We start from the raw sequence: 52892 nt of genomic DNA, 5'->3' as shown, positions 1-52892 counted from the left end.
CGCCTTCTCTTTGGTGACTTTCTCTTGGCGACGCAAGAGAAAGTTACTGCGCCGCCGGGCGCACATCCCGGCCCCCGGCCTCAACACAACAACCGAAACCACCACAACCAGCCAGCAAACAACTGGCGCAATTCTTCAAGACACCCCACCCCCACGCCCCAGACACTCCCCCCACACCCACAGCAAAGGCCCCGAGACACGCCATGCACCTCACCATCAACGGACAAACCCACCCAGTCCCCACTGGCTGGGGACAAGAACCCCTCCTCTGGATCCTGCGCGAAACCGCCGGCCTCGTCGGCACCCGCTTCGGCTGTGGCGTAGGCCTGTGCGGCGCCTGCACGGTGCTCGTGGATGGCGAGGCCGCACGCGCCTGCCTGCTCACGGTAGAGGCCCTGCAGGGCCGCGCCATCACCACCATCGAAGGCCTGGCCAGTGCGGACGGCAAACTGCACCCCGTGCAGCAGGCCTGGGTGGCGCACAAGGTACCCCAGTGCGGCTACTGCCAGAGCGGCCAGATCATGGGTGCCGTGGCGCTGCTGCGCGCCACGCCCCGGCCCGATGACGCGCAGATCGACGCGGCCATGGCCGGCCACCTGTGCCGCTGCGGCACACAGCGGCGCATACGGGCCGCCATCCACCAGGCAGCCCACCAAAGCGGGGGAGCGCCAGCATGATGATGAAGCGCCGCCACCTGCTGGCCGGCGCGGGGCTGGCCAGCATCACCGTGGTCTTCAGCGCCGGCTGCTCGCTGGTGCCCGTGATCCCCAAGCGCCCCACCCCGACCACCGAAAACGCCCAGGGCTGGATACGCCACGATGCCGATGGCCGCTACACCCTGTGGATGCCCTGCACCGAGATGGGCCAGCAGATCAGCACCGCGCTGCAGGCCCTGGCCGCGGCCGAGCTGGGCGTGGCGCCCCAGGCCGTGCAACTGCGCCTGCCCGGCACCGGCGACATCGCGCGCGTGCGCGCCACCGTGGGCAGCGCCAGCGTGCAGGACTTTGCCCTGCCCCTGGCCCAGGCCTGCGCCACCCTGCGCGAGGCACTGGCCAGCGGCGTTGCCACTGCGGCAGGCAACAGCACCCTGCCAGCCCAGCCGCTGCCGGCCAGCGCGCTGCGCAGCTTCCAGGCGCTGGCGGCACGGCCCATGGAGCAGCCGGCAGCGCCCGGGCAACTGCACGCCATCGTCACCGGCCAGCCGCTGTTCGCAGGCGACACGCGCCTGTCCGGCATGCTCTATGGCCGCGTGCTGCGCGCGCCGGTGTCGGCCGAGCTGGACGCACGCCCCGGCGCGATGGACGAGGCCGCAGCGCGCGCCGACCCGGCCTGCATCGCCGTGGTGCGCAGCCCGCTGCTGCTGCAGATGAACAGCCTGGGCGTGGGCATCGTGGCGCGCAGCCCGGCGGCGCTGGACCGCATCGAGGCCGCGCTGGCCGTGCAGTGGCAGGTCGATGAAGGCGGTGGCTTCGAGGCAGAAGCCATTGCCACACGCATCGACATCGACCGGCACCTGGCGCGCGGCGCCCTGCGCCATGTGCCGCGCGGCGACACCATGCCCGAGGGCGAGGCCTGGAGCATCGACCTGCGCATGGACATCCCCCTGGCAGCGCACGCGCCCATCGAGCCGCGCAGCGCCACCGCGGCCTGGAGCCCCCAGGCACAGAAGAACGAACCCGTGCTGCGCGTCTGGGCCGGCACGCAGGACCTGTTCTATGTGCGCGACGTGCTGGCGCGCCATCTGGCGCTCGATGCCGAGCGCATCGAGGTGCAGGCCTGCCGCGTGGGCGGCGGCTTTGGCGGGCGCACGCTGTGCACGGTGGAGCTCGAGGCGGCCGTGCTCGCCCAGGCCGTGGGTGCGCCGGTCAAGGTGCACTGGAGCCGCGCACAGGAGTTTGCCCAGGGCTTCCAGCGCCCGCCATCGAGCCACCGGGTGCGGGCGCGCGTGCGCCAGGGGCGTGTCACGCACTGGTGGCATGCGTTCGCCAGCAGCCACATCCTCTTCACCCCCGCGGCCATGCCGCCGTGGATGCAGGCCCTGGCCGACTTCGCGGGCGACAGCGGCGTGGCACGCGGCTCGCAACTGGCCTATGCCGTGCCGCAGCAGCGCACCGAGTTCACGGCCCAGCGCCTGCCGGTGCACACCGGCCCCTGGCGCGGCCTGGGCGCGGGCCCCAACACCCTGGTGGTGGAAAGCGCCATGGACGAATGCGCGCGCCAGGCCCGCGCCGACCCGCTGGCCTGGCGCCTGGCCCACACCACAGACAAGCGCCTGGCCGCCGCCTTCGAGCGCGTGGCGCGCGAGGCGCATTGGAAAAACCGCCCCACCAGCGACGCCACCACCTTGCGCGGGCGCGGTATCGCGGGCGGTATCTACAAGGGCGTGAGCTATGCCGCCGCCGTGGCCGACGTGGCGGTGGACCGCGCCAGCGGCCAGGTGCGCGTGACGGCGATCTGGTGCGCCCACGACTGCGGCCTGGTGCTGCAGCCCGACGGCGTGCGCGCCCAGACCGAGGGCAACCTGGTCTGGTGCCTGGGCATGGTGCTGCACGAGGAGCTGCCCGTGGCCGCATCGCGCGTGGCCGCCGCCACCTTTGCCGACTATGCGCTGCCGCGCATGGGCGATGTGCCGCCGCTGCACGTGCACCTGGTCGAGAGCGGCGCACCGCCCACCGGCGCGGGCGAGACCGCCATGGTGGCCGGCGCGGGCGCCATTGCCAACGCGCTGCGCGACGCCACGGGCCACCGCTTCACGCGCTTTCCGGTGCGCAGCACCGACGTCTTGCAGGCGTTGAAGGGCTGAGGCCTTCACAATGCCCGGCATGCAGGACGACGAGCACAACGATTTCGCCAGCGCCGCCATGGTCCGCCTGCTGGTGCGCGCCATGGCCGCGCAGGGCCTGGCGCTGCCGGCCGGCCTGCCCGCGCCCGCCGCCCTGGCCGGCAGCCATGTGCCGCTGGACTGCAAGCGCAGCGTGGTGCAGGCCGTGCTGGCGCAAGGCGGCCCGGCGCTGCTGCTGAACCTGGCGCGCCAGGTGCACTGGCTGCAGGGCGACCCCGTGCACCGGGCCCTGCTCGGCGCGGGCGACATCCCCGGCCTGCTGGCCCGCTGGCAGCGGCTGGAGCGCTACGTGCATTCGAGCCACCAGGTGAGCCTTCTGTCGCAGGACCCGGGCCGCATCGGCCTGCACCACCATGCACGCCCCGGCAAAGGGGGTGCACCGCTGCCGCCCGAGAGCCTGGCTGTGCTGGGTGTGCTGCTGGGCAGTTGCGAGGCATTGGGCACCGCAGGCCTGGCCGTCCAGCTGGGCCTGGGCGATGGCAGCCCCGCACTGCCGCTGGCCGCCGGCCCCGAACAGGCGGCCCTGTTGGCCATCGCCATGGCCCGGGGCCAGGCCAGCCACTGGACCTTGCACTGGCAACCCGCCGCCGAGAGCCATGTGCCACCCACCCCGGCAGGCGCGAACCCGCAGGCCGCGCTGTGCGACGCCCTGCCCTGGCCGCCGCTGGCGCACCAGATCGCGCGCCGTGTGCTGCACGATCCGGCGGGCGAGCACCCGGTGCACGCACTGGCCCGGTCGCAGGGCCAGGCCAGCCGCACCCTGCAACGCCACCTGGCCGCGCACGGCCTGAGCTGCCGCAGCATCGCCACCGAGGCCCGCACCCGGGCCGCCGCGCAGTGGCTGCTGGACACGCCCCATGGCATCGCCGAGATCGGTTTTGCCTGCGGCTTTGCCGACCAGCCCCACTTCACGCGCGAGTTCGCGCGCCAGGTGGGCATGACGCCGGCACGCTACCGGCAGGCGTTTGGAGCGGTATAGCAGCCACCCGACCCGTACCAACCCACCCATGCGAAAAGTGGATGGCATGAGATAAGCAACAGGCATCGCTGGCGGGGATTTTTCCTCCTCTAATAGGCCGTATTCCCACAGCGAAAAGCCATGACGCCATGTTGATAGCGCATACACCACCGGACATCTACGCACCCATCGGGCCCTATGCCCAGGCCATCGAGGCGACCGCAGCCAAGCGCCTGCTGTTCATCAGCGGCACCATGGGCCTGGAGCCGGACGGCAGCCTGGCCAAGACCTTCGAAGCCCAGGCCAACCGGGTGTGGGCCAACATCGATGCCACCCTGGCGGCGGCAGGCATGGGTCGCAGGAACCTGGCCAAGCTGACCATCTGGCTGGCGAACCACGACGACTGGCTCCTGGGCGCCGAGATCCGCCAAAGGTACCTGGGTGTGCACAAGGTGGCGATGTCGGTGGTTCAGGTAGGCCTGGTGCACCCGGACTGGTTGATCGAAGTCGACGCCATCGCGGTGGAGTGAGCCATGCAGACATTCGAACTCAATGGCCGCCCCGTGGAACTGGACCTGCCGCAGGACATGCCCTTGCTGTGGGCCCTGCGGGACGTGGTGGGCCTCACCGGCACCAAGTTTGGTTGCGGCCTGGCGCTGTGCGGCGCCTGCACGGTGCACCTCGATGGCGTGGCTGTGCGCTCCTGCCAGACGCCGGTGTCTGCAGCAGCGGGCAAGCGGGTCACCACCATCGAGGCGATCGGCGACACGCCCACGGGCCGCAAGGTGCAGAAGGCGTGGCTCGATGAGGCCGTGGTCCAGTGCGGATACTGCCAGTCGGGGCAGATCATGTCGGCCTGCGCACTGCTGAACCAGACACCAAAGCCCAACGACGAAGAGATCGACGCAGCGATGTCCGGCAACATCTGCCGCTGCGGCACCTACTCGCGCATCCGCGTGGCCATCCATCGCGCGGCGGGTACAGACGCCAAGGCAGGGGTCAAGGCATGATCAGCGCACTGTTTCCCACCAGGCAATCGCACGGCGTTGCCGTGGACCACGGCCAGGCAGACACCGATGCCCCCGCGCCCAAGCTATCGCGCCGGGTGTTCCTGGCAGCGGGCAGCGCCTTGGCGATCGGCGTCGCCGTGCGCGAGGGCCTGGGCCCGCTGGCGCATGCCGCACCAGGGCCATCGTCGTTCGAGCCCAATGCCTTCATCCGCATCGGCACCGATGACACCATCACCCTGACCATGGCCCGTGTCGAGATGGGCCAGGGCATCTACACCGCACTGGCCATGCTCATCGCCGAAGAGCTGGAAGTCCCGCTGGCCAGCGTCGAGCTGGCCCATGCCCCGGCCGACGCGGCGCGCTACGGCAACCCCCGGGCGGGTGGCGCACAGATCACCGGTGGCTCGAACTCCATCATGGGCGCCTGGGAACCCATGCGCACCGCTGGCGCAACGGCACGCATGATGCTCGTCAGCGCCGCCGCGCAGGAATGGGGGGTGCCAGCGGCAGAATGCACGGCACAGGCCGGCACCGTGCGCCACCCGGCCACCGGCCGCCAGCTGCGCTATGGCCAGCTCACGCAGCGCGCGGCGGGCCTGCCGCTGCCGCAGCAGGTGGTGCTCAAGCCGCCAGCGTCCTTCCGGCTCATCGGCCAACCGGTACCGCGGCTGGACGTGGCCGGCAAGGTCAACGGCTCGGTGGTGTACGGCATCGACGTGCGCCTGCCAGGCATGCGCTTTGCGGCGGTGGCGGCATGCCCCGTGTTCGGGGGCACGCTGGCCAAGGTGGACGAGCAGCCCGCGCTGGGCCTGCCCGGTGTGCGCCAGGTGGTGCGCATCGGCAACGCCGTGGCGGTGGTGGCCGACCACTCGTGGGCCGCCAAACAGGGGCTTGCAGCCCTGAAAATTGAATGGAACGAGGCGGGCGGGGCCGCGGTAACGACCGCGCAACTCCAGAAGGACCTGGAGCGGGGCTTTAGCCGGCAGGACGCTGCGGTGGCACGGTCAGAGGGCGACATCGCGGCGGCCGTCAAAGGCGCCATGGCGCAGCATTCGGCCGTGTACCACTCGCCCTTCCTGGCGCACGCGGCCATGGAGCCCGTCAACTGCACGGTGCACCTGAAGGCCGACGGCTGCGACGTGTGGGTGGGCACCCAGGCGCCGACGCGGGCCCGGGATGCCGCAGCGCGCGGGTCGGGCCTGCCGCCAGAAAAGATCCGCATCCACAACCACCTGATCGGCGGTGGCTTTGGCCGCCGGCTGGAGGCCGACTACGTGGAGCAGTCCGTCGCCCTGGCCCGCAACGTCAAAGGACCCGTGCAGTTCATCTGGTCGCGGGAGGAAGACATCCAGCACGACATCCTGCGCCCCATGTATGCCGACCGGTTCAGCGCGTCGCTGGACGCCCAGGGCCACCCCACGTCCATCACGCACCGGGTGGTCGGCTCGTCCATCCTGGCCCGCGTGGCACCGGGCGCCGTCCGCAACGGTCTGGACAGCGATGCCGTGGAGGCGGGCCTGGGCCCGTACGCCTGGCCTGCCGCACGGCTCGACTACGTGCGCCACGAGCCGATGCCCGGACTGACCACCGGCTGGTGGCGCGGCGTGGGCCCGACGCACAACTGTTTCGTCGTGGAGAGCTTCGTCGATGAGCTGGCGGCCCTGGCGAAACAGGACCCTGTGCAATACCGGCTCGCCCTGCTGCCCCAGGGCTCGCGTGCGCGGGCCGTGCTGGAACTGGCAGCACAAAAGGCCGGCTGGACATCGCCGCCCAAGCCGGCCGCCACCGGTGGTTCCCGCAGGGGCCGCGGTGTCGCCGTGCTGTCTGCGTTCGGCAGCCACCTGGCCCAGGTGGCAGAGGTGACGGTGAACGCCGCCGGCGAGGTCCGCGTGGACCGGGTGGTGTGCGCCGTGGACTGCGGCATGGTTGTCAACCCGGACACGGTGCAGGCGCAGGTGGACGGCGGCATCCAGTTCGGCGTCACTGCCGCGCTGTGGGGCGAGATCACCGTCGAGGCAGGCCGCGTTGCGCAGAGCAATTTCCACGACTACCGACTGCTGCGACTGTCCGAAGCACCGAAGGTCGAAGTGCACATCCTGCCGAGCCGGGAAGCGCCCGGCGGTATCGGTGAACCCGGCACCTCCGTGGTGATGGCCGCCGTGGCCAACGCCGTCTTTGCGGCGACGGGGCAGCGGGCACGCAGCCTGCCTGTGCGTGTCAGCCCCGCTTGAAACCCAACAGAACCCGGAAATCCATGTCCGCACCCTACTCCGGCACCGGCCGGCGCGCCATTACCCGACTTCTCGCCACAGCAGGTCTCGCACTACTGGTCGCGCACGGCCCCGCGCTTGCCAACCAGGCGCTGGCCAACAGCAAGAACTGCATGGTCTGCCACAGCGTCGACAGGAAACTCGTCGGCCCGTCGTTTCGCGAGATAGCAGGCCGCCACCAGGGCCAGCCCGGTGCCGCAGAGCTCCTGGCCACCAGGATCACCCAGGGCAGCAGCGGATCCTGGGGCCCTGTGCCCATGCCGTCGCAGCCCCTGGTCCAGGCCCAGGAGGCCAAGGCGCTCGCGCAATGGATCCTGGAACAGCGCTGAGGATTCGCCCGTACAGGCACACCACAGAGCCCCGTTGGGCTAGCATGGGGCGCCTCCACAGCGTCCACCGTCCATCGCATGCGGCCTTGTCCATGAGTGATATTTCCATAGCCGCCTTGCAGGCTTTTCGCGCAGTTGCGCGCTGCGGCAGTTTCACCGCTGCCGCCGATGACCTGGGGTGCGCCCAGTCGGCCGTCAGCCGGCATATCGCCTCACTCGAGAAGCACCTGCGGCAGACCCTGGTGCTGCGGGGCCACCGCCACATCCAGCTGACGGAGGCGGGAGAACTCTATCTGGAAACCGCGACCCGTGCGCTCGACGAGCTCGAGCAGGGGGCAATGCGGGTGGCCAGGGCATCCGGTGCGCCACCCACGGTGAAGATACTGGCCATGCCCTCCTTTGCGGCGCGCTGGCTGGTGCCCCGATTGACACGGCTGCACCTGGCCCGCATCGACGTCGAGATCGAGCTGGCCACATCCATCTGGGACGCCGACTTCCGCAAGGAACGCTTTGACCTCGGAATCCACTACGGAGATGGCGCCTGGCCCGGCGCACGGCTGCTGATGCACGACAGCCTGGTTCCCGTGGCATCGCCCAGCCTTCTGGGTGGTACCCCGCTGCGGCAGATCTCGGACCTGGAGCGCTTTGCGTGGCTGCACGACTCCCTGCGCAGCAGCAAATGGCCCCAGTGGCTGGCCGCCTGCCACGGGGAGGGCCTGGCCAGCGCCCGCCACATGAAACTGCAGGACACCGAGACCACATTGACGGCCGCGCAGGCCGGCCTGGGCATTGCGATCGGCCATGCCTGCCTGATCGAGCACGACCTGCGTGAAGGGCGCCTGGTGGAGGCCTGGCCCCGGCACGCGCCGCTGGCTGCTGGCTACCACCTGATCCAGACCCAGCGCAGCGCACGCAACCCAGCGGCCCGTGCACTGGCCGAATGGCTGATGGATCAAACGGCGTCGTTCCGCAGCCCCGTGGCCTCTTGACCGATGCAGCAGCGCAGAAGACCATTCCGCCGTGCGTGTTGCGCGCCAGGAGCGCGGTGCTGGGGCTGGATCTACAGGGTCTCCCCGGGCAACCCAAGCCGGTAGGATGGTGCCTCCTACCGGCCACCCCCTCCGCATGCACGCCCCGCACCCGCTCTACACCATCGCCCGCCCCCAGGTGGACGCATCTGCCCAGGCATTCATCGACGGCCTTCGGCGCCAGCATGATCCGCAGGTGGACGTGGTGGCGCCGCACTTCACGCTGGTGTTCGGCTGCACGGCCGTGCCCCAGGCGGACTACCTGGCCCATGTGGCAGCCATTGCCCGGCACACGCCGGCCATCCGCTTCCATTGCCGCCACGCAATGCTGCACGCCAGCGGCCCAGATGGAATAGCGCATGTATTCTTGGTACCCGACGAAGGCCACAGCGCCATTGCCCGGCTGCACGACCGGCTCTACACCGGTGTGCTGGCCCCACACCTGCGATTGGAAATTCCCTACGTGCCCCACATCACGGTCGCGTCGACCCGGGACATAGCGGCCGCCAAGGCCCTTTGCGACCGGCTCAACCAGGGCGGTATCGATATCGCCGGCCAGCTGCGCTCGCTGACAGTGGGCGTGCTGCAGGGCAGCCAGCTGCGCACCGTGGGCGAGCATCTGCTGGCAACGCCCGCGTAGCCCTGCCAGCGCAAAGGGCACCCACCCGGGTGCAGACCTGGCGTCCCGCCGGCACGGCCGGATGCCGCAAGGTTTTTCCAATTGAGAATTCGTTCTCATCTGTATGATGGCACCCCAGTCGTCTCCCATGCACCCGTTACTCCTGCGCCTCCTGCTGCTGGCCGTGTTCTTCAACACGGCCATTGGCGTTCCCCTGCACCTTGCCGCGGGCAAGCACCTGCAGGTGGCAGCCAGCGCCGCGCAGGCGCCGGACACCGGGCCGCCTGCGCCCGAGCATGCGGAGCAGGGCCACGGCGCATGCGCCTGGTGCCTGGCCCAGGCACAGCAGGCACATGCGCTGGCCTCGGCCGCACCGCCGGTGCCACTGTGCGCTGAACCGGCCGCCACGCAGCCCCTCGGGCCACGGTCGTGCTTCATCGCCGCGCCGGACCGCTGGCCGTTCGCCGCGCGCGATCCACCGCGCCACGCCTGAGCCCCCCGCTCCCCTCCACCCCCGTTGTTGCCGCTGGTGCCTTGGCACCGGCCCATTCCTGTGCGCGCTGCCCGGCTGGCTGGCGCGTGCGTGTCCCGCATTGCCTGCCGATCCCTGTTCACCACCATGCCCCTTCCATCCCACCACCTGCCTTCGCCCGCCCCGGCAAGGCCTGAGCACTTCTGGCGGCGCCTTCCCCTGGCCCTGGCCGCCGCGGCGCTGTGCACCGGCCACGCCATGGCCCAGGATGCCCAGCCCCAGCTGTCCACCATCGATGTCGTCGGCCGCACCGAGTCGGGCGCCTACCAGTCGGAAGAGGCCGCCGGCGCCAAGACCGAGCTGCCGCTGCGCGAGCTGCCGCAGTCCGTGCGCATCGTCACGCGCCAGGCCATCGACGACCTGGGCGCCACCAGGCTCGATGAGGTGCTCGACTACGTGGGCGGTGTCTCGCGCCAGAACAATTTCGGCGGGCTGTGGGACAACATCGCCATCCGCGGCCTGCCGGGCAACGAGAACACCGGCATGGCCACGCTGCTCAACGGCTTCTCGTCCAACCGCGGCTTCAACGCACCGCGCGACCTGGCGGGGGTGGAACGCATCGAGTTCCTCAAGGGCACGGCGGCCGCACTGTATGGCAGCAGCGAACCCGGCGGCACGCTCAACATCGTCTCCAAGCGCCCGCTGTGGAAGCCTGCGCATTCGGTGGAAGGCTATGTGGGCAGCCATGGACTCCAGCGCGGCGCCTTCGACAGCACGGGGCCCATCGGCGACAACATCGCCTACCGCCTGAATGTGGCGGTGGAGGGCCGCGACAGCTTTCGCGACCACGTAACGGCGCGGCGCGAAGTGGTCGCACCCGCCTTCACCTGGAAACTCGGGCGTGACACGGTGCTCGAATATGCCGGCGAGGTGCTGCGCCACGCCACGCCGCTGGACCGCGGGGTGGTGGCGGTCAACAACCAGCTGGGCGCCATCCCGCGCAGCCGCTTCCTGGGCGAGCCGGCCGACGGCAAGGTGACGGTGGAGAACCAGACGCACCAGTTCATCCTGTCGCACGAGTGGAGCAGCGATTGGCGCAGCCGGCTGGGCCTGTCGTACCGCGAAACCTCGGTCACCGGCTTCTCCACGGAAGCCACGGCGCTGCAGGCCAATGGCAACCTGACGCGCCAGCGCCGCTACCGGGACTTCTCGTCCGACGACACGGCGCTGCAGGCCGAGCTGCAGGGCAAGCTCTGGGCAGGCGCCATGGAACACGAACTGCTGCTGGGCGTGGAGAGCTTTCGCTTCGGCATGGATTCGTTGATGCTGCGCGCCAACCCCACGGCAGCCGCCCCCTATGCCATCCACATCGACAACCCGGTCTACGGCCAGGCCCAGCCCACGCCGCTGGCCAATACCGACACGCGCGAGCAGCAGCGCAACACCGCCTTCTACGTGCAGGATGCGATCAAGCTCGCGCCCGACTGGCGCCTGGTCGCGGGCCTGCGCATGGACAACTACCGCCAGTCGTTGCTGAACCGCAGGGCGGGCACCACGGCCAGCCAGGATCCGTCCTCCACGTCTCCGCGCCTGGGGCTGAGCTGGCTGCCATCGCCGCAGTGGACGCTGTATGCCAATGCGGGCCGCTCCTTCCGCCCGAACGTCGGCACCGACTTCGCCACCAACAGCTTCAAGCCGGAGACGGGCCGTGCCCTGGAGCTGGGCACCAAGTGGGAGAGCGCGGACCAGCGCATGGGAGCCACGGCGGCCCTGTTCGACATCCGCAAGCGCAACGTGCTCACGGCCGATCCGGGCAACAGCGGTTTCTCCGCAGCGGCTGGCGAGATCCGCAGCCGCGGGGTCGAGTTCGACTTCGCGGGCCAGGTCACCACCCACTGGCGCCTGAACGCGAGCATGGTGCTCAACGATGTGGAAGTCTCCAAGGACAACACCCTGGAGGTCGGCGGTCGTCTGCTCAATGTGCCCAGGGTCAACGGCAGCGTGCTGGCGGTGTACGAGGACATGCTGGGCAACGGCCAGCGCTACGGCATCGGTGGCGGCGTGACCCACGTGGGCAAGCGCCTGGGCCAGGCGCGCACCCAGGCCGAGGCCAACGCCGCCACGCCGGCCTTCGACCTGCCGGCCTACACCACGGCCAAGCTGGTGGCGTACTGGCGCCTGTCGCCCACGCTGCGGCTGACGCTGGACGTCGACAACCTGTTCGACACGACCTACTACACCAGCTCCTACAGCCGCGTCTGGGTGGCGCCCGGCACGGCGCGCACCCTCACCGTGGGCCTGCAGGCCCGCTTCTGACCATGCCAGCCATGCAACCCCACCCCACCCCTCCACAGGCGCCGGCAACACCGGCTGCCGTACTGCACGCCAGCGGCGTCACCGCGGGCTATGGCGCCCGCACCATCGTGCAACACCTCGACCTGCAGGTGCACCGCGGGCAGATCTACGCCCTGCTCGGCTCCAACGGCGCCGGCAAGACGACCACGCTGAGCCTGTTCCTGGGCTTTCTCGCGCCCACCGCCGGCAGCGTGCGCGTGCAGGGCATCGACCCCGTGGCCGACCCGGACGGCGCGCGCAGGCAACTGGCCTACATCCCCGAGAACGTGGCCCTTTATGAACACCTGAGCGCACGCGAGAACCTGGCCTACCTGCTGGACCTGGCAGGCCAGCCCGAGGATGCGCAGGCCATCGGCCAGGCGCTGCAGGCCGCAGGCCTGGACCCGGCGGCCCACGGCCGGCGCGTGGGCGGCTTCTCCAAGGGCATGCGCCAGAAGGTGGCCATTGCCCTGGCGTTGGCGCGCAGGGTGCCAGCCCTGCTGCTGGACGAGCCCACCTCGGGCCTGGACCCGCAGGCCACGGCCGAGTTCAACCGGCTGCTGGCGCTGCTGCGTGCGCAAGGCGTGGCGATCCTGATGGTGACGCACGACCTGCTGGGTGCTGCGGACGTGGCGGACCGCATCGGCTTCATCGACGCCGGGCGGCTGGTGGAGGAAGTGGCCGCCGACAGCAACGGCGACGGCGGCGGTGGCGAACGCTTCGACGTGCGCGCGCTGCACCGGCGCTACGCCGCCCAGGGGGCTGCGGCATGACGCGCCCCGCCTGGCGGATTGCGCGCGAAGAATGGCGCCTGCTGCTGCGCGACCGCACCGCCCTGCTGGGCCTGGCCCTGCTCCTGCTGCTGACCCTGGTGGCATCGGCCACCGCATGGGAGTCGCGGCGCGCGGCCGATGCGCAGCGCACGCGTTACCAGGCCCAGGCCAACCAGGAGTTCGAGGCCCAGCCCGATCGCCACCCGCACCGCATGGTGCACTACGGGCACTTCGTGTTCCGGCCGCTGAACCCGCTGTCGGCCTTCGATGCCGGGATCGACGCCTATACCGGGCACACCCTGTTCCTGGAAGGGCACCGGCAGAACAGCGCCAATTTCGGGGACGTGCGGCAATCGTCCCTGCTGCTGCGCTTCGGGCAGCTCCACCCGGCCTTCGTGCTGCAGGTTCTGGCGCCGCTGCTGCTGGTGTTCCTGGGCCATGCGGCACTGTCGCGCGAGCGCGAATCGGGCACCTTGCGGGTGCTGCTGGCGCAAGGGGTGCGGCCAGGCCAGGTCCTGCGGGGCAAGGTGCTGGCGCTGGCCGGCACGGCCCTGCTGATGCTGCTGCCCGCGGCACTGGCCCTGGCATTCATGGGCGCGGCCACGCAACCGGTGCGGGCCGCTGCCATGCTGGCAGGTTATGCGCTGTGGCTGCTGCTCTGGGCTGTTCTGGTGGTCGGGCTGTCCGCCCTTTTCAAGCGGCGGCGCGATGCGCTGCTGTGCCTGCTGGCGGTATGGACGATGGCCATCATCCTGGTGCCGCGCCTGGCCGCCGACGGCGCCACCTTGGCCCATGTGCTGCCCACCCGCATGGAGAGCGACATCGCCGTGGCCCGCGACCTGGCCGCCCTGGGCGACAGCCACAACCCCGACGACCCGTACTTCGCGGACTTCCGCAAGCAGGTGCTGGCGCAGTACGGCGTCTCCCGGGTGGAGGACCTGCCCGTCAACTACAAGGGCTTGCTCGGCATCGAGGGCGAGCGCATGACCAGCGAGCTCTTCAATCGCTACGCCGCGGACTCGTTCGACCAGCAGGGCCGGCAAAGCGGTTTCATGGACCGCATCGGCATGGTCAGCCCGCTGCTGGCCCTGCGGCGCCTGTCGATGGCCCTGGCCGGCACCGACCTGGCAAGCTACCGCCGCTTTCTGGAGCAGGGGGAGCACTACCGCTACACGCTGATCCAGTCGCTCAATCGCCTGCAGGCCGAGAAGATCGCCTATGCCGACGACCGCAACCCCACCCGGCAGAACCGCGTGGACCGATCGCACTGGCACGATGTGGCGCACTTCCAGTACGAGCCCGCCACGCCCTTGGCGCTGCTGCGCTCCGTGCTGCCGGCCGCCGCCGTGCTGCTGGCCTGGCTGGCCGCGCTGTCGGCGTTGCTGGCATGGGGCGCACAGCACCTCGGGAGGAGCACGCGATGATGCGCTGGATTGCCCATGAATGGCGCCTGGTGGGCCGCTCGCGCCTGTGCCTGTCGGCCCTTGTCCTGCTGTGCCTGCTGTCCGCCGTGTCCCTGTGGTCGGGTGCACGAGAAGTGGCCCGCCAGCAGGCCCATATCGCGCGGCTGGCGCCCGTGCACGAGCAGGACGTGCAGGCCGTTGCCAGGCGCTTCGCCCGGGGTGGCGACGCCGGCTATGCGGCCTACTACACCTTCTACGACACGCAGGACCCCCCTTCGGACGCCGCCTTCCTGGCCCTGGGCCTGCGCGACGTGGCACCCTATGTGCTGCGCGTGCGCGCCCTGGGGCTGCAGGCCCAGCTCTACGAGGGCGAGACCTTCAACCCCGAACTGGCCCTGGCCGGACGCTTCGACTTCGCCTTCGTGCTGGTCTACCTGGCGCCGCTGTTCATCATCGCCCTGCTGCACGACCTGGTGTCAGGCGAGCGCCAGGCGGGCCGGCTGCGCATGCTGCTGGCCATGCCGGGCGCGGGCACGCGGCTGTGGCTGCGCCGCGCCGGCCTGCGCACGGCGCTGGCCATCGCCAGCATGTCCCTGCCGCTGCTGCTGGCCGCCGCCGTGCTGCCCATCGGTGTGCCGGTGCTCGCCGGGGCGCTGGCCGCGGTCGTCGCCTACGCCGCCTTCTGGTGCGCGGTATGCGTGCTGGTGGCCACCCGGCCCTGGGGTTCCACCGCCCATGCCACGGCCCTGATGGGCTGCTGGGTCGTGCTCACCCTGGTGCTGCCCGCCCTGGCGCAGATGGCGATCGCGCGCGCCATCCCTGTGGACCAGGGCGTGGACCTCATGCTGGCACAGCGCCAGAACGTGCACGGCGCCTGGGACCAGCCGCGCGATGCCACCCTGCAGAGGTTCTTCGAGACCCACCCCGAGTGGAAGCACACGGCGCCCCTGCCCGAACGGTTCCACTGGAAGTGGTACTACGCCTTCCAGCAGCTGGGCGACGAGAGCGTGGCCCCCGCCGTCGACGCCTACCGCGCTGGCCTGGCGCGCCGCCAGGACTGGACCGGGCGCCTGGGCTGGCTGCTGCCGGGCGTGGCCGTCCAGACCACCCTGCATGCGCTGGCGCAGACCGACCTGCCGGCCCAGTTGCGCTACCAGGAGCGCATCGAGGCCTTCCACCGGGAGGTGCGCGAGTTCTACTACCCCTATGTCTTCAACGAGCGCCCCTTCGGGCCCGAGGACTTTGCCAAGAGGCCCCGCTTCTACGCACCGGCGCCCGGAGCACCGTGGCCGGTGCTGCCCTTGCTGGCATGCCTGGCCTGGGGCCTGTGCATGGCGGGCATGGCCGCCCGCGCCCTGCGGCGGCTGGCCCCTGCCGACTGAGCCCCCAGCTCACCAGTAGACCCTGGCGAGCACCGGACCTGGTGGCCCGGTGTTCGCTTGTTCCAGGTCAAAGAGACCACCGGCGCCAGGGTCAAAATAAAGATGCATTTGAAATACCCATTAAAATAAACATATCAAATGCATCTTTAAAGGACTGCCATGAACGCCCGTGACCTCGCCTCTCCTGCCTCGATCCACCCAGGCGCGCCCTTTGCCCTGCATGCGCAGCAGCAGATCGGGCAGATCGCGGTGCAGCTGCCCGGTGCCACGGCGGTCTTCCGGCGGCTCAAGCTCGACTTCTGCTGCGGCGGCCAGGTAAGCCTGGCCCAGGCCGCGGCCGACAAGGGGCTGGATGCCGGGGCCGTGGTCGCCGAGCTGGCGCAGTTGCAGCGCGGCGATGCCCTGCCCCAGGTGGGTGCCAGCGCAAGCGCGCTCATCGACCTGATCGTCTCGCGCTACCACGAGGTGCACCGCGCGCAATTGCCCGAGCTGGTGCGCATGGCGCGGCGCGTGGAGGCCGTGCACCGCAGCCACCCGGCCGTGCCCACGGGCCTGGCCGATGCACTGGAGGAAACGCATGCAGAGCTGCTGGACCACATGGGCAAGGAGGAGGCCGTGCTGTTCCCCATGCTGCGCCAGGGCGGCAACCCCTTCGTGGGCATGCCCATCGGCGTGATGCGCGCCGAGCACGCCGACCATGGCGCGGCCCTGGAGCGGCTGAACGCGCTGACCCACGACACCGCCCCGCCAGAGGATGCCTGCACCACCTGGCGCGCGCTCTATGCGGGCATCGCGCAGTTCTGCGACGACCTGATCAGCCACATCCACCTGGAAAACAACGTGCTGTTCCCGCCGTTCGAGGCCCCTGCAGGTGCCACCCATGGCCTGGACGCGGGCGCGTCGGACTGCGCCAGCCCGCGCTGCGGCTGCCATTGAACGGGAAGAACGCTGCCATGACCGAGCCAACCCATCTGGAGCCCAGTGCCGAAAGCATGGCCGAGCTGGTGCACAGCTTTTACGCCGATGTGCGCGTCCACCCCTTGCTGGGCCCCGTGTTCGAGACCGCGCTGCACGGTCGCTGGGACGCGCACCTGGCGCGGCTGGTGGACTTCTGGTGCACGGTGGCGCTGGGGCTGGGGCGCTTCAAGGGGGGCGACGTGTTCGGCAAGCACATGGCGCTGTCGGGCGTCACGCCCGCGCACTTCGCGGCCTGGGTGGGGCTGTGGCAGCAGCACACCAACCGCCTGTTCGCGCCCGATTTTGCGCAGGAGCTGCAGGTGGCGGCGCATGGCATTGCGCGCAATCTGTTTCGCGGGTATTTCGGTGCCGAGCCGGCATTCGCCGAGAGGGAGAGCGAGGCCGCGGCGCAGCGGTGACCCGCCTGGGCGGGGCGCTGGCGGCGGTGGCCTACTCGGGTTGCGGCTGCACCGACTGCAGGCCGCGCTTGACGGCGGCCAGGGTCTTCTCCGGCAGCAGTGCATCGGCCGAGCCCAGCTGGGCCGCCAGCAGGGAGCGGCGCAGCTCCAGCTCGGCCAGGGCCTCGCTGGCGCGGCCCACCGAGGCCTTCATCGCGGCCTCGGCCTCGTCGCTCTGCCCGAAGAGCTTTTCCATGCGCTCCAGAATCGGCGGCCGGTCGCTTTCCCTGGCCTCCTTCAGGTCGACGACCGCCTGGGCGCCCTCGCGCTCCAGGACATCGGCCAGCGCGGCCTTGCGGCGGGCATCCTGCAGGCCCTTGACCAGGCCCTGCGCGGCTTTCAGGTAGGCAAGCGCAGCGCTTGCCACTGCGGGCCTGGCCGCGGCGTCGATGCGCTGCACTGCGGCGCGGGTGTCATCCAGGACCAGGGCGGCATCGTCCGCCGCCTTGAACAGCCCCTGATCGGCAACGCCCTGGAATTGCGCCAACTGCTCGACGCCCGCAGCCGTGCGGCTGCTGGCCCCCTTGACCAGCCCACTGACCGCTTCGACCTGCCTGTCGGAAGCAAACACCCCACCTGCGGCCACAGCCAGCGTCCATGCCATCGCCAGCGCCACAACCTTCTTGCCCATGACCTCTCCCTTGTTGGAGCGGCGATCGTAGCGGAAGGCGCCGCCCGGCAAAGCGGCGGGCTGCGGGAAGCTGTCCTGCTGGCTATTTTTCCTTGGGCGTGAAGAACAGTGCCACGCCGATGGCGATCAGCGCCAGCGGCCACCAGGTCACCAGCAATTCCTTGAGGCTGATGCTGATGAGCCCCAGGTTGGTGAGCAGAAAGAACACCCCCAGTACGACCAGAACGATTGCAGCGACGTTGCCCTTCATGTGCACTTCCTCCAAGATGTTTGTGGACCGATGCGGACGGCCTCTGTCATGGATTATGGGGGCGACTCAGCCCATGCGCCCGGCAGACGCGCCCGCACGCAACACCGCCAGGTGTGCGCCCAGCACACAGCAGGCCGGCGTGACGAAGATGCCCGCGAGGTTGAACCACAGCGGCAGCTCGCTCCAGAAAGCCAGGCCCACCAGCGTGCCCAGCACACCCACGGCCAGGCCGTTGAAATAGGGATAGGCGACCGCGATGCGGGCCGCAATATGGCCCCCCAGCACACTCACCAAGGCACCGAGCACCATGCTCCAGACCAGGTAGCCGTCGTCCTCGGCCAGCTCGGCCAGGGCCTGGATGATCTGCTCTTCGCTCTGCCCCTCCATGGCCAGCAGTACGCCCTGCAGCGACACCAGCACCACACCGGCCAGGATGGACAGTGCCAACAGGAGCGAGGTGCCCACGATGAGGGCCTTGGGGTTGATTCGGTTCACCGTAGACGCTTTCAGGGTTGTTGGCCCGCGTAATGTACTGCGCGCAGGCGCTGCCGGTCACAGCGCGCAGGCGCCGCAGGCATGGCAAGCACACAACGTGCCCGAAAAGGGCTTCGGAGTGGATAGTATCGGCAGCACCAGGGGCCCGATGGGGCACCCTGTTCCACCGGGAGGAAGGCATCCAATGCAGGCAATGGCAAGAATCATCCGTGCACCGTGGCGGTGGGTTGCGGGCATCGCCCTGCTTGTGGCGGGGCCGGCGGTAGCCGCCCCGGATGCGGCCCCGGTGCCCGGCGCCGAGTGGGAGCGCATCGCCTCGCCCGAGGCGGTGGGCTGGTCGACCCCGAAGCTGGCGCTGGCGCGCGAGCACTCGAAAGGTCTCGACACGGCGGCGGTCATGCTGGTGGTCAATGGCAAGGTGCTCGACGAATGGGGGCCTACGCAGTACCGCTTCAACATCCATTCGATACGCAAAAGCATCCTGAACGGCCTGGTGGGCATGGCGGTGGAGGAAGGCAAGATCAAGCTCGGCGCTACCCTGGGCGAGCTGGGCATCGACGACAACGCCCCCGCGCTCACCGATGCCGAAAAGCGCGCCACCGTGGCCGACCTGCTCAAGTCGCGCTCGGGCATCTACCACCCCACCCTGTACGAGTCCGCCGCCATGGCGGCAGCCCGGCCGGCGCGCGGCAGCCATGCGCCAGGGACCTTCTGGTACTACAACAACTGGGACTTCAATGCGCTGAACACCATCTACGAAGCGCAGGCCAAAACCAGCTTCTACACCGCCTTTGCCACGCGCCTGGCCCAGCCGCTGCAGATGCAGGACTGGCGCGCGCAGGACGGTGCGTACTTCACGGGCAAGGAGTCTGTACACGCCGCCTACCCCATGCACATGTCGGCCCGCGATCTGGCGCGCTTCGGGCTCCTGTACCTGCGCGGCGGGCAATGGGGCGGCAAGCAGCTGATTCCGGCAGCATGGATCCAGCAAAGCATGCAGTCCTACTCCGATAGAGGGGTGGACGGGGGCTATGGTTACATGTGGTGGGTGGAGGTGGACGGGCGCCACCTGCCGTCCGTCCGCGTGCCTGCCGGCACCTTCTCGGCCCAGGGCTTTGGCGCGCACCTGGTGGTCGTGGTACCGGCCTATGACCTGGTGGTGGTGCATCGCGTGGACACCGAAGACCCCAGTAACTACGTGAGCGACGAACAGTTCGGGGAGTTGCTGAAGCTCATCCTCGATGCCCGCCTGGGCAAGTGAGCCAGAATCAGCCGCCCATGCTCCAGTTCGCCCACACCTACCGCTATGCCGAACCCTCGTCCGTGGACCTGGGGGCCGGCGCCGCACCGCACCTGCGGCTGACCACCTCGTCGCCCGGCGAAGTGGCGCACCCGCATTTCTTCGAGGGCCGGCTGCACCAGCCGCAGCTGGCCGCGCAATTGCTGAGTGCGGTGCACCTGCTGGTGGGCTCGCGCTTCTTCACGCCGGCCAACAGCGCGGCCAAGGCCATTGCGCTGGCCGACCCGGTGGTCACGGCCGGCAGCGGCATGCTGCGGCTCGAGGGCTTCTCGGCCTGCTGCAGCACCTACATCCGGGTGGACATGGAGCCAGCCGCCTATGCCGGTGACATCGTCGGCAAGGGCACGACCAACATCGACTTCAACGCGTCCATGCGCGCCGCGCTGGCCCAGGTGCGCGATGCCGACGGGCTGGCCCTGTCGGTAGGAGCCGCGGCCTTCACCCTGCACACCGCCGGCACGCAGGTGGTGGAAAAGAAGGTGGAGCTGCCCCTGCGCTGGCTGCGCAGCATGGTGGCCGTGCAGAGCTACCAGGCGGCCATGCGCAAGGTCTTCGAGGTCGATGCGATCCCGGCCCTGCGCTTCGTGCGCGGCCTGCCCCGCGCATCGACCAGCAAGACCCCGCTGTGGGTGGTGGCCGGCCCCCAGGGCCTGCGCACCACGGCGCAGAACGACGGCAGCGGCGTGCGCTTCACCGATAGCAGCCGGCTGCGCGTGCTCGAAACCCTGCTGCCCAAGGCGCGCAGCCTCACGCTGTTTGCCGATGCCCAGCAGCAGGCCAGCGCCTGGTGCCTGGACTTCGGCGCCATGCGCCTGACCCTGGTGCTCAGCGCCGAGGTGTGGCGCGGCTTCTCGGGCGAGGGCCAGGCCCTGCACGCCCTCGTGCAGGCCGACGAGGCCCGCCCCGCCAGCGCCGTGCGCGCCCAGCTGCATTGGCAGGACACGCTGCGCGGCGATGCCCTCGCCGCCACGCTACAGTGGCCCGGCGCCGATGTGGAGCGGGCGCTGCAGCTGCTCGGTGCCTCGGGCCTGGTTGGCTACGACCTGGTGCACGGCGCCTACTTCCACCGCGTGCTGCCGCTGGACCTGGCCCAGCTCGACGACATGAACCCGCGCCTGGCCGATGCCCGCGCGCTGCTGCAGGCCGGCGCAGTGCGTCTGGCCAGCGCCAGCCCGCTCGATGCCGAGGTGCACAGCGGCGACGCAAGCTACCGCGTGCGCGAGGTGGACGGCGAGCTGCGCTGCACCTGCCCCTGGTTCGCCAGGCACCAGGGCGAACGCGGCCCGTGCAAGCATGTGCTGGCGGCATGCGCCGCACAGGCTGCAACCCTCTCGCATTGACCTGCTCCCATGCACGACCACGAAGACACCACGGCCACCGGCGATTCGCCCCTTGAGCGCCACATCCTCGCAGGCGATCTCGACGCCGTGATGGACTGCATCGGCGCGGCCGACGAGGCCGAGCGCAAGGTCATGCACCGCACCGCCGAGCGCCTGATCATGCGCCGCTGGCAGCTGCTGCGCGCCGACCCCGACAGCCCCCTCACCGTGGATGGCCACACCAGCAAGGCCCGCGCCAACCGCCTGTTCCGCGCCACCGAGCTGGCCCGCTTCATGTGCAACCCGGAGCTGCCGTCCAGCGACTACTGGCAGCACATCGGCATCCAGGACATCGCGGCGTACAAGGCGCGGTTTACACCGCCGCTGTCGAGCGAACCCATGGCCAGGCAGCTGCGTGGAGAGCACCAGTGGCACTACCCCCACGTCATCCACCGCGCCATCGTGGCCGGGCTGGTGGAGCGCCCCGATACCGACGAGTACATCGACGCCCTGTTCTTCGGCGACCTGCGCAGCGAATCCAACGTGGTGCTCAAGCATGTCGATGCCGACCCCGGTGTGGCGCCCTGGCTGCTCCGGCTGTTCGAGCGCGAAGGCAGCTCCGACGGCAGCTTTGCCGCGCGCGAGAAGTACTGCCACGACCCCGAGCTCTACTGGAGCCACGCCTTTCTCACCCTGTGCGAGCGCGGTGTGTACACCCGCGCCCAGTTGCTGGACAAGACCCTGGGCGCGCTGGCCTGCGACTGGCCGCAGTTCAAGTCGGGCTGGTTCTCGCGCTTCCATGAACAGCTGGCCCCCACGGTGGACGAGATGGCACCCGAGGCCGACCGCTACCTGGCCCTGTGCCACAGCCGCATCGCCCCCACGGCAGGCATGGCCCTGCAGGCCGCGACCGCGCTGTACCAAGCCGGCCGGGTCGATGCCCAGGCCGTTTGCGAGGCCGCCACGCCGCTGGTGTCGGCCACCGCCAAGGGCCAGGTGCTGGCGGCGCTGGAGCTGCTGGGCCAGGTGGCGAAGAACGATGCGGCCCTGGCCCGCCATGCCAGCGGCATTGCCGCGCCGGCCCTGGGCCACACCGCAGCCGATGTGCACAAGAAGGCCATCGCCTTCCTCGCGAAATGGGGCCTGGACGATGCGGGCCGAGAGCTGGCACGCGGCTACCTGTCCTTCGTCTCGGCCGTCAACCGGCCGGCGCTGGCCGCGCTGGTGGGCGAGGCCGATGCAGCGCCGACGGCCATGGCTGCGGCCACCCCCGGGCCCGCACAGGCACCACGCAGGATCTCGCCACTGGATGCCAGCCGCGCGCTGGCCCCGCTGGAGTGGGTCGCCGACGTGGTCGAGCGCATGGCCTATGCGCTGGAGAACCCGGCCGACGTGGACGAATGGGAGCGCGTTGCAGGGGCCCTGGTGCGGCTGGCGCCCATCACCGCCGCGGACAAGGCGGCCTTCCTGGCGCTGCAAAAGCGCACCCGCAAGCTGGAGTGGCCTGCCAAACCCCTGCCCTTCGCGCTGGCCCGCGTGATGGCCGCTGCGGTGGATGGCGAGGGCACGGCCGAGGACGTGATGCGGGTGCCTGGCGATGCACCCACCCGCGCGGAGCACTTCATCGGTCCGCGCGTGCAGGGCCTCATCGCCCAGGCGCTCGCAGGCCAGGGCCTCACGCCGCTGTCCACGCCCACGCACCGGGGTGGCTTCATCGATCCGCGGCAACTGGTGCAGCGCATCCAGGCACAACTGCACGCCGGGGTCATGGCCCCCCTGTCCGAACAGGTACTGGCGCTGATGCGGCTGGTGCCGGCCCCCATGGACGAGGCGGCGGCGCGCACCGGGCTCGCAGAGGCGCAGGGCATCACAGCCTCCACCCCGCTGGTACAGGCCCTGCGCTATGCACTGGGCGATGGCACGGTCAAGGTGCCGGCGGACGCTGCAGCACGCCCTCTGTTCCTCGCCGCCGCACGCGTGCGCTCACCCCACGCGGACGATGCCCCCACGCTCGCTGCCTATGGCGACCTGGGCCCGGACGGCCCACTGCACCCTCGCCTGGGCTGGCATGTCCTGAGCCGCAGCACCGAGTACGGGTACACCTTCCACCACCTGTACCTCAGACACCAACCCGCGCTGCAGCCGCAGGAGCACGCGCAGCCCCACCACACCGCCCTGGCCCTGTGCGCCAAGCATCTGGCCGATACGCGCTGGAGCACCGAGCACGAGGCGGCCCACATCCGCTTTGCCGCCAGCCTGCTGCCCTCGGGCCTGGAGCCGCTGTTTGCCGAGGCCGCACGCACCATGGGCAACAATGTGGATTGGGACGAGGCACAGTGGCAGAACCGCGCCTACCTCGACCTGCTGCTGGAGCCCACCACCCCGCTCACACCCATGGCCGTGCTGCTGCTGGCCGTGGCCCTGGCCGGCAAGGAGCCCGGGCAGGCGGCTCTGGCCTTGGATGCGCTGGTGCAGGGCGTGCAGGACGGGCGGCTCGATGTCCATGCCCTGGGGCGCACGCTGGCAAGCCTATGGGCCACACCCCTGGTCAAGGGCCCGCGCTGTGCCAAGAGCCTGGCCGCCGCGGCCCAGGCGCATGCGGCCATGCCGGTGGCCGTATTCACCCTGCTCTGCGCGATGCTGGAAGAGCCCATGACCACCTGGCGCAAGGACCAGGCGCCCCTGCTGGAGCTGTTGCTCGAGCTGCACCTGGCGCAGGGCCTGGCCCTGCCGGCCAGCACCACGGCCTCCCTGGCCGCCATGAAGCTGGGCGGCAAGGGCAAGGCGGCCCAGCTCAAGCTGCTGGGCCGCTAGCGTAGCTCAGGCCCGCGCTGGCCATGAAGCCCTTGGGGTCGAAACGGCTCCAGGCCTCACCCCAGGGAAAGGACACCGAATGGTTGCCGAAATTGCGGCCCAGTTGCTGGTGCAGCACGCGGCGTACGAAGGCGATTTCGTTGTCGATGGCCTTCTGCGTGGGCCAGCCGTCCTCCTCCTGGGCGCCGGGCAGGCCCACGCCCATGAGCACCATGTTCAGCAGGCCCTCGTGGAAGCCCACCGACAACCAGCACGGCATGCCGCCGAAGTCGAAACCGCTGAAGGACGACCACGCGTAGCCATTGCCATGGTCGTGCGTGCCCTTGAAGAACTCCGCCATCCGCGCTTCGGCCTGCGCCTTGGCCAGCCCCTGGTGCCAGGATCGGCCCGAGGGCTGCAGCACCAGGGCCCCGTCGTCGGGGGCTATCACCAGGGCTTCGCGTTGGGGCATGCGCTCAGCGGCTGCGCCGCGCCACCAGCCAGCCCCCGAACCAGCAGCCCGCCACGGTGAAGAAGGCGTTGGCCAGGTCGAACCACCAGTCCCAGCCCGAGCCCGTGCCAATGGCCAGGCCGATGGAGATGGCGGTGAGCAAAAGCGCCACCACCAGGTTGTTGGCATAGGGGTGCGCCGGTGCCAGCCGCGCCGTGACGTAACCGCCCGGTATGCACATGGCCCCGCCCACCAGCAGCAGCGCCAGCGTGCCCAGGTTGCCGTCCAGGAACTCGGTCACCATCTGGGCCATCTGCGCGTCGCCCGCCCCCTGGGCCTGGAACCACCACGAGGCCAGGTACCACAGGCCATAAGCAATGGCGGGCAGGAGCAGCAGCATCAACACGACGCCGGCAAGGATGGCTTTGAAACTGAATCGGTGCACGAATGGCTTCCTTGGGTGCGGGGGGATTGGTTGCGCGATGGTACCCGCCCGGCCCGCGCGTGGCGCCATCGCCCGCGCCGGGGCACGGGCTTATGCTGCTGTGCTTGCAGCAGGCCCCTGGATGGCCGGCAGGCGTGCCGTGAAGCAGGTGCCGCTTTCGCGCGCAGAGCGCACCTGCAGCGTGCCGCCATGCGCACGCACGATCTGCGCGCAGATGTGCAGGCCCAGGCCCAGGCCGCCCCCGGGCGCACTCTCCACCGGGCGCCAGAAGGGCTCGAAGATCCGGTCGAGGTTGGCGGCCGCGATGGGCTCGCCGCCATTGGCGACGGCGATGGTGAGCCAGCCCTGGTCGAGCGAGACATCCACGCCCACGGGCTGTTCGTTGCCACCGTAGGCCAGTGCATTGCCGAGCAGGTTGGACAGCAGTTGCTGCACGCGGCCCACATCGCATTCCACCACCCCGAACAGCCGGTACTGCTCCACGATCTGCGAATCGGGGTGCGCATCGCGCAACTCGCCCACCACCTGGCGCAGCGCGGCCTGCAGGTCGGGCACTGCCTCGATGCGCACACCCATGCCGGCGCCCAGCCGCACGCGTGCGAAGTCGAGCACGTCGTCGATCAGGTGCGACATGCGCCGCGTGGTGGCGCGCAGCCGCTGGCCATAGCGGGCCACGGCGGCGTCGTCCTCGCGGCGCGCCAGGATCTCGCCGATGGCCCCCACCGAGGCCAGCGGGTTGCGCAGGTCATGCCCCAGCACGGCGATGAACTGGTCGCGCAGCTCGGCCGTGGCCTGCGCATCGAGCAGCGCGGTCTCGGTGGCCTCCTGGCGCTGCTCCACATCGAGCTGGCGCCCGATCAGCTCGGCGAAGCTCTGGAACATGGACACCGTCTTGGGGTTGGACAACTGGTTGGGGCTGGGGTCGATGGCGCACAGGTTGCCGAAGTAATCCCCATTGGGCCGCACGATGGGCACGGAGATGTAGCTCTCGATGTTGTACAGCCGCGGTGTGTGGTGCGTGGCGTAGGTCGGGTCGGTGCTGGCGTGGTCGAACACCACGGGCTGGCGCGCGGCGCGCGACTCCTTGCACAGGGTGGTGTGCACGTCGAGCTGGCCGCCAGGCAGCAGGCCGAAGTTGATCTGGTCTTCCACCGCGCAGGCGGTCCAGGTGCCGTCGGTCACCCGCGCCACGGCGGCAAAGCGCATGCCGGTGTTGTCGCAGACGATGCGCAGCAGCGACGGCACGGCGCTGATGCGGGAGACGGCGGCAATGTCGCGGGCTATGGAGGCGGGGCTGTCGTCCACACGGGGCCTGGGCAAGGGATACGAGGCAGCCATTACAGCACGCGTGCCAAAAGGCCGCTGTGTCCTGAGACATGGTCCGGCCCTCGCACCCCGGCCCCGGCGCTGCCGCCAGGGCCTCAATGCACCACAGCGGCCCTGGACACCACTGCGCCCTTGGCGACCCCCTTGCCGTGGCGCAGGAAACGGTGCTGCACGGACACGAACCTCTCGTCCCCGTGGCTGATGGACATCCCCGGCGCGAAGCGCTGGAAGATCGTGAGCGACCTCTTGCAGACCCCGCTGTGCTCGGGGATCACGGGCATCCAGCCGCGCCAGGGAAGCTGGCTGGCGCGAGCCCGCCTTTTTTTCACTGCTGCGTGGCGCGCATCGGCGCGGCCAGCGATCTGCGCCTGGAAGTTCTATGCTGAGGAGCGGCCGTCGAGAATGCCATTGGCCAGCTCCAGCAGCGGCTGCGTGAGGTCCGCATCCAGGCCGCTGGCCAGCAGTTGGTCCCGGGCCTGCCTGGCGACCGCGGCGGACTCTTCGGTGCGGCCGCTGGCGCCCAGCAGGTCCGCCAGCAGCACCTCGAGCTCCAGGCGCTGGAGCCGGTCACGCACCCCGTCCTGCGACCCGCCTGGGGGAACAGGCCCCAACCCCTGACGCACGGTGTCAATGGCCTCGTCCAGCCGCCCCCGGCTGGCCAGCAGGGTGGCTTTGACGAGGCATTGCTGCAGATGCATGGGATGGCTCTGCGGAGTGGGGTTATGCCCACCACTATGGCACAGGCGCTCAGCCATGGCCGGCGCCGTGGTGGACACGGTGGCCATGGCAAGTGTGCAGCCGTCGGCGGTCAGAGGGGGTGATTCGATCCGGCAGGCTGCAGCGCCAGCGGCCAGGGCGTGCGCCGGTCCACCAGGTGCTGCGGGCCCAGCTCGGCGCAGGAGCAGACACCCAACAGGGCCAGGTTGCGGTCCACCTCCGCGCGCAGCAGGCCGATGGCGGCGGCCACGCCGGCCTCGCCATCCACGGCGGCGGCGTAGTTGAAGGGCCGGCCCGCGAACACGGCCTGCGCGCCCAGCGCCAGGGCCTTGGCCACATCGGTGCCGCGGCGGATGCCGCCGTCCAGCATCACCACCATGGCGCTACCGGCCTGCTCGGCAATGGCCGGCAGCACGCGCAGCGGGGCCACGGCACCATCGAGCTGGCGGCCGCCGTGGTTGCTGACGATGATGCCGTCCACCCCGTGCTGGCGCGCCAGCGCGGCATCGTGCGGGCTGAGGATGCCCTTGACCACCAGGGCCCCGCGCCACTGGCGCCGGATCTGCGCGATATGGCCCCAGTCGAGGTGGTCGCGCCCGGAGAAGTCGCGCTGCACGCGCGAGGACAGGATGGGCGCGCCGCGCTCGGCAAACGAGTTCTCGAAGTGCGGCATGCCATGGCGCACCAGCGTGCGCAGCAAGGTGCCAGCGAGCCAGCGCGGGCGCACCAGCCCGTCCCACGCCAGGCGCAGGCTGGGCCGCAGCGGGGTGGAAAAGCCCGCACGCAGGTTGTTTTCGCGGTTGCCGGCCACCGGGATGTCCACCGTGACCACCAGGGTCTGCACACCGGCTGCGGCCACGCGCTGCAGCAGCGCCTCGATGCGCTCGGGCGCGCCCGGCAGGTAGGCCTGGAACCAGGTGCCGGGCGCGGCCGCCATCACCTCCTCAAGCCGGATCAGCGAGCTGCCGCTTTGCACTGCGGGTATGCCAGCCGCCGCCGCGGCCCGCGCCAGCACCACATCGCCCCGGTAGGCCGACAGCGCCGTGATGCCCATGGGCGCAATGCCGAAAGGGCTGGCATAGCGCGTGCCGAACAGCGTGACGCCCTGGTCGCGCTGGGCCACGTTGCGCAGCACCCTGGGCACCAGCGCCAGCTCGTCGAAGGCCTGGCGGTTGTCGGCCAGGGCTCGGTTGTCCTCGGCCGCGCCGGCGATGTAGCCAAAGATCGGGCGCGGCAGCACGCGGCGGGCCGCGGCCTCGAAGTCGCCCAGCGACAGCAGGTCGCGCGTGCGCCCGCTACGGCGCGTGCCGTCGAAGGCTTGCCAGGGACTGGTGGCTGGAGCGGAGGGAGAGGGCATTGCGGAAATTCCAGGAAGGTGAAAGCCGAAAGCCAGTGTCCGGCATCCCAACCCATCAAGAAAGCGAATTTATTAATATCGCCTTGTTCGCCAAATAGAAACACCCAGGCCATGACGCTCAAGCAACTCGAAGCCTTCTACTGGGCTGCCACCTGCAGCAGCTTTGCCATGGCGGCCGATCGCGTGCACCTGTCGGTATCGTCCCTGTCCAAGCGCATCGCCGAGCTGGAGGCCTCGCTGGGCCAGGTGCTGTTCGACCGCGCCGGCCACCGCGCCGCGCTGACCGAGGCGGGCACGCGCCTCGTGCCCCTGGCGGGCGCACTGCTGCAACAGGCCGACCGCCTGCACCAGGCCATGGGTGCCACCACCGGCCTGCGCGGCCCCTGCCGCCTGGGCGTGGGCGAACTCACCGCCCTGACCTGGCTGCCGCGCCTGGTGGCCGCCATCGCCAGCGCCCACCCCGACCTGGAAGTCAGCGTGCATGTGGACGTGGGCGCCGCCCTGGCCGAGCGGCTGGACCGCGGCGAGCTCGACCTGGCCGTGGTCGCCGGCCCTTCCAGCCGCAGCGCCCTCACCTCCATGCCGATCGCGCAGGCCGCCTTCACCTGGTGCGCCCGGCCCGAGGTCGCAGCCCGCGCCAAGGCCATGGACGCCGCCGCGCTGCAGGCCCACCCGCTCGTGGCCCTGCCGCCCGGCTCGGGCGTGACCCAGCTCATCGACGACTGGCTGCGCCAGGTAGGCGCCCAGCCCGCGCGCCGCCTGCATTGCAACCACTGGGGCGCCATTGCCGGCCTGCTGGCGCACAGCGGCGGCATCGGCCTGTTGCCCCTGGGCTGGGCGCAGGCACTGTGCGGGCGCGGCGTGTTGCAACAGCTGCCCAGCCGCGTGCCGCTGGGCCTGCTCGACTATGCGCTGCACCACCGGCGCGATGACCTGCGGCCGCTGGTGGCGGCGCTGCGCGACATTGCGGTGCGCGAGGCGGACTTCACGGTGGCGGGCAGTGTGTTCTGAGCGCCCACATGGCGCCCTGACTTCAGGCAGAATCGCCGGCCCTCCACGCCGCACGCCCTGCCCATGACCACCGCTGCCTCAATCGACATCGCCCAGTCCACCCCCACGGGGGGCACCATCGCTCGCGAGGTGATGGAGCACTACGCCCTGGGCGAGGTGACCCATTGCGTGCTGATGCGGCGCGGCTTCAACCAGGTGTACGAACTGCGCTTTGCCGACGGCCGGCAGGCCGTGGCACGGCTGTGCGCCGACCGTCCGCGCGGTGCACCCAATACCGCCTATGAGACGGCGATGCTCTGGCACCTGAAGGCCGCAGGGGGCCCCGTGGCAGCGCCGCTGGCCGCGCGCGACGGTGCGGCCAGCATAGCCCTGCCGCTGCCCGAGGGGCCGCGCCCGCTGGTGCTGTTCGAGCACCTTTCGGGCGAATGGCCGGGCGAGTCCGTGCCGGACACCGAGGCCACGGGCCGCGGCCTGGCCCTGCTGCATGAACTGGCGCAGGGCTACGCGGGCCCGCCCAGCCGGTACCAGCTCGACCTGCCCGACCTGCTGCGCGCCCCGCTGCAACAGCTGTGCGCAGCGCCGGCCATGGACGATGGCCTGCGCGCCGCGTACACGGCCCTGGCCGGGCGCCTGGACGCGCGCATCAGCGCCCTGCTGCCCTCGCTGACCCGCGTGGCCTGCCATGGCGACTGCCACGGCGCCAACAACTTCATGACCGACGGCCCCGACGGCACGCGCGTCGCCTCGTTCTTCGACTTCGACGATGCGGGCCCGGGGCTGCTGGCCTATGAGCTGTGCGTGTACTTGTGGAACACCTTGCCGCGCAAGGTGGGCGGCGCGCTCGACGAGGCCGGGCTCACGCGCTGGCGCCGCTACCTGGCGGGCTACCGCAGCGTGCGCGCACTGGGAGAGGCAGACTTCGAGGCGATTGCCGCCTTCCTGAACGTGCGGCATTTCTGGATCATAGGCGAAACGGCCGGGCGCCATGCCACCTGGGGCACACAGACCATGCCGACCAGCCAGCTGCGCCAGGTGCTCAAGATCATGGAGTACTGGGAGTCGTTCAAGACCCCTGAGTGAGCAGCCTCGGCCGCACCCCGCAAAAAAAGCCCGCACGAGGCGGGCAACTTGCTTGCACAAGGGAGGCGCCGACCACGGGTGGATCGACGGGGAAATCATAGCCCTGGCCCCCCAAAAACGGGTGTGAAGTAGTTCACGCTTTCGCCGTGGCGTGCATGGCCCGTGGCGCACCTGCGGCCCTTGCCAAAGGCCCGGCGTTCCTCGCACAATGCGCCCGCCTCCCGGCCGCGCGATTGATGAGCGAGACGGGGCCCATTGGTGAACAAATAGCATCAATGGCACGATCGATCTGGCGCCCAATCAGAGGCTGAGACCCGGGCAACAAGTGACATCCATGAACAACAAGACAGCCATCTCTTCCCCTGCGGACACGCAGTCCCCGCAACCGACCCACGGCGCCAAAGCCTGGGTCGTCGACCTGGTGCTGCTGGCGGCACTGTGGGGGGCGTCGTTTCTGTTCATGCGCATGGGCGCCGCCGAGTTCGGGGCGCTGCCCACGGCGGCGGCCCGCGTCAGCATCGGTGCCGTCTTCCTGTTTCCCCTCATGATGTTCCGCGGACAGGGGGCCGCGCTGGTCCAGCACTGGAAGGCCAGCATGGCCCTGGGTGTCTTCAACTCGGGCCTGCCGTTCGCGCTGTTCAGCTTTGCGCTGCTGACCATCAACAGCAGCCTGGCGGCGGTGCTCAACGCCACGGCGCCGATGTTTGGGGCCCTGGTGGCGTGGGTCTGGTTCCGCGAGCGGCCCAGCGGCTGGCGCCTGGTGGGCCTGGCCATCGGTTTCATCGGCGTGGTCATGCTGGCCAGCGGCAGTGCCGGGCTGCGCGATGGCGACGGCGCGGGCAACCACAACGCGGCCCTGTGGGCCATCGGCGCCTGCCTGCTGGCCTGCCTGTGCTATGGCATTGCCGCCAGCGCAACGCGCCGCTACCTCACCGGGGTGCCGCCCCTGGCCACGGCCACCGGCAGTCAGATCGGCGCGGCCCTGCTGCTGGCCGTGCCGGCCATCATGTACTGGCCCCAGCACATGCCCTCGATGCGCGCCTGGCTGGCCATCGCGGCGCTGGGCGTGCTGTGCACGGGCGTGGCCTACTTCCTGTTCTTCCGGCTGATCGAGCGCGCCGGCCCTGCGCGCGCGCTCACCGTCACCTTCCTGCTGCCGGTGTTCGCCACCTTCTACGGGGTGGTGTTTCTCGACGAGCGCATCACGCAGTGGATGCTGGTCTGCGCGGCCGTCATCGTCTGCGGCGTGGGGCTGTCCACCGGCTTCATCGCGCCGAAGACGCGCGCCGCAAAGACCTGAGCGCTCTCCGTCAACAGGTCTTTTGCCGCAAATAGGCCTGCGGCGTCATGCCCAGCTGCTTGTGGAACATGGTGATGAAGGCCGAGGGCGCGCTGTAGCCCAGCTCCAGCGCCACGTCCTTGACCGCGCGGCCGGCCTCCAGCAGCGCGATGCCGCGCACCACCTTCAGGCGCTGGCGCCACTCGCCAAAGGGCATGTGCAGGTCGCGCTCGCAGCGCCGCGCCAGGGTGCGCTCGGTGGTGTGCACCGTGGCCGCCCATTCGGCCAGCGAGCGGCCATCCCAGGGGCATGCCAGCAGCGCTTCCAGCACGCGGCCGAGCAAGGGGTCCTGGGATAGGGGCAGGTAGCTGTCGTGGCTGGGCGCCACGCGCAGTTCGTCCAGCAGCACCTCGAACAGGCGCTGCTCGGGCGCACTCCGCGGTGCAGCGATCTGGCGCGCGCGCAAGGTGTCCAGCACCGCCTGTATCAAGGGGCTGATGACCATGGTGCAGGGCTGGCGCGGCAGCGTGGCACACAGGCCCTCGGCCACATAGACGGTAGCGTAGCTGGCCTCGTGCCGGTTGCTCGACACATGCTCCAGGTGCGGCGGTATCCACACGCCGTACTGCGGCGGCGCCAGGAACACCTGCCCGCCCATGCCCACCTCGATCACGCCGGACAGTGCGTGCACGAACTGCCCCGCGGCATGGCTGTCGGCCGGGTCGGCACCGCCCGGCTGCAGGTGCACCACCTTGAACAGCATCGGTGGTGCCATGGCCGCCGGTGCGGCAGACGGCTTGCAGGCGGCCTTCGGGTGCTTCATCTTGTCTGGCTTCATCGATTGCTTGTCCGAACAGGCGTATTTGATTGAATTGCGTCAATTTAGACTGATTCTGCCGTACAGCCCCAGGAGACGAAACCATGCTGACCAACCACCCCACCGAATTCGACGCACAGTCCCCCGCCAGCGCCATGGCCGAGAAGTTCGCCCGCGATGGCGTGGTCTGCCTGCGCGGCGTGCTGCGGCCTGCCGAAGTCGAGCGGCTGCGCGAGGGCATCGATGCCAACCTGGCCGCCCCCAGCCCGCGCGCCAAGGTGGCCAGCCGCGCCGACGACCCGGGCTTCTTCATCGAGGACTTCTGCAACTGGCAGGAGATACCCGCCTACTGGGACGTGATCTCGCAATCCGCCCTGGCCGAGATCGCGGCCAAGCTCACGGGCAGCAGCACCATCCGCCTGTACCACGACCACATGCTCACCAAAGAGTCGGGCACGCGCCAGCGCACGCCCTGGCACCAGGACCAGCCCTACTACAACATAGAGGGCAGCCAGAACGTGAGCTTCTGGATCCCCGTCGACCCCGTCTCGCGCGCCTCCACGCTGGAGCTGGTCGCCGGCTCGCACCGTGGGCCCTGGCTCATGCCGCGCACCTTCATGTCCAACGAAGCCAAGTGGTTCCCCGAAGGCGCCCTGGCCGACCTGCCCGACATCGAGGCCGACCGCGCGGCCCACGACATCCGCGGCTGGGCCGTGGAGCCGGGCGATGCGATCGCCTTCAACATGCTCACGCTGCACGCCTCCGCCGGCCTGGAGCCCGGGCGCCGGCGCCGCGTGTTCTCGGTGCGCATGATCGGCGACGACATCACCCATGCGCCGCGGCGCTGGAAGACCTCGCCAGATTTTCCGGGGCTGGTGGATGCGTTGCCGGCGGGGGCGGCCATGGACCACCCGCTGTTTCCGGTGCTGTGGCAGCAGGCGCGCTGAGCCTCTAGGCCAGCAGCCTGGCTTTTTGCTGCTGGAATTCCTGTTCGGTCAGCACGCCCTCGTTGCGCAACTGGGCGAGCTTTCGGAGCTCATCAGCGACGGAAGTCACCGACGAAGGCGCGGATGGGCCAGCGGCCGGGTTTGGCGCGGCACGCCGCCCGTCCTCGTGGATCGCTGCCTCCAGAACACCAAGCCAGTGGCGCGCCTTGTGCAAGGCTGCCTCGTACAAAGCCCTGTTCGCATGGAAGGTGGACTCCAGGAAAACAAGGCTATGGGTTGGAATGGACGTGTTCTTCAAGCTGATGCGCAATTGCACGCGCATGATGGCAAGGACGATGCGATCCCCTGCAAGGGCAAAGTCGTCGAGCACCTCTACCGACAGGATGTCGCCATAACCGACATCGACGCTATGGACCCAATCCTGGTCCGGGCCAAAGCCGTGTCCCTCTTCGGCACCAAAAGCCCCGCCTTGGTCAATACCGGCAGCTCCAGCGCGGTGGTAGCTGATCAGCCGCAGTTTTTTGTGCGCCTCATCGATGGCGATACCGGTCACACCGTCACACCCATCGACCTGCTGGGTGGCAACAAATCCGTCGGCACTCTCCAAGTCCGGACCAGGCACGACTTCGGTCCGCTCAGGCCTGTACATCAGGTGCACGACGGTACAGATAAAGACGAAGACCAACACCCCAATCATGAATCCCATAGCTCTCCCTCCGACGGATGCCAGCGTTCAAGGACGCCTTTTCCTGCGCGACGCCAGCCCGGCCCTTATCGCCCCCTCAGCGGCCTGAGCAGATCCGACAAGCCGTTGTGGTCGATCTCGTGCATCAGCGCCAGCAACTGCCCCAACTCCCCCTTCGGGAACCCTTCGCGCGCAAACCAGTTGAGGTAGTTGCCCGGCAGGTCGGCCAACAGCGTGCCCTTGTGCTTGCCGTAGGGCATCTCCATCGTGACCAGCTTCTGCAGCTTTTCGGCGTCCATCGCGCTTGCTCCCTCAGCCGCCCGCGCGCTTGACCTTGTGGCCGAGCTTTTGCAGCGCGGCCATCACGCGGTCCACGTGGTCGCCCTGGACTTCGATCACGCCGTCCTTCACCGTGCCGCCGCTGCCGCAGGCGGCCTTGAGCTGCTTGCCCAGCTGGTCGAGCGCGGCGGCATCCACCGCAACGCCCTTGACGAGGGTGACGGCCTTGCCGCCACGGCCCTTGGTCTCGCGCGATACGCGCACGATGCCGTCGCCCGCGGGCACGGCATTCTTGGCCAGCTCCTTGCACACGCACTGGGCAACCGGCTGGCGGCATTCGGGGCACATGCGGCCCGCGTCGGTGGAGTAGACCAGGCCGCCCAGGCTGGCAAGGTCGGACAGGGATTTCTTGGGAGCGGGTGCCATGTGCTTGTTGTTTGTCTATTGCGGCTCTTTGGGCTTGTCGGCCGGGTTGGCGCCCAGCTCGTTCTGCAGCATGTGGAAGTTGAGCAGGCGCGTGGCCATCACCGTCTCGGCCAGAAAACACACCAGCGCCAGCAGGAACGAGGCCACGCCGGCCAGGAAACCGCCGATGGCCAGGCGGTTGGCCTGGTAGTCCAGGGTTTCACCGAGGAACAGCAGGATGATGGTGATGCCGATGAGAAAGGCGCAGAAGGTCAGCAGCGCAATGCAGCCATTGGCCAGGCGGCCGCGCAGGCGCAGGTCGCCCAGCTCGGCGTAGGCACGCGCGGTGTACTCGGGGTCGTTGTTGGCGCGGGCGCGGTCCTCCACCACGCGGGCGCGGTCGATGATCCGCGCCAGCCGGCCGGCCACGGCACCGATCATGCCGGAGACGGCGGTGAGCAGGAACACGGGCGCCACCGCGAGCTGGATGCCGTGGGTGATGGCGGAAGGATCGGTTGGAATGGCCATAGGGAGGAGTAGCAGGTGTCTGTGCCGCCCGATTATCTGCGCACGGGGTTCGCGTGGCGGCATGGCAAACCGCCCCTTTTCACGCCCTACAACCCCGATGCAGGACAATCGGGGCATCCAGACAGCCCGCGCGGGCTGCGACCACCCCCTTTCTTTTGCGGCCGTGCCCCGTGCACAGGCTGCCTTGCCCATGCCCTTTGCCGCCCTCGGTCTCTCCCCTGCCCTTGCCCATGCCGCCCAGGCCCTGGGCTTCACGGCGCCCACGCCCATCCAGACCGAGGCGATCCCGGCCATCCTGGATGGCAAGGACCTGCTGGGCATCGCGCAGACCGGCTCGGGCAAGACGGCGGCCTTCGGGCTGCCGCTGCTGCAGGCGGTGCAACTGGGCACCACCGGCCAGGCATCACGCCACGTCACCGCCCTGGTGCTGGTGCCCACGCGCGAGCTGGCGGCCCAGGTGGGCGAGGTGCTGCGCGACCTGGCCGGCCACCTGCAGCAGCCTCCCAAGGTGGCCGTGGTGTTCGGCGGTGTCTCCATCAACCCGCAGATGATGGGCCTGCGCGGCGGAGCCGACGTTATCGTGGCCACACCGGGCCGCCTGCTCGACCTGGTGGAGCACAACGCCATCAAGCTGGGCCAGGTGGCCCACCTGGTGCTGGACGAGGCTGACCGCCTGCTGGACCTGGGCTTTGCCGAGGAACTGCAGCGCGTGCTGGCGCTGCTGCCGGCCAGGCGGCAGAACCTGTTCTTCTCGGCCACCTTTCCAGAGGCGGTGCAGGCCCTGGCCGACGACCTGCTGCGCCAGCCGGTGCGCGTGGAGATTGCCGCCACGCCACAACACACGCCCGACATCGCGCAGCGCGCCATCGCGGTGGACGACAAGCGCCGTACCCAGCTGCTGCGCCACCTGCTCAAGGAGCACGGATGGACGCGCGTGCTGGTCTTCGTGGCCACGCAGTACGCGGCCGAGCACGTGGCCGAAAAACTCTACAAGGCCGGCATCTTCGCCAGCCCCTTCCACGGCGGCCTGAGCCAGGGCTCGCGCAAGCAGGTGCTGCAGGAGTTCAAGGACGAGCGCTGGCAGGTGGTGGTGACCACCGACCTGGCGGCGCGCGGCATCGACATCGCGCAGCTGCCTGCGGTGGTCAACTACGACCTGCCGCGCTCGGCCGACGACTATGTGCACCGCATCGGCCGCACCGGCCGCGCGGGCGAGAGCGGCGTGGCCGTGAGCTTCGTCACGCCCGAGGCCACGGCGCATTTCAAGCTGATCGAAAAGCGCCAGGGCCTGAACCTGCCGCTGGAAACCATTGCCGGCTTCGAGCCGACCGAAGTGGCACCAGCGCCTGCCCCGGCAGCCCCGGGCGAGCCCGGCACCGGCGGCATCAAGGGCCGCCGCCCGAGCAAGAAGGACAAGCTGCGCGCTGCCGCAGCCGAGGCCGAAGCCAAGGCAGCGGCCGAAGCCGCGCGCCCCCTGGGCAAGAAGCCGCCCAAGCCCGAATGAGCCGCCTGCGGGCGTAAAAAAAAGCCGGCCGCCCCGCAAGGGGCAAGCCGGCTGCCGGTTCGGGGGGCGAAGCTTTCAGCCCCACGCCACGTGGTGTCTCAATCTTCGCTGTCGTCGTCTTCAGCGCCCATGCCATCGTTGGCATCGTCGTGCTCGCCCGCAGGCCGCGCGGTGCGCTTGCCCGGCTTGGCCAGGATCTCGACGTAGAACTGCTGGCCGCCCTCGGCCGCCACGCCGTTGATCAGCCCGGTGAGGGCCGACAGGTGCACCACGGTGGCCGCTTCCTTGGTGGCGCCAAACTGGCAATCGAAGTCCCAGAAGTCCGCGCCTGCGGGGATGTCGCGACGCCGTTCGCGCTTGATGTACTTGCGGATGTCGTGCTTGATGGCCTCCAGAACCCGGTCCGGGTTCTTGCCTTCAACGTGCAATGGATAAGTTTTACGCATGGGCGATGGTACCTCTTGCCTACCTCCTGCCGCCCAAGCGCCATGAAAACACCAGCACAGGGCAACCTTGTATCGTGGCACACCGAGGGGCCGGACGCAATTCCCTTGCAGATTTCAGCTATCGACCAGTTCCACAAACGCGCTCTATAAGATGGGCCGCAATCAAATTCATAACAACGGAGGTGCACCATGTCTACTGGAGGCTGGATTTTGTCGGCGGTGTTGGTGGTCGTGTTCGTATGGGCCATCGTGATCTACAACCGCCTCGTGCAATTGCGCAACCGCATTGCCAACGCGTTCGCACAGATCGACGTGCAGCTCAAGCGGCGCTACGACCTGATCCCCAACCTGGTGGAGGTGGCGCGTGGCTACATGGCGCACGAGGCCTCCACGCTCGAGGCCGTGGTCAAGGCGCGCGGCAACGCGCAGACCGCAGCCACCGCGGCCCGTGCAACACCGGCCAGTGCCAGCGCGCTGGGTGCGCTGGCCACGGCCGAGGGTGTGCTCGGCGGCAGCCTGGGCCGGCTGATGGCCCTGGCCGAGGCCTACCCTGACCTCAAGGCCGATGCTTCCATGCAATCGCTGAGCGAAGAACTCACCAGCACCGAGAACCGCCTGGGGTTTGCGCGCCAGGCCTACAACGACCAGGTGCTGGAGTTCAACGACAAGGCCCAGCAGTTCCCCGACCTGGTCGTGGCGCGCCTGTTGGGTTTCGTGAGCTCGCCCATGCTCGAATCGACACAAAGCGCCGAGGAGCGCAGCACGCCCAAAGTCCAGTTCTGAGCAGTCCGCGCAACCGCGAGGGCTGACCCATGAAATTCTGGAACCAACAAGAGAACGCGCGCAGCGAAACGCGCCGTCTGCTGCTGGGCTTTGCCATCGCCGTGGCGCTGCTGGTGGCCGCCGTGCACGGGGCGCTGGTGGTGGCCTGGCTGCTGATGGCGGCCGTGCTGCCCGGCAACCTGCCCTACCCTGCGGGCTTTCTGGCCGTCAACGTGGGTGTGTCGCTGATGCTCATCCTGGGCGGCTGGTGGGTAGAAACCTCCAACCTGCGGGCCGGCGGCGTCAGGCTGGCCACGCGCGCCGGTGCGCGCGAGCTGCGGCCTTCGATCTCGCACGCCGAGCAGCGGCTGGCCAACATCGTCGATGAGCTGTGCATTGCCGCCAACATGCGCCGCCCGCAGGTGATGGTGGTGCCGCGCGTGGACGCCATCAACGCCTTTGCCGCCGGCTGGGACGAGAAGGATGCGGTGGTCGCCGTCACGCAGGGCGCGCTCGACTACCTCGACCGCGACGAGCTGCAGGGCATGGTGGCCCACGAGCTGAGCCACCTGCACGAGGGCGACACGCGCCTGAAGATGCAGCTGGCGGGCATGGTGTTCGGGCTGGAGCTGGTCTACAACTTTGGCGACACGCTGCGCGAGCGGCGCGGCCTGGCCTGGTGGTTCGGCTCGGCCATCATGCTGGCAGGCTTTGCCGGCTGGCTCACGGGGCGCATGCTCAAGGCCGCCGTCTCGCGCCAGCGCGAGTACCTGGCCGATGCCCGCGCCGTGCAGTGGACGCGCAGCAAGGAGGGCCTGGGCGGCGTGCTGCGCAAGGTGATGGGCCAGCACCGCGACACGCCCGCGGGCTACGCCCAGGACCACCGCCACACCGGTCTGGCCCTGCCTTCGGTGCAGCACATGCTGCTGGTGGACGTGGAAGGCGGCAGCCGGCTGGAGCGCCGGCTCGACACCCACCCCACGCTCGAAGACCGCGTGCGGCGTGTCTATGGCCGGCCCATGCAGCCGCTGGCGGTATCGCCCGTGACCGTAGAGCCCGAGTCCGCGCGGCGCGGCAGCGCGGCCACTGGCGTGGTACCGGGGGCACCGAGCATCGCGTCCCTGGTGGACCCGTTCGCGCGCTTTACCTGACGCAACCGTCCCTGCAGGCCCACCGGCGGCCCCAGTGCGCAAACGCGGCGTCGGCCTACGCAGCCGATGGGCGTCGTCGGCGACCCTCGGGTTTCCTGCGCCCCCGAGGGGCGTGCGGGAAACCCGCACCCGCCATCGACCATTGCAAACAGTTGCTGGCGTTTTGGGAACCCGGTGCCACAATGCAACAACACGTATTGTTACAAACACGCATGCACCACGACGAGGAACTACTGCAACTGCTGCCCGCAGCGGCACTGGTGGTGACGCCGGCCGGGGCCATTCTGCGGGCCAATGCGGCTGGCGTGGCCCTGCTGGAGGCCGACAGCGAGCAGGCCCTGCTGGGCCGCATCCTGGGCCACTTCGTGCACCCCATGGACAAGGCACGTTCCAGCCAGCGCATCGAGCGCGTGAAACAGCCCGACCACGCGGGGCGGCCCAACAAGTCCTCCGAGTTCCGCGTGCGCACCGACAAGGGCCAGCTGCGCATGGTGCTGGTGGCCAGCGTGGCCATCGAATGGCAGGGCGCACCGGCCCTGCTGATGTGCGGCATGGACATGACGCACCAGAGCGAGATCCAGGACCAGCTGCGCGAAAGCGAGCACAACTTCCGGCGCCTGTTCGACAACATGCAGGACGTGTACTACCGCACCGACGCCCTGGGGGTGGTGCAGCACGTGGGGCCAGGGGTGCGCCGCGTGCTGGGCTACGAGCCGCACGAGATCGAGGGCCGCACGGCCGAGTCGTACTACCCGCAGAGCAAGGACCGCGACGCCTTCAAGGCCGCCATCCAGGAAAAGGGCGAGGTCGCCGACTTTCCGGGGCAGATGGTGCGGCGCGACGGCGTGGTGATCGACATCTCCATCAGCAGCCACGCCCTCTACGACCACCAGGGCCAGTTTGCCGGGGTGGAGGGCATCTACCGCGACGTGACGCAGCGCAAGAACCTCGAGCGCGAACTGCACCGCCTGGCTACCACCGACATGCTGACTGGCATGGCCAACCGCCGCGCCTTCCTGGAAACGGCCGAAGCCGCCTACCACGCGGCGCGCGAGCATGGCACGCCGCTCACCCTGCTGATGCTGGACGTGGACCACTTCAAGTCCATCAACGACCGCTTCGGCCACCTAGAAGGCGACCGCGCCCTGGTGGCCTTTGCCCGCGCCGTGATGGAAGGGCTGCGCCCCGGCGATGCGGTGGGCCGCCTGGGGGGCGAGGAATTCGGCGTGCTGTTGCAGGGCACCACACTGGCCCAGGGCCATGAGGTGGCCGTGCGGCTGCTCAACTGCGTGCGCACGCTGGAGCTGGCAGGCACCGATGCAGGCGCCAGCCACCGCTACCGCATCACCGCCAGCATGGGCCTGGGCACGCTCAGGGGCAGCGACCGCAGCCTGCGCGACCTGCTGGACCGGGCCGACCAGGCGCTCTACCAGGCCAAGCGCGAGGGGCGCGACCGGATTGCACTGGCCGATGCCGACCTGGACAGCCCGGGCTATTGAGCGGCCGGCCGCACCAGGGGCCTAGAAATCGAACACCGCCGCGCCCATGCCATAGCGCCCCTGCAGCGTGGTGGCCAGCACCCCCAGGCAGAACATGGCGTACAGCAGGACGAATGCCCGGTGAATGGGGAGCGGTGGAGACTCTACCGGCGCCAGGCGCACGGGCCCCAGGGCGGCCGCCAGCAGCATGGCGGGGATGATGAAGTACCGCCCCTGCAGGCCCTCGATGACGCGTACGGGGTAGTGGTTCCAGGTCACGGCGAGCGCAAAGAAGGCCAGCATCGCGCTGCCAAGGGCGGCAAGCACCAGCGTGGCACGGATGGCGAGATCGGCCTTCTGGTAGCGGGTTGCCGCCACGGTCAGAAGGGCCGCCAGCAGCAGGCCGCAGCCGATGGTGGCCAGGGCAAAACGGGGAATCGGCGCGTCGGCCCAGCCCAGGTTGCCCACGAACGATGAGGCGATCAGATGGCCCTGGAACGGATCGGCGATGGTCCGCCCCACCAGGCGCAGGAACTCCACCGGCTCGCGCAGGTAGGCGCCGATGATCTGCCCCGTGGAGAGCGCACGCACCACGCGGCCGTCTTGGGTGTGGACCAGCCCGTACACGGTCCACCCGGCGCTGGCTGCCAGCAGGGTGGCCGTTGCCGCCAGCCGCTGCCAGGACCTGTGCCGAAGCAGCAGCACCAGGGGCAGCAGCACGATGGGAATGAGGTTGGTGCGCGAGGTGACCAACAGGAAGATGGCGCCATAGAACGCGAAAGCCTGCCAGCGCGTGGCCTTGCCCTCTTGCCACTGCAGCAGAAACAGGGACAGCACCAGCAGCGCCAGCGCAAAGCACAGCCCGTCGATGGTGGGCGAGATGATCTGGAACAGTGCCATGGGCATCAGCACCAGGGCCTGCACCAGCAAGGAGGGCCGCCCGATCTGCCAGGCCCAGAAGACCAGGCCGAACACCAGCAGGGTGACCAGCATGCGGGTGAGCTGGTAGCTGTGGCCCATGGAGAGATCGAGCTCCCGCGACAGCTTGAGCCCCAGCGCATGCGGCAGGTAGACGAAGGGGGCGTAATAGCCTGTGGCCGCCGCGTTGACGAAGACCTCATCGTCCATCCAGTCGAACCGCGTCGCCTCGCTCATGAGCCATGCCGGCGACAGGCTCGTGTCCCGGTGCGGTCCCACGATCTTCTGCATCCACTGCGAGAACTGGAAGAAATGGATGTCCACCCAGCCCCCCGTGCGGCCCTGCACGCCGGGCTCCTGGCCCGTGAGCAGCGGTTGGCCGTGGGCCACCATGTCGGCCCGCAGCAGGTGCACGATCTCATCGGGCGACTGGAAGGCCGGAATCAGTTGCATCATGCCGCAGGCAATCGCAAAACCCAGCGCAAACCACGCCGTGCGCAAGGTACGCAGACCGGCTTTCCCCCTCCCCTCCAGGGAGAACATACGAGGCCAGCCGGAAAGGTCAGGGCGCAAAAACAATAAAGACAGTCTTCAAGAAAAAAACAGACAGCGACGATCCCGGCTGGCAAGAAAGATCTTAGCCACGCAGGCCGTCCGCTTGATGGCGTGCAGCGCTCAATTGCGCGTCAGGCGTGACCTACATCACCAGAACAGGGGTTTTGTACCGTGGTGGCCCGGGGGCACCGACCCGCAGCCACCGGGAACCGGAACATGATGGCAGGCAGGGAAGCCTCCTGCAATCGCACTTGCATTTGGAATCATTTCTACAATAGCCCATGAGCCCCCCACACACCGCACGCGCCACACCCGGCAAGGAAGAGATCGCACTGCTCGCCCCCTTCGAACGACTGGGGCCCGACCGCATTGCCCTGGTGACCACCGCCGAACAGGCCCACCAGGCCGGCGAGGAGCTGGCCGCCAGCACGGCCTGGGGCTTCGACACCGAGTCCAAGCCCACCTTCGTACAGGGCGAGGTCTCCGATGGACCGCACGTGGTGCAGCTGTCCACGCTCCACAAGGCCTGGGTATTCCAGCTGCACGACCGCGACTGCCGCCACCTGGTGGCGCAGCTGCTGGCCCGCCCCGGCGTGACCAAGGCGGGATTTGGCCTGGGCGACGACAAGAAACGCATACAGGCCAAGCTGGGCGTGGTGCCCGAGGACGTGCTGGAGCTCAACCACGTGTTCCGCCAGCAAGGCTACCGCAAGGACATGGGCGTCAAGGGCGCGGTGGCCGTGCTGTTCAACCAGCGCTTCATCAAGTCCAAGAAGGCCGCCACCTCCAACTGGGCCAACCCGAAGCTCACCGAGTCGCAGCTGGTGTACGCCGCCAACGATGCCTATGCGGCGGCGCGCGTGTACCACGCACTGGGCCTGCCGGCCGGCGCCTGAGGCATCTGCGGCATCGCTACACTGCGGCAGGAAAATTCCTGCAGCAGCGGCCATCCATGATCTTCGACTCCGCGGATTACTACTTCATCGACTTCCAGACCGACCTGCCCAAGGAGGCCGCGGGCACGCGCATCGGCATGTATGCCGCCTGGCTCACCCTGCGCGGACTGGGGAGTGAAGGACTCAACGACTACCTGGACGACCTGCGCGCACGGCGCGTGTCCTGCGCGGACTTTCTGTTCGATGCCTGCGACGGCAAGTTCGGCACGCAGGACGTGAACGGCGAGGGCCTGGCCTTCACCGAGCACTACTACACGGCGCAGTTCAACGACGACTTCGACGCCGTGTTTGCAGGCGAATTCAGCCGCACCGGGCATGACCTCGACGATTCGTGCAGCGTGTGCGGCAACTGGCACAACTACGACCGCCTGGCCCTGGTGCTGAACCGGCGCCTGCAGGACTGGCGCGCACTGCGCGACCAGGTGGCATGGCCGGTGCTGCCCGCCCTGGACGGCGTGTACTCGGCCGTGCTGCGCGCCCTGCAGCCCTTCATGCAGGCCAAGGGCTTCGTGCACGACCCGGTCAACGAGCCCGAGATGACCGATGCGCCCTCACCCGCGCGCGTAGGACACCTGTACTGCAGTGATTTCCCTGGCGGCAAGCACTGGCTGCTCGTCGTGGTCAGGTCGACGCCGCAGAACACCCTCACGCTGGCGCTGACGGTGGCATCGCGCCTGGACGCGGTGGCCGAGCGCATCCGCGATCATGGCCTGCCCGAGTATTTCAACGACACGCCCGAGAGCCCCCTGCCCTACACCGCCCTCCTGCGCCTGCCACACTGGCTGCGCGGCGACCCGGAACTGCTCGTGGAGAGCGATGGCGATGGCAACACCGCGCTCGTGCTGCGCGGACCCCAGGGCCTGGCGAAGACCGTTCTCCAACTGGCGCAGCGCTGCGAAACCGTGCTCGGCCCCTTGCTGAGCCAGCTGGCCACGGTGCAGGGCCTCGATGCCGTTCGCTGCACGCGCCCGCTGTCGGAGTCCATCCTCTACACCGACCCGTACAACCGCCTCGTGCTGTCCACCGCGGAGGCAGCGGGCAACCCGCGCATCCTGGAACTGTGCGACGAGCTCGAGGCCCTGGGCAGCGACCCGCAGGCCCCGGGCTCGCGCATGTTCTACCCGAACCTGATGGCGCACATCCACCTGGTGCGGGAACGGAACACCCGCGCGTAAAAGCTCAGAGTGCCGCTGCGAGGCGCGCTGCCTGGTCGATGGCGCGCTTGGCGTCGAGCTCGCCCGCCTCCAGCGCGCCGCCCACCACATGGGGCTTTCTGCCCAGGGCCAGCAGCTCGTCGGCCAGGGTGCGCAGCGGCAGTTGGCCGGCGCACAGCACCACGGTGTCGCAGGGGATCCAGGTCGGGTCTTCGCGCTGCTCGCCGTACGAGACGAGCAGGCCCTCGTCGGCAATGCGCTCGTAGTTCACGCCGCCCACCATCTGCACCTGCTTCATCTTCAGCGTGGTGCGGTGGATCCAGCCCGTGGTCTTGCCCAGACCCTCGCCGAGCTTGCCCTTCTTGCGCTGCAGCAGTGTGACCTGGCGCGCCGGCGGCGTGACCTGCGGGCCCTTGGGGGCCAGGCCGCCGCGTGCCTCGGCCGGGTCGGTGATGCCCCACTCGGCCTGCCAGGCGGAGAGATGGAGCGTGGTGGAGTGGCCTTCATGGACCAGGAACTCCGCCACGTCGAAACCGATGCCGCCGGCACCGATCACAGCCACGCGCTCGCCCACGGGCTTGCGATGGCGCAGCACGTCGATGTAGCTGAGCACCTTGGGGTGCTCCTGCCCGGGAATCTTCGGGTCGCGCGGGCTCACGCCCGTGGCGACCACCACCTCGTCGTAGCCCGCAAGGTCGGCCGCCTGCACGGGCGTGGCCAGGTGCAGGTGCACGCCCGTGTCCTGCACGCGCGTGGCCAGGTAGCGCAGCATCTCGTGGAACTCCTCCTTGCCCGGCACCTGCTTGGCCATGTTGAGCTGGCCGCCGATGGCCTCGGCGGCATCGAACAGATGCACCTCATGCCCGCGCTCGGCGGCCACGGTGGCGGCCGTGAGGCCCGCCGGGCCTGCGCCCACCACGGCGATGCGCTTGGGCTTTTGCTGCGGCGCCAGGGGCTTGTAGACCAGCAGGGTCTCGTGGCAGGCACGCGGGTTCACCAGGCAGCTGCTGGTCTTGGCCTTGAACACATGGTCCAGGCAGGCCTGGTTGCAGGCGATGCAGGTGTTGATGCGGTCGGCCTTGCCCTCGGCCGCCTTGTTCACGAAAGCCGGGTCGGCCAGCAGCGGGCGCGCCATGGAGACCATGTCGGCGCAGCCATCGGCCAGCACTGCTTCAGCCACCTCGGGCGTGTTGATGCGGTTGGAGGTGACAAGCGGCGTGGCAATGCCGGCCGCCGCGAACTCGGCCTTCATCTTCTGCGTGACCCAGGCGAAGGCCGCGCGCGGCACGCTGGTGGCAATGGTCGGTATGCGCGCCTCGTGCCAGCCGATGCCGGTGTTGACGATGCTGGCGCCGCCCGTGGCCACGGCCTTGCCCAGGGTGACGATCTCGTCCCAGGCGCTGCCGCCGGGCACCAGGTCGATCATGGACAGGCGGTAGATGATGATGAAGTCAGGCCCCACAGCCTCGCGCATGCGCGCCAGGATCTCCACCGGCAGGCGCATGCGCTGGCTGTAGTCGCCGCCCCAGGCATCGGTGCGCCGGTTGGTGGCGGCCGAGAGGAACTGGTTGATCAGGTAGCCCTCGGAGCCCATGACCTCCACCCCGTCGTACCCGGCCTCGCGCGCACGCTGGGCGCAGTTGACGAAGGCGCGGATCTGCCGCTCCACCCCGCCGGCCGACAGCGCGAACGGCGTGAACGGCGTGATCGGCGACTGCAGCCGCGAGGGCGCCACCGCCAGCGGATGGTAGGCATAGCGGCCGGTGTGCAGTATCTGCAGCGCGATCTTGCCGCCCGCCCCGTGCACGGCCTCGGTCACCACCTTGTGGCGGCGCGCGGCACCGGCCGTGGATAGCGTGCCCGCAAACGGCTTGGTCCAGCCCGCGATGTTGGGCGCAAAGCCCCCCGTCACGATCAGCCCCACCCCGCCCTCGGCCCGCTCGCGAAAATAGGCCGCCATGCGCGAGAGGTCGCGCGCATCTTCGAGCCCGGTGTGCATGGAGCCCATGAGCACGCGGTTCTTGATCTGGGTGAACCCCAGGTCCAGCGGAGCGAGCAGGTGGGGGTACAGGGGGTGGCCGGGCGGCAGCTCGCTGGCGATGGATTTCATGGTCGAAAGGGCGCGTGGGGGCGCCATAGGGTTGAAGATGCAGCCAGAAACACCTGTACAGCATTTCTAGAATATTTTTCTAGAACTTTATTCTAGAATGCACTTCTATGGCAAGTCGCAGTTCCACCAAGAGCACCACCTCCCCCCCGCCCGCCGAGGCTACCGACCGCCGCCAGGAGATCCTGAACGCCGCCCTGGCCTGCGCGGCGCAGGCGGGGGTGGAGGCGGTCTCCATCGACGGTGTGCGCGCGCGCTGCGGTGCCAGCGTGGGCAGCATCTACCACCACTTCGGTAGCAGGGAGGGCATCGTCGCGGCGCTGTTCTTCGACATCTTCCACACACAGTCGCGCAGCATCCAGGACCAGCTCGATGCGTCCGTCGGCGTGGAGGCCGGCGTGCAGGCCCTGGTCAGCGGCTACCTGGATTGGGTGGTGGCGCAGCCCGTGCAGGCGCGCTTTCTGTTCCAGGCACGCGGCTCGGTCGCCGCCGGCCCGCGCAGCGCCGAACTGGCCGAGGCCGCACGCGGCCGCAACCAGGCGCTGGTGGCCTGGTTCGAGCCGCACCGCCAGGGCGGTGCACTGCGCAACCTGCCGTGCGAGCTCATGCCTTCACTGGTCATGGGTCCGGTGCAAAGCTACTGCCGCGCCTGGCTGTCCGAGCGCGCCGGCCAGGGCGCCCTGCCCTCGCCGGATGTCTACCGCAGCGAACTGGCGGCGGCGGCGTGGCGGGCAGTGCGGGCTTGAGTGCCTGTTTGCGGGTTCAGCCCGCAGCGCTGCGCTGACCCAATATGCGGTACGCGAGCCAGAAGAGCAAGGCACCCGCCGGCCCGACGATCAGCAGGTTCCACAGCGGCATGAACAGCAGGCCGAGTGCCGCCGTCGAGCCTTTGGGGGCGATGAAGACGCTGTAGTGCATGAACAGGTCTGCCGCAAGGCAAGCCGCAGCTGCCCCCAGCCCCCACACCGCACGGCGCCCCCGTGCCAACACTGCGGCGACGGCGTAGGGGGTGCACGACCAGAGAAACAGGCCGATGAGAAAAGCGATGGCGGCCATGCCGCCCTCGGCCTTGAAAACGGCGGTGTAGAGGTGCAGAGCCACGCCTGCGCCGCACAGGGCGAGGATGATAGGCTTCAGGGCAATGGAGGGTGGCATGGCGCGCTCCTGCAGGTGCTTGCGCTGCGTTGTCTGCCGATGATATCCGCCATGGCCAGGTGCGGGTAACCCTATCCGAGGTACTCGCCTTCGTCGAACTGCCGCTGCACGCGGCGCGTCGCAGCCTCCACGTGGGCCGCGAGCATGCCGTCCAGGCCAATGCCGGCCAGAGTTTTCTGGCAGACCGGCCGGTAGCGCGCCACCCACTCGTCGCCATCGCAATCGTGCTCGTAGACCACGTTGTGGAACGCCCCCTGCGCATCGAAGACCAGCAGCGTGCGGTCTTCGTAGCGGTGGTGGGCCCAGCCGAAAACCACATACTCCCGGGTGAGCACCTCCTGCGAATCGGGCTTCAATCCGCTGAACTCCTCGCGGCTGCCGAAGGTGCACAAGGCACCCATCAGGCTGGGCCAGGCCGGGTCGACGTCGCTTCGGTCGGCCCACGACAGCAGGTCGCCGATGGCAAGCAAGTCGATATGGGCCATGCGGTACCCGTCGAGGAAGCGCAAGCCGCCCATCGTCGCATAGAGCGCCTTGAGCGGCTCAGGCACCGGCATGCCGATGCGGGCCTGCAGCCGCTCAATGGCCTCAGGCGCCTCGCGCGGATAGTGGGTCACCTCGAAAGCAGCCTCGAAGTCCTCTGCAGTGTCTTCGTCTTCGATCTCGGCCACCTGGGCCTGGAGGGTCTTCAGCGTAGCGGCGTGCTGGGCAAGCGCTGCCGTCAGCAGGGGAAAGAAAGGGGCACTGGGCATGGTCATCGGAGCGAGGCAGACCGCCTCACCCATTCCATCAATAGTGGGGCGGCAGTTCGTCGCGCAGGTTGCGCACCGCGCCACCGGCCCCGCCATCGGGCGCCTGCTGGCGCAGCTGGATGACCTCCTGCGTGAGCCGGTCGATCAGCTCCTGCTGGCGGTAGATGGTCAGGTTGAGCTGGTCCAGCAGGTCCTCGGTGAAGCTGGCCTTGATCTCCAGGCTCTCCAGCCGCTCGACGATGCGCTGCTGGTTCGCGTCCGGAACCGAGGTCGGCTCCATCAGAGGGCCTGACCGAGGCGCGCCACGCCTTCGCGGATCTTCTCCACGTCGGCCGTCGCGAACGACAGGCGCAGCGTTGCGTTGTCCGGGTTGGCGCAGAAGAACGGCGTGCCGGGCACGAAGGCCACGCCCTTCTCGATGGCGCGCTTGGCTAGCACGTTGCCGTCGGCGACCTTGCCGCCGGCACCGGTCAGGCGTGCCCACACGAACAGGCCGCCCTGGGGCTGCACGAACTCGATGGCATCGCCCAGCTCCTTGCGCAGCGCATCGCCCATGGCCTGGGCGCGCTCGGCGTAGACCTTGCGCACCTTGGCCAGCGTGGCGGGCATGCGACCGGCCTTGAGGTACTGGGCGGCCGTGGCCTGGGCGAAGGTGCTGGTGTGCGCATCGCTGAACTGCTTGCACATGGTGGCCTTGGCCAGCAGCTCGGCAGGGGCGATCATCCAGCCCACGCGCAGGCCGGGCGAGAGCACCTTGCTCATGGAGCCGCAGTGCGCCAGCAGCTCGCGGCTGCCGGGCACGCTGGCCGACAGATTGAGCAAGCTCGGTGGCGGGGCTTCGCCGAAGTACAGGTCGCCGTAGGGGTCGTCCTCGACGATCAGGGTCTGGTGCTTGACGGCCATCTCCAGCACCTGCTTGCGGCGTTCCAGGCTCAGCATCACGCCGCTGGGGTTGCCGAAGGTGGGGATCAGGTAGACGAATTTCGGCTTGTGTTCGGCGATGAGCTTTTCCAGCTCGTCGGTCTTCACGCCGTTGGCGTCGATGGGGGCGCTGATGAGTTCGGCGCCGTACAGGCGAAAGCACTGGATGGTGGCCAGAAAGGTCGGGCCTTCGACGATGACCTTGTCGCCGGGGCTGATCAGGGTCTTGCCCAGCAGGTCCAGCGCCTGCTGGCTGCCGGTGGTGACGATCAGGTTCTCGGGCGCCAGGTCCTGGGCACCCTTGCTGGCCATGAAGGCGGCCAGTTGCTCGCGCAGGGGCTGGTAGCCTTCGGTGGCGCCGTACTGCAGCGCGGCGCCGGGCTCCTCCGTCAGGGCCTGGTTGCTGGCCTCGCGGATGCCTTCCACGTCGAACATGGCGCTGTCGGGGAAACCACCGGCAAAGCTGATGATGCCCGGCTTGCCCAGGAGCTTGAACAGCTCGCGGATGGCGGAGGTTTCTACATTGTTCAGGCGGTCGGCGAATTGCATGGAGTGGAATCCCGGTTGGACAGTAGGTGACAGCGAATCCGCCATTGTCGCCAATTGGCGTGCAGGTTTCCTGCAGCGTAGACTTGCCCTTCGACAGAATTCCCCTGGAGACATGTGCCATGCCCCTGGAAATCCGCCAGTTGCCGAAGATGCGCCTTGCCTACATGCGCCACACGGGCCCCTACGGTCCGGCCCTGGGCCAGCTGTGGGAGCGCTTTGGCCAGTGGTGCGCCGATCACCGCCTGAGCGAGCCACGCCCCAAGTTCTATGGCATCAGCCTGGACGACCCGGCCTGCACACCGCCCGAGCAATGCCGCTACGACGCCTGCGTGCAGGTCGGCGTGGGCCTGCGCACGGGGACCGAAGCACAGGTGCAGGACTTTGCGGGCGGCGACTACATCTGCCAGCACTTCCATGGCACCGGCACCCAACTCGGCGCGGCCTGGGCCGCCCTGGGCGCACCGGGGCAGGTGCCCGAGGGCTGGGAGCTGGATGCGCGGCCGGCCGTGGAGGTCTATGACGAGGACTTTGCGATGGACCCGGAGACCGGAGTCTTCGCATGCTGGCTCTATGTGGCAGTGAGGCGCGCAGCCTGATCCACCCCTACCGCCTGTGGCTTCGGAACAGATGAGCCTGCGCGGACCCATCGAAATGCCAGGGCGCGCCAGCCATCACGGCGCAAGGGTTGCGCTTGCGTCCAGCGCCCAAAGCCTGGCCAGCAGCGACTGGGCCCGAGCCGGGCCGATGGCAGGCTCTGCCAGCTCCAGAAACTTGCCTTCCAGCTCGGCGTCCGTGAGGGCCTGCTCCGGGTCGCCCTTGCGGTTGGGCTGAAAGTGCGAGAGCCGGCGGCCGTCCACCGTCTCGATGTCGATGCGCGCAGCCCGCTGGCCAGGAAAGGCGGCATCGAGCACCGGATCCACCTCGACCGCAATGCGCTCCATCAGCGCGCGGGTAGCGGGGTCGTCCAGGCGGTCTGGTTCGTAGGCTGCCAGGCGAACGCTGCCGTGCGACAGCGCAGTCGCCACCACGTAGCTCAGGCTGAAGCGCGCTTCGTTCGCCGTGGTGGGGCGGGTGTAGCAGGCGATGTCGAGGGCAGGACGGTAGGTCGCCACCCGCACGCTCTTGATCTGGTCGGCCTGAAGGTGGTGACGCTGCCGCAGTTCCAGCGCGCCATCGATGGCTGCAAAGGTGTGGCCGCACCCGATGTGGTTCTTGATGGTCAGGCGGGTGATGTGAAAGTCCCGCCCCAGCGTGGCGCCGACCTGGGACCAGTCGGGGCCGTTGCTCATGGCCTGCCCCAGACCGGTTTCCCCGTCCAGCACGTCGAGCGATCCGGTCAGGCCGCGCGAGGCCAGTTGCGCGGCAAGCAAGCCCGCTTCGGCCGCGCGCCCTGCGTGCAGGGGCTTGGACATCGAGTCCATGCGGAACGCCTGCTGAAGCCCGGCTGCAAAGGTCGCGGCGGTTGCCAGCGCGTGGGCGAACGCAGGCCCATCGAGCCGCATGAGCCCGCCCACTGCCGCCGCCGCACCGAAGCTGCCCACGGTGCCGGTGCTGTGCCAGAACTGGTAGTGGGGCCGGCCCATCACCACGCCGATGCGGGTGGACACCTCATAGCCGAGCACCACGCCGCGCAGAAAATCAAGGCCCGAGACGCCCAGGTCCTGCCCCGCAGCCAAGGCGGCCGCAATGGTGGCGGCGCCCGGGTGGTACATCGCATCGCGAAAACTGTCGTCCACCTCAGCCGCATGCGCCGCAGCGCCGTTGATGAGTGCGGCGGTGCGCGCGGTGCTGGCACGCCCGCCTCCGAGGACGGCGCGCCCCCGGTCCAGGTCGTCCACAAGGGTCTGCTCCAGGATCGCGACGGGCGGCGTGTTCAGGCCCGGGAACAGGGAGGCGTACCAATCGATCACGGCGCGCTTGGCGTGGTGGATCACCTCGCCAGGCAGCGGTTGCCGCTGGAACTCGGTGGCATACCGGGCAAAGATTTCTGTAGCGTGCATTTCAGGTTTCCAGACAGGGGACAGATTTTCAAGCACTTCATGCCCGCTTCGGTACCATCAGGCCAGCACCACCACGCCGTCGGCCGCGCGAACACCCTGGCCCTGGGGCAGCACGAACACCGGGTTGATCTCGGCTTCGACCAGGCGCTCGCCGAGCTGGGCCGCCATCTGCGAGAAGGCCACGATGGCGGTGACCAGTGCATCGACGTCGGCCAGCGGCCGGCCACGAAAGCCATCCAGCAGTGGCCAGGTCTTGAGCTCACGCGCCATGGCCAGCGCATCGGCACCCGACAGCCCGCCGGCAGGCGGCAGCAGGCGCATGCTCGTGTCCTTGAACAGCTCGGCCGTGACGCCGCCCATGCCCAGCAAAATGGCCGTACCCAGCGCGTCACGGTGCATGCCCAGGATCAGCTCGGTGCCGCCACCGACCATCTCCTGGACGAGGAAGCGCTTGGGAAGCACACCGGCCTTGGCCTCGACTTCCGACGCCATGGCCGTGAGGCGCGCACCGATGGTCTCGGCCATCAGGTTGACCGCCACACCGCCCACGTCGCTCTTGTGCGTGATCTCGGCCGAGAGAATCTTCAGCACCACGCGGCCCCCCAGTTCCCGCGCTGCGGCTTCGGCCTCGGCGGGCGAGGCAACGATGCGTTCGCCCGCGCACGGCACGCCAAAGCGTGTGAACAGCTGCTTGGCCTGGTGTTCGTCCAGGGAGCCGGTCGGCAGGCCTTGCACCGCCACCAGCGCCACCGGCTCGCTGGACTCGACCTGCGGTTGCAACTGCGCCACCTGGAACATGGCGCGCAGGGCCGCCGTACAGCTCTCTGCGGCAGCGAAAGCGGGTACCCCACGCTGCGTCAGCAGCGCACCCACGTCAGGCGCATGCGGGCTGACATAGGCGATCACCGGCTTGTCGGAGTGGGGCAGACAGTCCTGAATAGCGCCCGCCAGCAGCTCGGGCATGGCCAGGCTGGAGGAGCCCACGATGATGGTCAGCGCGTCGTAGCTCGGGCTCTGCAGCAGCACCTTGATGGCGCCGCGCAGCAGGTCGGGTTGGAGGCCCGCCAGCGTCACATCGATGGGGTTGCGGTCCAGCACGGCATGGTCGCCGGTCTGCAGCGCGCGCAGGGCTGCGGCGGTGGCCGCGTCGGGCGCGGGGGTGTCGAAGCCAGCCATGCCCAGGTCGTCGGACACCAGCGTGCCGGCGCCGCCGGTGGAGGTCAGGATGGCGACGCGCTTGCCATGCAGCTTGCGGCCGGTGGCCAGCGCGGCCGGAATGTCCAGCAGGTCGCTGAAGCTTTGCGCGCGGATCACGCCGACCTGCTTGAACAGCGCGTCGTACATGCGGTCGGCGCCAGCCAGCGCCCCGGTGTGCGAGACGGCAGCCTTTGCACCCGCTTCGGAGCGGCCGATCTTGAACGCCACCACCGGCTTGCCGGCGCGCGCTGCCTTGAGGCAGGCGCTGCGGAACTTGGCGGGGTCGCGCACGGTCTCCACATACAGGGCGATGACCTTGGTGGCCTCGTCATCGGCC

At 69.4% G+C, this 52892-nt stretch carries 54 protein-coding genes (1 of these 54 only partly in view); 31 read left to right on the top strand and 23 right to left on the bottom strand.

The genetic code is table 11. The features are described from left to right. Positions 1 to 203: 203 nt before the first annotated feature. The 16 genes from AC07PA_RS26200 (at position 204) to AC07PA_RS26125 (ending at position 16796) form a co-directional block, all read left to right on the top strand. Positions 204 to 677, top strand: a complete 474-nt coding sequence (locus tag AC07PA_RS26200) for a (2Fe-2S)-binding protein (RefSeq protein WP_494609993.1) — start codon at positions 204 to 206, stop codon at positions 675 to 677. Continuing rightward, positions 674 to 2803: a xanthine dehydrogenase family protein molybdopterin-binding subunit gene (locus AC07PA_RS26195; RefSeq protein WP_494609992.1), complete on the top strand. Its 2130-nt coding sequence runs from the start codon at positions 674 to 676 to the stop codon at positions 2801 to 2803. The genes AC07PA_RS26200 and AC07PA_RS26195 overlap by 4 nt, the downstream gene beginning before the upstream one ends. Before the next feature lie 10 nt (positions 2804 to 2813). Continuing rightward, complete coding sequence (locus AC07PA_RS26190; protein ID WP_494609991.1) at positions 2814 to 3821, top strand: helix-turn-helix transcriptional regulator; 1008 nt, start codon at positions 2814 to 2816, stop codon at positions 3819 to 3821. Positions 3822 to 3949: 128 nt separating this feature from the next. Then, the gene (locus AC07PA_RS26185; protein ID WP_494609990.1) at positions 3950 to 4330 is read left to right on the top strand and encodes a RidA family protein; all 381 of its coding nucleotides are present in this window, start codon (positions 3950 to 3952) and stop codon (positions 4328 to 4330) included. A gap of 3 nt (positions 4331 to 4333) precedes the next feature. Then, a complete protein-coding gene (locus AC07PA_RS26180) occupies positions 4334 to 4810 on the top strand; it encodes a (2Fe-2S)-binding protein (RefSeq protein ID WP_494609989.1) in 477 nt (158 codons plus the stop codon). 41 nt (positions 4811 to 4851) lie between these two features. Continuing rightward, positions 4852 to 7041: a xanthine dehydrogenase family protein molybdopterin-binding subunit gene (locus AC07PA_RS26175; protein WP_494609994.1), complete on the top strand. Its 2190-nt coding sequence runs from the start codon at positions 4852 to 4854 to the stop codon at positions 7039 to 7041. A 23-nt stretch (positions 7042 to 7064) separates the two neighbouring features. Beyond that, positions 7065 to 7409 carry a c-type cytochrome gene (locus AC07PA_RS26170; RefSeq protein WP_494609988.1) on the top strand — a complete coding sequence of 115 codons (345 nt, stop codon included), beginning with the start codon at positions 7065 to 7067 and terminating at the stop codon, positions 7407 to 7409. Between the two features lie 92 nt (positions 7410 to 7501). After that, on the top strand, positions 7502 to 8398 hold the full coding sequence (locus AC07PA_RS26165) for a LysR substrate-binding domain-containing protein (protein WP_494609987.1): 897 nt from the start codon (positions 7502 to 7504) through the stop codon (positions 8396 to 8398). A 136-nt stretch (positions 8399 to 8534) separates the two neighbouring features. Further along, positions 8535 to 9077, top strand: coding sequence for a 2'-5' RNA ligase family protein (locus AC07PA_RS26160; RefSeq protein WP_494609986.1), 543 nt, complete (start codon positions 8535 to 8537; stop codon positions 9075 to 9077). A 127-nt stretch (positions 9078 to 9204) separates the two neighbouring features. Beyond that, on the top strand, positions 9205 to 9549 hold the full coding sequence (locus tag AC07PA_RS26155; protein ID WP_494609985.1) for a hypothetical protein: 345 nt from the start codon (positions 9205 to 9207) through the stop codon (positions 9547 to 9549). A 126-nt stretch (positions 9550 to 9675) separates the two neighbouring features. Beyond that, positions 9676 to 11844, top strand: a complete 2169-nt coding sequence (locus AC07PA_RS26150) for a TonB-dependent siderophore receptor (RefSeq protein ID WP_494609984.1) — start codon at positions 9676 to 9678, stop codon at positions 11842 to 11844. Positions 11845 to 11855: 11 nt separating this feature from the next. Continuing rightward, the gene (locus tag AC07PA_RS26145) at positions 11856 to 12635 is read left to right on the top strand and encodes an ABC transporter ATP-binding protein (protein ID WP_494609983.1); all 780 of its coding nucleotides are present in this window, start codon (positions 11856 to 11858) and stop codon (positions 12633 to 12635) included. Next, positions 12632 to 14059 carry a DUF3526 domain-containing protein gene (locus tag AC07PA_RS26140; RefSeq protein ID WP_494609982.1) on the top strand — a complete coding sequence of 476 codons (1428 nt, stop codon included), beginning with the start codon at positions 12632 to 12634 and terminating at the stop codon, positions 14057 to 14059. Before AC07PA_RS26145 ends, AC07PA_RS26140 begins: the two co-directional genes overlap by 4 nt. Further along, complete coding sequence (locus AC07PA_RS26135) at positions 14056 to 15420, top strand: DUF3526 domain-containing protein (RefSeq protein ID WP_494609981.1); 1365 nt, start codon at positions 14056 to 14058, stop codon at positions 15418 to 15420. Before AC07PA_RS26140 ends, AC07PA_RS26135 begins: the two co-directional genes overlap by 4 nt. Positions 15421 to 15579: 159 nt before the next feature. Further along, entirely contained in the window at positions 15580 to 16356 is a 777-nt protein-coding gene (gene ytfE, locus AC07PA_RS26130) for an iron-sulfur cluster repair protein YtfE (RefSeq protein WP_494609980.1), read from the top strand. A gap of 17 nt (positions 16357 to 16373) precedes the next feature. Next, positions 16374 to 16796, top strand: a complete 423-nt coding sequence (locus AC07PA_RS26125; protein ID WP_494609979.1) for a group III truncated hemoglobin — start codon at positions 16374 to 16376, stop codon at positions 16794 to 16796. A 31-nt stretch (positions 16797 to 16827) separates the two neighbouring features. Here the strand turns inward: AC07PA_RS26125 and AC07PA_RS26120 are convergent, their stop codons facing one another. From AC07PA_RS26120 to AC07PA_RS26110, 3 genes are all read right to left on the bottom strand, one after another. Continuing rightward, positions 16828 to 17466 carry a hypothetical protein gene (locus tag AC07PA_RS26120; protein ID WP_494609978.1) on the bottom strand — a complete coding sequence of 213 codons (639 nt, stop codon included), beginning with the start codon at positions 17464 to 17466 and terminating at the stop codon, positions 16828 to 16830. Positions 17467 to 17548: 82 nt separating this feature from the next. Then, positions 17549 to 17716 (bottom strand): LiaI-LiaF-like domain-containing protein, encoded by a 168-nt coding sequence (locus AC07PA_RS26115; protein WP_007861565.1) that lies wholly within the window; start codon positions 17714 to 17716, stop codon positions 17549 to 17551. A gap of 66 nt (positions 17717 to 17782) precedes the next feature. Continuing rightward, positions 17783 to 18211 carry a hypothetical protein gene (locus AC07PA_RS26110; protein WP_007861566.1) on the bottom strand — a complete coding sequence of 143 codons (429 nt, stop codon included), beginning with the start codon at positions 18209 to 18211 and terminating at the stop codon, positions 17783 to 17785. Positions 18212 to 18404: 193 nt separating this feature from the next. Between AC07PA_RS26110 and AC07PA_RS26105 the strand changes: the two genes are divergently transcribed. From AC07PA_RS26105 to AC07PA_RS26095, 3 genes are read left to right on the top strand one after another with little or no spacing between them, the layout of a single operon-like run. Further along, positions 18405 to 19472 (top strand): serine hydrolase domain-containing protein, encoded by a 1068-nt coding sequence (locus AC07PA_RS26105; protein ID WP_238541942.1) that lies wholly within the window; start codon positions 18405 to 18407, stop codon positions 19470 to 19472. Positions 19473 to 19489: 17 nt separating this feature from the next. After that, positions 19490 to 20851 (top strand): SWIM zinc finger family protein, encoded by a 1362-nt coding sequence (locus tag AC07PA_RS26100; protein ID WP_494609977.1) that lies wholly within the window; start codon positions 19490 to 19492, stop codon positions 20849 to 20851. 9 nt (positions 20852 to 20860) lie between these two features. Continuing rightward, on the top strand, positions 20861 to 23644 hold the full coding sequence (locus AC07PA_RS26095) for a DUF6493 family protein (RefSeq protein ID WP_494609976.1): 2784 nt from the start codon (positions 20861 to 20863) through the stop codon (positions 23642 to 23644). On the opposite strand, the gene AC07PA_RS26090 is transcribed toward AC07PA_RS26095, so the two are convergent. From AC07PA_RS26090 to AC07PA_RS26065, 6 genes are all read right to left on the bottom strand, one after another. Then, positions 23625 to 24095, bottom strand: a complete 471-nt coding sequence (locus tag AC07PA_RS26090) for a hypothetical protein (protein WP_494609975.1) — start codon at positions 24093 to 24095, stop codon at positions 23625 to 23627. The genes AC07PA_RS26095 and AC07PA_RS26090 overlap by 20 nt on opposite strands. Before the next feature lie 4 nt (positions 24096 to 24099). Beyond that, on the bottom strand, positions 24100 to 24519 hold the full coding sequence (locus AC07PA_RS26085; RefSeq protein WP_007861571.1) for a hypothetical protein: 420 nt from the start codon (positions 24517 to 24519) through the stop codon (positions 24100 to 24102). 90 nt (positions 24520 to 24609) lie between these two features. Then, entirely contained in the window at positions 24610 to 25839 is a 1230-nt protein-coding gene (locus AC07PA_RS26080) for a GAF domain-containing sensor histidine kinase (protein WP_494655397.1), read from the bottom strand. 101 nt (positions 25840 to 25940) lie between these two features. Beyond that, positions 25941 to 26126: a hypothetical protein gene (locus AC07PA_RS26075; protein WP_494609973.1), complete on the bottom strand. Its 186-nt coding sequence runs from the start codon at positions 26124 to 26126 to the stop codon at positions 25941 to 25943. A 96-nt stretch (positions 26127 to 26222) separates the two neighbouring features. Then, a complete protein-coding gene (locus tag AC07PA_RS26070) occupies positions 26223 to 26543 on the bottom strand; it encodes a hypothetical protein (RefSeq protein ID WP_494609972.1) in 321 nt (106 codons plus the stop codon). A 110-nt stretch (positions 26544 to 26653) separates the two neighbouring features. Next, entirely contained in the window at positions 26654 to 27919 is a 1266-nt protein-coding gene (locus AC07PA_RS26065) for an alpha-hydroxy acid oxidase (protein WP_494609971.1), read from the bottom strand. Positions 27920 to 28030: 111 nt separating this feature from the next. On the opposite strand from AC07PA_RS26065, the gene AC07PA_RS26060 reads away from it, so the two are divergent. From AC07PA_RS26060 to AC07PA_RS26050, 3 genes are all read left to right on the top strand, one after another. After that, the gene (locus AC07PA_RS26060) at positions 28031 to 28930 is read left to right on the top strand and encodes a LysR family transcriptional regulator (RefSeq protein ID WP_494609970.1); all 900 of its coding nucleotides are present in this window, start codon (positions 28031 to 28033) and stop codon (positions 28928 to 28930) included. A gap of 63 nt (positions 28931 to 28993) precedes the next feature. Beyond that, entirely contained in the window at positions 28994 to 30010 is a 1017-nt protein-coding gene (locus AC07PA_RS26055; protein WP_494609969.1) for a phosphotransferase enzyme family protein, read from the top strand. A gap of 334 nt (positions 30011 to 30344) precedes the next feature. Further along, positions 30345 to 31310, top strand: coding sequence for a DMT family transporter (locus AC07PA_RS26050; RefSeq protein WP_145696255.1), 966 nt, complete (start codon positions 30345 to 30347; stop codon positions 31308 to 31310). A gap of 10 nt (positions 31311 to 31320) precedes the next feature. Here AC07PA_RS26050 and AC07PA_RS26045 read toward each other — a convergent pair whose 3' ends face one another. After that, positions 31321 to 32127, bottom strand: a complete 807-nt coding sequence (locus AC07PA_RS26045; protein WP_007861588.1) for an AraC family transcriptional regulator — start codon at positions 32125 to 32127, stop codon at positions 31321 to 31323. An 83-nt stretch (positions 32128 to 32210) separates the two neighbouring features. Between AC07PA_RS26045 and AC07PA_RS26040 the strand changes: the two genes are divergently transcribed. Continuing rightward, positions 32211 to 33053: a phytanoyl-CoA dioxygenase family protein gene (locus tag AC07PA_RS26040; RefSeq protein ID WP_494609968.1), complete on the top strand. Its 843-nt coding sequence runs from the start codon at positions 32211 to 32213 to the stop codon at positions 33051 to 33053. A gap of 4 nt (positions 33054 to 33057) precedes the next feature. Here the strand turns inward: AC07PA_RS26040 and AC07PA_RS26035 are convergent, their stop codons facing one another. The 4 genes from AC07PA_RS26035 to AC07PA_RS26020 form a co-directional block, all read right to left on the bottom strand. Then, positions 33058 to 33759, bottom strand: coding sequence for an SHOCT domain-containing protein (locus AC07PA_RS26035; protein ID WP_494609967.1), 702 nt, complete (start codon positions 33757 to 33759; stop codon positions 33058 to 33060). A 65-nt stretch (positions 33760 to 33824) separates the two neighbouring features. Continuing rightward, a complete protein-coding gene (locus AC07PA_RS26030) occupies positions 33825 to 34037 on the bottom strand; it encodes a DUF3820 family protein (RefSeq protein WP_007861594.1) in 213 nt (70 codons plus the stop codon). A gap of 13 nt (positions 34038 to 34050) precedes the next feature. Beyond that, positions 34051 to 34443, bottom strand: a complete 393-nt coding sequence (locus AC07PA_RS26025) for a translation initiation factor Sui1 (protein ID WP_007861599.1) — start codon at positions 34441 to 34443, stop codon at positions 34051 to 34053. Positions 34444 to 34458: 15 nt separating this feature from the next. Beyond that, positions 34459 to 34950, bottom strand: coding sequence for a DUF2721 domain-containing protein (locus AC07PA_RS26020; RefSeq protein WP_494609966.1), 492 nt, complete (start codon positions 34948 to 34950; stop codon positions 34459 to 34461). 190 nt (positions 34951 to 35140) lie between these two features. Between AC07PA_RS26020 and AC07PA_RS26015 the strand changes: the two genes are divergently transcribed. After that, positions 35141 to 36454, top strand: a complete 1314-nt coding sequence (locus tag AC07PA_RS26015; RefSeq protein ID WP_494609965.1) for a DEAD/DEAH box helicase — start codon at positions 35141 to 35143, stop codon at positions 36452 to 36454. A 98-nt stretch (positions 36455 to 36552) separates the two neighbouring features. Here the strand turns inward: AC07PA_RS26015 and AC07PA_RS26010 are convergent, their stop codons facing one another. Next, positions 36553 to 36900, bottom strand: a complete 348-nt coding sequence (locus AC07PA_RS26010) for a DUF6172 family protein (RefSeq protein ID WP_007861602.1) — start codon at positions 36898 to 36900, stop codon at positions 36553 to 36555. A 189-nt stretch (positions 36901 to 37089) separates the two neighbouring features. Here AC07PA_RS26010 and AC07PA_RS26005 point away from each other — a divergent pair, with 189 nt between their 5' ends. From AC07PA_RS26005 to AC07PA_RS25995, 3 genes are all read left to right on the top strand, one after another. After that, positions 37090 to 37683, top strand: coding sequence for a LemA family protein (locus tag AC07PA_RS26005; protein WP_007861603.1), 594 nt, complete (start codon positions 37090 to 37092; stop codon positions 37681 to 37683). Positions 37684 to 37712: 29 nt separating this feature from the next. After that, the gene (locus AC07PA_RS26000; protein ID WP_494609964.1) at positions 37713 to 38813 is read left to right on the top strand and encodes a M48 family metalloprotease; all 1101 of its coding nucleotides are present in this window, start codon (positions 37713 to 37715) and stop codon (positions 38811 to 38813) included. A gap of 212 nt (positions 38814 to 39025) precedes the next feature. Next, positions 39026 to 40312, top strand: a complete 1287-nt coding sequence (locus tag AC07PA_RS25995) for a sensor domain-containing diguanylate cyclase (RefSeq protein ID WP_494609963.1) — start codon at positions 39026 to 39028, stop codon at positions 40310 to 40312. Positions 40313 to 40333: 21 nt separating this feature from the next. Here AC07PA_RS25995 and AC07PA_RS25990 read toward each other — a convergent pair whose 3' ends face one another. Then, positions 40334 to 41665, bottom strand: a complete 1332-nt coding sequence (locus AC07PA_RS25990) for a DUF2142 domain-containing protein (RefSeq protein WP_494609962.1) — start codon at positions 41663 to 41665, stop codon at positions 40334 to 40336. 380 nt (positions 41666 to 42045) lie between these two features. Between AC07PA_RS25990 and AC07PA_RS25985 the strand changes: the two genes are divergently transcribed. Further along, positions 42046 to 42660: a 3'-5' exonuclease gene (locus AC07PA_RS25985; RefSeq protein ID WP_494609961.1), complete on the top strand. Its 615-nt coding sequence runs from the start codon at positions 42046 to 42048 to the stop codon at positions 42658 to 42660. Positions 42661 to 42716: 56 nt separating this feature from the next. Then, positions 42717 to 43895 (top strand): DUF7832 domain-containing protein, encoded by a 1179-nt coding sequence (locus AC07PA_RS25980; RefSeq protein WP_494609960.1) that lies wholly within the window; start codon positions 42717 to 42719, stop codon positions 43893 to 43895. Between the two features lie 4 nt (positions 43896 to 43899). Here the strand turns inward: AC07PA_RS25980 and AC07PA_RS25975 are convergent, their stop codons facing one another. Next, on the bottom strand, positions 43900 to 45984 hold the full coding sequence (locus AC07PA_RS25975; RefSeq protein WP_494609959.1) for an oxidoreductase: 2085 nt from the start codon (positions 45982 to 45984) through the stop codon (positions 43900 to 43902). Between the two features lie 107 nt (positions 45985 to 46091). Between AC07PA_RS25975 and AC07PA_RS25970 the strand changes: the two genes are divergently transcribed. Continuing rightward, positions 46092 to 46727, top strand: coding sequence for a TetR/AcrR family transcriptional regulator (locus AC07PA_RS25970; protein WP_494609958.1), 636 nt, complete (start codon positions 46092 to 46094; stop codon positions 46725 to 46727). A 16-nt stretch (positions 46728 to 46743) separates the two neighbouring features. On the opposite strand, the gene AC07PA_RS25965 is transcribed toward AC07PA_RS25970, so the two are convergent. The 4 genes from AC07PA_RS25965 to AC07PA_RS25950 form a co-directional block, all read right to left on the bottom strand. Beyond that, complete coding sequence (locus tag AC07PA_RS25965; protein WP_494609957.1) at positions 46744 to 47136, bottom strand: hypothetical protein; 393 nt, start codon at positions 47134 to 47136, stop codon at positions 46744 to 46746. Positions 47137 to 47207: 71 nt separating this feature from the next. After that, positions 47208 to 47888: an SMI1/KNR4 family protein gene (locus tag AC07PA_RS25960; RefSeq protein ID WP_494609956.1), complete on the bottom strand. Its 681-nt coding sequence runs from the start codon at positions 47886 to 47888 to the stop codon at positions 47208 to 47210. Positions 47889 to 47925: 37 nt separating this feature from the next. Continuing rightward, the gene (locus AC07PA_RS25955; protein ID WP_494609955.1) at positions 47926 to 48168 is read right to left on the bottom strand and encodes a SlyX family protein; all 243 of its coding nucleotides are present in this window, start codon (positions 48166 to 48168) and stop codon (positions 47926 to 47928) included. After that, positions 48168 to 49358: an aminotransferase-like domain-containing protein gene (locus AC07PA_RS25950; RefSeq protein ID WP_494609954.1), complete on the bottom strand. Its 1191-nt coding sequence runs from the start codon at positions 49356 to 49358 to the stop codon at positions 48168 to 48170. The genes AC07PA_RS25955 and AC07PA_RS25950 overlap by 1 nt, the downstream gene beginning before the upstream one ends. Before the next feature lie 119 nt (positions 49359 to 49477). Here AC07PA_RS25950 and AC07PA_RS25945 point away from each other — a divergent pair, with 119 nt between their 5' ends. Further along, positions 49478 to 49954 carry an AraC family transcriptional regulator gene (locus tag AC07PA_RS25945; protein ID WP_494609953.1) on the top strand — a complete coding sequence of 159 codons (477 nt, stop codon included), beginning with the start codon at positions 49478 to 49480 and terminating at the stop codon, positions 49952 to 49954. A gap of 75 nt (positions 49955 to 50029) precedes the next feature. On the opposite strand, the gene AC07PA_RS25940 is transcribed toward AC07PA_RS25945, so the two are convergent. Continuing rightward, positions 50030 to 51358: an MmgE/PrpD family protein gene (locus AC07PA_RS25940; protein WP_494609952.1), complete on the bottom strand. Its 1329-nt coding sequence runs from the start codon at positions 51356 to 51358 to the stop codon at positions 50030 to 50032. Between the two features lie 57 nt (positions 51359 to 51415). Then, positions 51416 to 52892, bottom strand: partial view of an acetate--CoA ligase family protein gene (locus tag AC07PA_RS25935; protein ID WP_494609951.1) — the 3' portion only. Its footprint extends 608 nt past the window's final position; 1477 of the gene's 2085 nt are visible here — the last part of the coding sequence; the start codon falls outside the window, past its right edge; it ends in the stop codon at positions 51416 to 51418.

The organism is Acidovorax sp. GW821-FHT09B03 (genome assembly GCF_059418305.1).
Note: the sequence above shows the minus strand (reverse complement) of the source record. Positions and strands in the feature narration are given on the sequence as shown.

What these genes read in the sequence shown, in the direction of transcription:
- AC07PA_RS26200 (WP_494609993.1), top strand. Translation starts at nt 204, where the DNA reads ATGCACCTCACCATCAACGGACAAACCCACCCAGTCCCCACTGGCTGG.
- AC07PA_RS26195 (WP_494609992.1), top strand. Translation starts at nt 674, where the DNA reads ATGATGATGAAGCGCCGCCACCTGCTGGCCGGCGCGGGGCTGGCCAGC.
- AC07PA_RS26190 (WP_494609991.1), top strand. Translation starts at nt 2,814, where the DNA reads ATGCCCGGCATGCAGGACGACGAGCACAACGATTTCGCCAGCGCCGCC.
- AC07PA_RS26185 (WP_494609990.1), top strand. Translation starts at nt 3,950, where the DNA reads ATGTTGATAGCGCATACACCACCGGACATCTACGCACCCATCGGGCCC.
- AC07PA_RS26180 (WP_494609989.1), top strand. Translation starts at nt 4,334, where the DNA reads ATGCAGACATTCGAACTCAATGGCCGCCCCGTGGAACTGGACCTGCCG.
- AC07PA_RS26170 (WP_494609988.1), top strand. Translation starts at nt 7,065, where the DNA reads ATGTCCGCACCCTACTCCGGCACCGGCCGGCGCGCCATTACCCGACTT.
- AC07PA_RS26165 (WP_494609987.1), top strand. Translation starts at nt 7,502, where the DNA reads ATGAGTGATATTTCCATAGCCGCCTTGCAGGCTTTTCGCGCAGTTGCG.
- AC07PA_RS26160 (WP_494609986.1), top strand. Translation starts at nt 8,535, where the DNA reads ATGCACGCCCCGCACCCGCTCTACACCATCGCCCGCCCCCAGGTGGAC.
- AC07PA_RS26155 (WP_494609985.1), top strand. Translation starts at nt 9,205, where the DNA reads ATGCACCCGTTACTCCTGCGCCTCCTGCTGCTGGCCGTGTTCTTCAAC.
- AC07PA_RS26150 (WP_494609984.1), top strand. Translation starts at nt 9,676, where the DNA reads ATGCCCCTTCCATCCCACCACCTGCCTTCGCCCGCCCCGGCAAGGCCT.
- AC07PA_RS26145 (WP_494609983.1), top strand. Translation starts at nt 11,856, where the DNA reads ATGCAACCCCACCCCACCCCTCCACAGGCGCCGGCAACACCGGCTGCC.
- AC07PA_RS26140 (WP_494609982.1), top strand. Translation starts at nt 12,632, where the DNA reads ATGACGCGCCCCGCCTGGCGGATTGCGCGCGAAGAATGGCGCCTGCTG.
- AC07PA_RS26135 (WP_494609981.1), top strand. Translation starts at nt 14,056, where the DNA reads ATGATGCGCTGGATTGCCCATGAATGGCGCCTGGTGGGCCGCTCGCGC.
- ytfE (WP_494609980.1), top strand. Translation starts at nt 15,580, where the DNA reads ATGAACGCCCGTGACCTCGCCTCTCCTGCCTCGATCCACCCAGGCGCG.
- AC07PA_RS26125 (WP_494609979.1), top strand. Translation starts at nt 16,374, where the DNA reads ATGACCGAGCCAACCCATCTGGAGCCCAGTGCCGAAAGCATGGCCGAG.
- AC07PA_RS26120 (WP_494609978.1), bottom strand. Translation starts at nt 17,466, where the DNA reads ATGGGCAAGAAGGTTGTGGCGCTGGCGATGGCATGGACGCTGGCTGTG.
- AC07PA_RS26115 (WP_007861565.1), bottom strand. Translation starts at nt 17,716, where the DNA reads ATGAAGGGCAACGTCGCTGCAATCGTTCTGGTCGTACTGGGGGTGTTC.
- AC07PA_RS26105 (WP_238541942.1), top strand. Translation starts at nt 18,405, where the DNA reads ATGGCAAGAATCATCCGTGCACCGTGGCGGTGGGTTGCGGGCATCGCC.
- AC07PA_RS26100 (WP_494609977.1), top strand. Translation starts at nt 19,490, where the DNA reads ATGCTCCAGTTCGCCCACACCTACCGCTATGCCGAACCCTCGTCCGTG.
- AC07PA_RS26095 (WP_494609976.1), top strand. Translation starts at nt 20,861, where the DNA reads ATGCACGACCACGAAGACACCACGGCCACCGGCGATTCGCCCCTTGAG.
- AC07PA_RS26090 (WP_494609975.1), bottom strand. Translation starts at nt 24,095, where the DNA reads ATGCCCCAACGCGAAGCCCTGGTGATAGCCCCCGACGACGGGGCCCTG.
- AC07PA_RS26075 (WP_494609973.1), bottom strand. Translation starts at nt 26,126, where the DNA reads ATGCCCGTGATCCCCGAGCACAGCGGGGTCTGCAAGAGGTCGCTCACG.
- AC07PA_RS26070 (WP_494609972.1), bottom strand. Translation starts at nt 26,543, where the DNA reads ATGCATCTGCAGCAATGCCTCGTCAAAGCCACCCTGCTGGCCAGCCGG.
- AC07PA_RS26065 (WP_494609971.1), bottom strand. Translation starts at nt 27,919, where the DNA reads ATGCCCTCTCCCTCCGCTCCAGCCACCAGTCCCTGGCAAGCCTTCGAC.
- AC07PA_RS26060 (WP_494609970.1), top strand. Translation starts at nt 28,031, where the DNA reads ATGACGCTCAAGCAACTCGAAGCCTTCTACTGGGCTGCCACCTGCAGC.
- AC07PA_RS26055 (WP_494609969.1), top strand. Translation starts at nt 28,994, where the DNA reads ATGACCACCGCTGCCTCAATCGACATCGCCCAGTCCACCCCCACGGGG.
- AC07PA_RS26050 (WP_145696255.1), top strand. Translation starts at nt 30,345, where the DNA reads ATGAACAACAAGACAGCCATCTCTTCCCCTGCGGACACGCAGTCCCCG.
- AC07PA_RS26045 (WP_007861588.1), bottom strand. Translation starts at nt 32,127, where the DNA reads ATGAAGCCAGACAAGATGAAGCACCCGAAGGCCGCCTGCAAGCCGTCT.
- AC07PA_RS26040 (WP_494609968.1), top strand. Translation starts at nt 32,211, where the DNA reads ATGCTGACCAACCACCCCACCGAATTCGACGCACAGTCCCCCGCCAGC.
- AC07PA_RS26035 (WP_494609967.1), bottom strand. Translation starts at nt 33,759, where the DNA reads ATGGGATTCATGATTGGGGTGTTGGTCTTCGTCTTTATCTGTACCGTC.
- AC07PA_RS26030 (WP_007861594.1), bottom strand. Translation starts at nt 34,037, where the DNA reads ATGGACGCCGAAAAGCTGCAGAAGCTGGTCACGATGGAGATGCCCTAC.
- AC07PA_RS26025 (WP_007861599.1), bottom strand. Translation starts at nt 34,443, where the DNA reads ATGGCACCCGCTCCCAAGAAATCCCTGTCCGACCTTGCCAGCCTGGGC.
- AC07PA_RS26020 (WP_494609966.1), bottom strand. Translation starts at nt 34,950, where the DNA reads ATGGCCATTCCAACCGATCCTTCCGCCATCACCCACGGCATCCAGCTC.
- AC07PA_RS26015 (WP_494609965.1), top strand. Translation starts at nt 35,141, where the DNA reads ATGCCCTTTGCCGCCCTCGGTCTCTCCCCTGCCCTTGCCCATGCCGCC.
- AC07PA_RS26010 (WP_007861602.1), bottom strand. Translation starts at nt 36,900, where the DNA reads ATGCGTAAAACTTATCCATTGCACGTTGAAGGCAAGAACCCGGACCGG.
- AC07PA_RS26005 (WP_007861603.1), top strand. Translation starts at nt 37,090, where the DNA reads ATGTCTACTGGAGGCTGGATTTTGTCGGCGGTGTTGGTGGTCGTGTTC.
- AC07PA_RS26000 (WP_494609964.1), top strand. Translation starts at nt 37,713, where the DNA reads ATGAAATTCTGGAACCAACAAGAGAACGCGCGCAGCGAAACGCGCCGT.
- AC07PA_RS25995 (WP_494609963.1), top strand. Translation starts at nt 39,026, where the DNA reads ATGCACCACGACGAGGAACTACTGCAACTGCTGCCCGCAGCGGCACTG.
- AC07PA_RS25990 (WP_494609962.1), bottom strand. Translation starts at nt 41,665, where the DNA reads ATGATGCAACTGATTCCGGCCTTCCAGTCGCCCGATGAGATCGTGCAC.
- AC07PA_RS25985 (WP_494609961.1), top strand. Translation starts at nt 42,046, where the DNA reads ATGAGCCCCCCACACACCGCACGCGCCACACCCGGCAAGGAAGAGATC.
- AC07PA_RS25980 (WP_494609960.1), top strand. Translation starts at nt 42,717, where the DNA reads ATGATCTTCGACTCCGCGGATTACTACTTCATCGACTTCCAGACCGAC.
- AC07PA_RS25975 (WP_494609959.1), bottom strand. Translation starts at nt 45,984, where the DNA reads ATGAAATCCATCGCCAGCGAGCTGCCGCCCGGCCACCCCCTGTACCCC.
- AC07PA_RS25970 (WP_494609958.1), top strand. Translation starts at nt 46,092, where the DNA reads ATGGCAAGTCGCAGTTCCACCAAGAGCACCACCTCCCCCCCGCCCGCC.
- AC07PA_RS25965 (WP_494609957.1), bottom strand. Translation starts at nt 47,136, where the DNA reads ATGCCACCCTCCATTGCCCTGAAGCCTATCATCCTCGCCCTGTGCGGC.
- AC07PA_RS25960 (WP_494609956.1), bottom strand. Translation starts at nt 47,888, where the DNA reads ATGCCCAGTGCCCCTTTCTTTCCCCTGCTGACGGCAGCGCTTGCCCAG.
- AC07PA_RS25955 (WP_494609955.1), bottom strand. Translation starts at nt 48,168, where the DNA reads ATGGAGCCGACCTCGGTTCCGGACGCGAACCAGCAGCGCATCGTCGAG.
- AC07PA_RS25950 (WP_494609954.1), bottom strand. Translation starts at nt 49,358, where the DNA reads ATGCAATTCGCCGACCGCCTGAACAATGTAGAAACCTCCGCCATCCGC.
- AC07PA_RS25945 (WP_494609953.1), top strand. Translation starts at nt 49,478, where the DNA reads ATGCCCCTGGAAATCCGCCAGTTGCCGAAGATGCGCCTTGCCTACATG.
- AC07PA_RS25940 (WP_494609952.1), bottom strand. Translation starts at nt 51,358, where the DNA reads ATGCACGCTACAGAAATCTTTGCCCGGTATGCCACCGAGTTCCAGCGG.